Source organism: Bacteroides luti (assembly GCF_900128905.1).
Taxonomy (GTDB): Bacteria; Bacteroidota; Bacteroidia; order Bacteroidales; family Bacteroidaceae; genus Bacteroides; species Bacteroides luti.
This window is the reverse complement of the sequence record NZ_FQTV01000003.1, coordinates 173,015-230,685: the sequence shown is the minus strand read 5'-3', so window position 1 is coordinate 230,685 and position 57,671 is coordinate 173,015. Positions and strand designations below refer to the sequence as shown.

At 37.4% G+C, this 57,671-nt stretch carries 38 protein-coding genes (1 of these 38 cut by a window edge); 33 read left to right on the top strand and 5 right to left on the bottom strand.

Annotated features, from left to right (window positions below):
• The 6 genes from ilvD to BUC21_RS04215 all read left to right on the top strand — a co-directional run bounded on the left by ilvD (position 1) and on the right by BUC21_RS04215 (position 7,071).
• Positions 1–1,833, top strand: coding sequence for a dihydroxy-acid dehydratase (gene ilvD / locus BUC21_RS04240; protein WP_073399523.1), 1,833 nt, complete (start codon positions 1–3; stop codon positions 1,831–1,833).
• Positions 1,834–1,858: 25 nt separating this feature from the next.
• Positions 1,859–3,556: a biosynthetic-type acetolactate synthase large subunit gene (gene ilvB / locus BUC21_RS04235; RefSeq protein ID WP_073399521.1), complete on the top strand. Its 1,698-nt coding sequence runs from the start codon at positions 1,859–1,861 to the stop codon at positions 3,554–3,556.
• Between the two features lie 7 nt (positions 3,557–3,563).
• The gene (gene ilvN, locus BUC21_RS04230) at positions 3,564–4,118 is read left to right on the top strand and encodes an acetolactate synthase small subunit (RefSeq protein ID WP_139261267.1); all 555 of its coding nucleotides are present in this window, start codon (positions 3,564–3,566) and stop codon (positions 4,116–4,118) included.
• Positions 4,105–4,848: an acyl-[acyl-carrier-protein] thioesterase gene (locus tag BUC21_RS04225; RefSeq protein WP_073399517.1), complete on the top strand. Its 744-nt coding sequence runs from the start codon at positions 4,105–4,107 to the stop codon at positions 4,846–4,848. The genes ilvN and BUC21_RS04225 overlap by 14 nt, the downstream gene beginning before the upstream one ends.
• 24 nt (positions 4,849–4,872) lie before the next feature.
• The gene (gene ilvC, locus BUC21_RS04220; RefSeq protein ID WP_073399515.1) at positions 4,873–5,919 is read left to right on the top strand and encodes a ketol-acid reductoisomerase; all 1,047 of its coding nucleotides are present in this window, start codon (positions 4,873–4,875) and stop codon (positions 5,917–5,919) included.
• Between the two features lie 354 nt (positions 5,920–6,273).
• The gene (locus BUC21_RS04215; protein ID WP_073399513.1) at positions 6,274–7,071 is read left to right on the top strand and encodes a M48 family metallopeptidase; all 798 of its coding nucleotides are present in this window, start codon (positions 6,274–6,276) and stop codon (positions 7,069–7,071) included.
• Positions 7,072–7,147: 76 nt separating this feature from the next.
• Here BUC21_RS04215 and BUC21_RS04210 read toward each other — a convergent pair whose 3' ends face one another.
• The 5 genes from BUC21_RS04210 to BUC21_RS04190 form a co-directional block, all read right to left on the bottom strand.
• Positions 7,148–7,741 (bottom strand): hypothetical protein, encoded by a 594-nt coding sequence (locus tag BUC21_RS04210; protein ID WP_139261264.1) that lies wholly within the window; start codon positions 7,739–7,741, stop codon positions 7,148–7,150.
• A 153-nt stretch (positions 7,742–7,894) separates the two neighbouring features.
• Positions 7,895–8,440 carry a hypothetical protein gene (locus BUC21_RS04205; RefSeq protein ID WP_073399645.1) on the bottom strand — a complete coding sequence of 182 codons (546 nt, stop codon included), beginning with the start codon at positions 8,438–8,440 and terminating at the stop codon, positions 7,895–7,897.
• Positions 8,441–8,626: 186 nt separating this feature from the next.
• Positions 8,627–9,193, bottom strand: coding sequence for a hypothetical protein (locus tag BUC21_RS04200; protein ID WP_073399508.1), 567 nt, complete (start codon positions 9,191–9,193; stop codon positions 8,627–8,629).
• Positions 9,194–9,292: 99 nt separating this feature from the next.
• Complete coding sequence (locus BUC21_RS04195; protein ID WP_073399506.1) at positions 9,293–9,841, bottom strand: 3'-5' exonuclease; 549 nt, start codon at positions 9,839–9,841, stop codon at positions 9,293–9,295.
• Positions 9,842–9,847: 6 nt separating this feature from the next.
• Positions 9,848–10,813 (bottom strand): DMT family transporter, encoded by a 966-nt coding sequence (locus tag BUC21_RS04190; RefSeq protein ID WP_073399504.1) that lies wholly within the window; start codon positions 10,811–10,813, stop codon positions 9,848–9,850.
• Positions 10,814–11,023: 210 nt separating this feature from the next.
• On the opposite strand from BUC21_RS04190, the gene BUC21_RS04185 reads away from it, so the two are divergent.
• The 27 genes from BUC21_RS04185 to BUC21_RS04055 all read left to right on the top strand — a co-directional run.
• Positions 11,024–13,267 carry an aconitate hydratase gene (locus tag BUC21_RS04185; RefSeq protein ID WP_073399502.1) on the top strand — a complete coding sequence of 748 codons (2,244 nt, stop codon included), beginning with the start codon at positions 11,024–11,026 and terminating at the stop codon, positions 13,265–13,267.
• A gap of 33 nt (positions 13,268–13,300) precedes the next feature.
• Entirely contained in the window at positions 13,301–14,485 is a 1,185-nt protein-coding gene (icd, locus tag BUC21_RS04180) for an NADP-dependent isocitrate dehydrogenase (protein ID WP_073399500.1), read from the top strand.
• A gap of 14 nt (positions 14,486–14,499) precedes the next feature.
• A complete protein-coding gene (locus BUC21_RS04175) occupies positions 14,500–15,849 on the top strand; it encodes a citrate/2-methylcitrate synthase (protein ID WP_073399497.1) in 1,350 nt (449 codons plus the stop codon).
• Between the two features lie 5 nt (positions 15,850–15,854).
• A complete protein-coding gene (locus BUC21_RS04170) occupies positions 15,855–17,111 on the top strand; it encodes a mechanosensitive ion channel family protein (RefSeq protein WP_073399495.1) in 1,257 nt (418 codons plus the stop codon).
• Positions 17,112–17,186: 75 nt separating this feature from the next.
• Positions 17,187–18,077, top strand: a complete 891-nt coding sequence (locus tag BUC21_RS04165) for an AraC family transcriptional regulator (protein WP_073399493.1) — start codon at positions 17,187–17,189, stop codon at positions 18,075–18,077.
• 632 nt (positions 18,078–18,709) lie between these two features.
• The gene (locus BUC21_RS04160) at positions 18,710–20,875 is read left to right on the top strand and encodes an alpha-N-acetylglucosaminidase (protein WP_073399491.1); all 2,166 of its coding nucleotides are present in this window, start codon (positions 18,710–18,712) and stop codon (positions 20,873–20,875) included.
• 18 nt (positions 20,876–20,893) lie between these two features.
• Positions 20,894–21,991, top strand: coding sequence for an acyltransferase family protein (locus BUC21_RS04155; protein WP_073399489.1), 1,098 nt, complete (start codon positions 20,894–20,896; stop codon positions 21,989–21,991).
• 27 nt (positions 21,992–22,018) lie between these two features.
• A complete protein-coding gene (locus BUC21_RS04150) occupies positions 22,019–24,298 on the top strand; it encodes a GH92 family glycosyl hydrolase (RefSeq protein ID WP_073399643.1) in 2,280 nt (759 codons plus the stop codon).
• Between the two features lie 10 nt (positions 24,299–24,308).
• Positions 24,309–24,848 carry a hypothetical protein gene (locus BUC21_RS04145; protein WP_073399487.1) on the top strand — a complete coding sequence of 180 codons (540 nt, stop codon included), beginning with the start codon at positions 24,309–24,311 and terminating at the stop codon, positions 24,846–24,848.
• Between the two features lie 111 nt (positions 24,849–24,959).
• Positions 24,960–29,228, top strand: coding sequence for a hybrid sensor histidine kinase/response regulator transcription factor (locus BUC21_RS04140; RefSeq protein WP_073399485.1), 4,269 nt, complete (start codon positions 24,960–24,962; stop codon positions 29,226–29,228).
• 129 nt (positions 29,229–29,357) lie between these two features.
• Positions 29,358–32,339, top strand: a complete 2,982-nt coding sequence (locus tag BUC21_RS04135; protein ID WP_073399483.1) for a SusC/RagA family TonB-linked outer membrane protein — start codon at positions 29,358–29,360, stop codon at positions 32,337–32,339.
• Positions 32,340–32,361: 22 nt separating this feature from the next.
• A complete protein-coding gene (locus BUC21_RS04130; protein WP_073399641.1) occupies positions 32,362–33,993 on the top strand; it encodes a RagB/SusD family nutrient uptake outer membrane protein in 1,632 nt (543 codons plus the stop codon).
• Between the two features lie 132 nt (positions 33,994–34,125).
• Entirely contained in the window at positions 34,126–36,420 is a 2,295-nt protein-coding gene (locus tag BUC21_RS04125) for a GH92 family glycosyl hydrolase (RefSeq protein ID WP_073399481.1), read from the top strand.
• A 14-nt stretch (positions 36,421–36,434) separates the two neighbouring features.
• Positions 36,435–37,919, top strand: coding sequence for a glycoside hydrolase family 28 protein (locus BUC21_RS04120; protein ID WP_073399479.1), 1,485 nt, complete (start codon positions 36,435–36,437; stop codon positions 37,917–37,919).
• A gap of 13 nt (positions 37,920–37,932) precedes the next feature.
• The gene (locus tag BUC21_RS04115; protein ID WP_073399476.1) at positions 37,933–39,336 is read left to right on the top strand and encodes a glycoside hydrolase family 28 protein; all 1,404 of its coding nucleotides are present in this window, start codon (positions 37,933–37,935) and stop codon (positions 39,334–39,336) included.
• A gap of 10 nt (positions 39,337–39,346) precedes the next feature.
• Complete coding sequence (locus BUC21_RS04110; RefSeq protein ID WP_083547587.1) at positions 39,347–40,936, top strand: metallophosphoesterase family protein; 1,590 nt, start codon at positions 39,347–39,349, stop codon at positions 40,934–40,936.
• 375 nt (positions 40,937–41,311) lie between these two features.
• Positions 41,312–42,598 carry a glycoside hydrolase 5 family protein gene (locus BUC21_RS04105; protein WP_139261261.1) on the top strand — a complete coding sequence of 429 codons (1,287 nt, stop codon included), beginning with the start codon at positions 41,312–41,314 and terminating at the stop codon, positions 42,596–42,598.
• Positions 42,599–42,624: 26 nt separating this feature from the next.
• Entirely contained in the window at positions 42,625–43,839 is a 1,215-nt protein-coding gene (locus tag BUC21_RS04100) for a glycoside hydrolase family 27 protein (RefSeq protein ID WP_073399471.1), read from the top strand.
• 8 nt (positions 43,840–43,847) lie between these two features.
• Entirely contained in the window at positions 43,848–45,140 is a 1,293-nt protein-coding gene (locus tag BUC21_RS04095; protein ID WP_073399469.1) for an acetylxylan esterase, read from the top strand.
• Between the two features lie 328 nt (positions 45,141–45,468).
• Positions 45,469–48,621 (top strand): SusC/RagA family TonB-linked outer membrane protein, encoded by a 3,153-nt coding sequence (locus BUC21_RS04090; RefSeq protein ID WP_073399467.1) that lies wholly within the window; start codon positions 45,469–45,471, stop codon positions 48,619–48,621.
• Positions 48,622–48,632: 11 nt separating this feature from the next.
• Positions 48,633–50,351: a RagB/SusD family nutrient uptake outer membrane protein gene (locus tag BUC21_RS04085; RefSeq protein WP_073399465.1), complete on the top strand. Its 1,719-nt coding sequence runs from the start codon at positions 48,633–48,635 to the stop codon at positions 50,349–50,351.
• A gap of 25 nt (positions 50,352–50,376) precedes the next feature.
• Positions 50,377–51,216, top strand: coding sequence for a hypothetical protein (locus BUC21_RS04080; RefSeq protein ID WP_073399463.1), 840 nt, complete (start codon positions 50,377–50,379; stop codon positions 51,214–51,216).
• A gap of 317 nt (positions 51,217–51,533) precedes the next feature.
• Positions 51,534–52,100 carry a DUF4369 domain-containing protein gene (locus BUC21_RS04075; RefSeq protein WP_073399461.1) on the top strand — a complete coding sequence of 189 codons (567 nt, stop codon included), beginning with the start codon at positions 51,534–51,536 and terminating at the stop codon, positions 52,098–52,100.
• A 160-nt stretch (positions 52,101–52,260) separates the two neighbouring features.
• The gene (locus BUC21_RS04070) at positions 52,261–54,051 is read left to right on the top strand and encodes a DUF6057 family protein (RefSeq protein WP_073399459.1); all 1,791 of its coding nucleotides are present in this window, start codon (positions 52,261–52,263) and stop codon (positions 54,049–54,051) included.
• Between the two features lie 5 nt (positions 54,052–54,056).
• On the top strand, positions 54,057–55,517 hold the full coding sequence (locus BUC21_RS04065; protein WP_073399637.1) for a TolB family protein: 1,461 nt from the start codon (positions 54,057–54,059) through the stop codon (positions 55,515–55,517).
• A 2-nt stretch (positions 55,518–55,519) separates the two neighbouring features.
• Positions 55,520–56,635, top strand: coding sequence for a Rid family hydrolase (locus BUC21_RS04060; RefSeq protein WP_073399457.1), 1,116 nt, complete (start codon positions 55,520–55,522; stop codon positions 56,633–56,635).
• A 546-nt stretch (positions 56,636–57,181) separates the two neighbouring features.
• Positions 57,182–57,671: the beginning of a glycoside hydrolase family 3 N-terminal domain-containing protein gene (locus tag BUC21_RS04055; RefSeq protein ID WP_073399455.1), read on the top strand. Its footprint extends 1,811 nt past the window's final position; only the first 490 of its 2,301 coding nucleotides appear in the window; the start codon lies at positions 57,182–57,184; its stop codon lies off the right edge, out of view.

The following is a 57,671-nucleotide window of genomic DNA, read 5'->3' as shown; positions in this document are numbered from 1 at the left end:
ATGGAGAAACAATTACGTAGTTCGTTCAGTACGCAAGGTCGTAGAATGGCAGGAGCGAGAGCTCTTTGGATGGCAAATGGCATGAAGAGAGAACAATTGGGTAAACCTATTATAGCAATCGTTAATTCATTTACTCAGTTTGTGCCAGGACATGTTCATTTACATGAAATTGGTCAGCTGGTAAAAGCAGAGATTGAAAAGCTTGGCTGCTTTGCCGCTGAATTTAATACTATTGCCATTGACGATGGAATTGCAATGGGACATGATGGTATGCTTTATTCTTTGCCTTCACGTGATATTATTGCTGACAGCGTAGAATATATGGTGAATGCTCACAAGGCAGATGCTATGGTTTGTATCAGTAACTGCGATAAGATTACTCCGGGAATGCTGATGGCATCTATGCGACTTAATATTCCTACAATATTTGTTTCAGGAGGTCCGATGGAAGCAGGAGAACTTAACGGTCAGCATCTTGATTTGATTGATGCAATGATTAAGTCGGCCGATGAAAACGTAAGCGATGAAGATGTAGCTCAGATTGAAAAATCAGCTTGTCCTACATGTGGTAGCTGCTCGGGTATGTTTACTGCCAATTCAATGAACTGTTTGAATGAGGCTATAGGTTTGGCTTTACCTGGAAATGGAACTATCGTTGCTACACACGAGAATCGTAAGAACCTCTTTAATGATGCTGCAAAAAAGATCGTAGAGAATACATATAAATATTATCAGGATGGCGATGACAGCGTTCTTCCAAGAAGTATTGCTACTCATTCGGCTTTCTTGAATGCAATGACTTTGGATATTGCAATGGGTGGTTCTACCAATACTATCCTTCACCTTTTGGCAATAGCTCATGAAGCAGAGGTTAATTTTACAATGGACGACATTGACGCTCTTTCTCGTAAAATACCTTGTCTTTGTAAAGTTGCTCCGAATACACAGAAATATCACATACAAGATGTGAACCGTGCAGGAGGAATCATCTCTATTCTTGCAGAATTGAAAGCAGCAGGCTTAATTGATGCAAACGTGAAACGTGTAGATGGAATGACACTTGCTGAGGCTATTGATAAATATTGCATAACCAGCCCTAACGTTTGTGATGAAGCGATAAATAAATATAAAAGTGCTCCGGCAGGTAAATTTAATCTGATTTTAGGATCACAAAGTTGTTATTATAAAGAGCTGGATGCTGATAGAAAAGATGGCTGCATTCGTTCTTATGAATACGCTTATACTAAAGATGGCGGTCTTGCTGTATTGAAAGGAAATATTGCTCAGGACGGATGTGTGGTAAAAACAGCCGGTGTGGACGAAAGCATCTGGAAATTCTCTGGTCCTGCAAAAGTTTTCGATTCTCAGGATGCTGCCTGTGACGGAATTCTGAAAGGTAAAGTCGTCTCTGGAGATGTGGTCGTCATTACTTACGAAGGACCAAAGGGTGGTCCGGGTATGCAGGAAATGCTATATCCTACATCTTATATCAAATCAAAGCATTTAGGAAAAGAATGTGCATTGATTACCGACGGACGCTTTAGTGGCGGTACATCAGGATTGAGTATCGGACATGTATCTCCTGAAGCTGCAGCCGGAGGAAATATCGGATTAATAAAAGATGGTGATATTATTGAAATAAATATCCCTGATAGAACTATAAATGTGAAGTTGAGTGATAAAGAACTAGATCTTCGCCGTTCTCTGGAAATGGAGAGAGGAAAGAAAGCATTTACCGCTCCTTTGCGAGATCGCAATGTTCCTAAGAGCTTGAAAGCTTATGCAAGTATGGTAAGCTCGGCAGATAAAGGGGCAGTTAGATTAATAGATTAAAAACTAAACAACGAGCTATTTAAATATGGATAAACAACTAGTTACTGGTTCGGAAGCATTAATCCGTTCTTTGATAAAGGAGGGAGTAGATACCATATTCGGTTATCCCGGTGGAGCGATTATGCCTGTTTATGATTGCTTATATGATCATAAACAAGAATTAAATCATGTTCTGACTCGTCATGAACAAGGTGCAACTCATGCAGCACAGGGATACGCACGAGTCTCCGGTAAAGTTGGGGTATGCGTTGTTACCAGCGGACCGGGTGCAACCAATGCCATTACAGGAATTGGAGATGCTATGCTTGATAGTACACCGTTGGTTGTTATTGCAGGTCAGGTTGGTGCAGCCTTGTTGGGTACTGATGCTTTTCAGGAAATCGACTTGGTTAGTTTAACTCAGCCAATAACAAAATGGAGTTACCAGATCCGTCGTGGAGAAGATATAGCCTGGGCAGTGGCTCGTGCTTTTTATATAGCAAAGAGTGGCAGACCAGGACCGGTAGTTCTGGACTTTGCAAAGAATGCTCAGCTGGCAAAGATTGAATATGTACCTCATACTATAGATTTCATTCGTAGTTATCAACCTGTTGTTGATATCGATGAAGAAGCAGTTTGCGCGGCAGCTCAGCTTATAAATTTTGCAAAAAAACCATTGGCTTTGGTTGGTCAGGGTGTAGAATTGGGCGGAGCTCAGAAAGAACTCTTAGAGTTCCTTGAAAAAGCAGATATTCCTGCAGGAAAAACATTGCTGGGACTTTCGGCATTACCAACCGCTCATCCTTTGAATAAAGGAATGTTGGGAATGCATGGTAATCTGGGACCAAATGTGAAAACCAATGAATGCGATGTTCTTATTGCAATTGGTATGCGTTTTGACGACCGCGTTACAGGCGACTTACATACTTATGCTAAACAGGCAAAAGTTATTCATTTTGATATTGATCCTGCAGAGATAAATAAGAACGTTAAAGCAACAGTGGCTGTAGTAGGAGACTGTAAAACAACGCTGGCTGCAGTAACAGAACAACTGAAAAAGAACGAGCACAAGGAATGGATTGACAGCTTTAAAGAAAGCGAAGAAACAGAATACAATTCAGTTATCAAAGGTGAGTTGAATCCTGCTGAAGGTCCTATTACTATGGGGGAAGTTGTTGATAAGATATCGAAAGCAACCAATCACGAAGCTGTGCTGGTTACAGATGTAGGTCAGAATCAGATGATTGCTGCAAGATATTTCCAGTTCACAAAGAGTAGAAGCGTTGTAACTTCGGGCGGATTGGGAACGATGGGCTTCGGGCTTCCGGCTGCAATTGGTGCAGCATTTGGTGCACCCGACAGAACTATTTGTCTGTTCTGCGGTGACGGAGGATTGCAAATGACTATTCAGGAATTGGGAACCATTATGGAAACTGGTGCTCCTGTGAAGATTATTCTGTTGAATAATAACTTCCTGGGTATGGTGCGCCAATGGCAGGAACTGTTCTTCCACGAACGTTATTCTTCCACCCCTATGAGAAACCCTGATTATATGAAGATAGCTTCTGCTTATGGAATAAAGGGCAGATCAGTCTATTTGCGCGATCAATTAGATGGAGCAATTAAGGAAATGTTGCAGACAGAGGGTCCTTACCTTCTTGAAGTGGGAGTGATAGAAAAAGGAATGGTTTATCCGATGACACCAGCCGGTGCAACGGTTACTAACATGTTGTTGGGATACTAATACTGATATTATGAATAAGAAATTATATACAATCAACGTTTATTCAGAAAATATGGCCGGTTTGTTGAATCAGGTAACAACGATTTTTACACGCCGACAGCTGAATATTGAAACATTAAGCGTATCAGCCTCTTCTATTGAAGGTATTCATAAATATACTATTACTGTTCATACGGATGCCAGTACAATAGAAAAGGTTACCAAGCAGATTGAGAAACGTATTGATGTAATGCAAGCGCATTATTATACTGACGATCAGATTATCTTTCAGGAAGTGGCGCTTTACAAAGTTCCTGCATTGTCCTTGTTGGGCAGTAATCAGGTAGAGAAACTTGTTCGTAAACATAATGCACGTATTCTTGAAGTAAACCAAACCTATGCTGTTATTGAACTAACCGGGCATCCGGAAGAAACTCAGGCTTTGTATGATGAGCTTATGCCTATGGGATTGTGGCAGTTTGTACGTTCGGGACGTATTGCCATTACGAAAAGTCCGGTAGAGCGTCTGAGTAATTTCTTAGCTTTGGTTGAAAGTAGAAAAGGTAAAAATGGAGCAGAATAAAGTAGGTAATTATAATTTTGTAGCAGAACCCTTCCATGTAGATTTCTCCGGACATCTTACAATGGGCGTATTGGGTAATCATTTACTGAATTGTGCAGGATTTCATTCCACAGACAGGGGATTTGGCATTGCCAATCTTAATGAAGCTCATTACACATGGGTACTTTCCCGACTAGCTGTTGAATTGGACGAAATGCCTTATCAATATAAGAAGTTTAGCATTAGTACATGGGTAGAAAATGTATATCGTCTTTTTACAGATCGTAATTTTGAGATTCTGGACGAGAACGGACACACTATCGGTTATGCTCGTTCTGTATGGGCTATGATTAGTCAGCAGACACGAAAACCTGCCGACTTGCTTACTCTTCACGGTGGAAGCATTGTTGATTATGTTTGCGACAAGGAATGTCCCATCGAGAAACCTAGTCGGATTAAAGTAGACGATTGTGAGCCCGATACAACTTACGAGGCAAAGTATAGTGATATTGATATTAACGGGCATGTAAACAGTATCAAGTATATTGAGCGTGTTCTCGATCTTTTTCCGCTTGAAATGTATAAAGAGAAACGGATAAAACGTTTTGAAGTTGCATACATTGCGGAAAGTTATTACGGAGATACTCTTTCGTTCTATAAACAGAAGATAAACGAAAACGAGTATAACGTTGAAATAAAAAAGAATGGCGGCGAGGTAGTTTGCCGTAGTAAAATGATATTTATTAATTAGTTTTTTAAATAAAAAAGAAGCAAAATGGCACAAATGAATTTTGGCGGTGTTGTTGAAAATGTAGTAACCCGCGATGAATTTCCTTTAGAAAAAGCACGTGAAGTATTGAAAAATGAAACTATTGCAGTGATTGGTTATGGTGTTCAGGGACCTGGACAATCATTGAATCTTAGAGACAATGGTTTCAATGTAATCGTTGGCCAACGTAAAGGTGGAAAAACATGGGAAAAAGCCATTGCTGATGGTTGGGTTCCAGGAGAAACTTTATTCGAAATTGATGAAGCTTGCCAACGTGGTACAATTATTCAGTATCTTCTTTCGGATGCTGCTCAGATTGAAGTATGGCCTACAGTTAAGAAGAACCTTACTCCAGGTAAAGCTCTTTATTTCTCTCACGGTTTTGCTATTACCTACAAAGAAAGAACAGGTATTGTTCCTCCAGCAGATGTAGACGTAATTCTTGTTGCTCCTAAAGGTTCAGGTACATCTCTTCGTACAATGTTCCTTGAAGGCCGTGGCTTGAACTCTTCTTATGCTATCTTCCAGGATGCAACAGGTAACGCATTCGATCGTGTTGTTGCTCTTGGTATCGGTGTTGGTTCAGGTTACTTGTTTGAAACTACATTCAAACGTGAAGTTTACTCTGACTTAACTGGCGAACGTGGTACTTTGATGGGTGCTATTCAAGGTTTACTTCTTGCTCAATATGAAGTATTGCGTGAAAACGGACATACTCCATCTGAAGCTTTCAATGAAACTGTAGAAGAACTTACTCAGTCATTGATGCCTTTGTTTGCTAAGAATGGTATGGACTGGATGTACGCAAACTGTTCAACTACTGCTCAACGTGGTGCTCTCGACTGGATGGGCCCATTCCACGATGCTACAAAACCTGTATTTGAGAAATTGTATTCAGAAGTTAAGTGTGGTAACGAAGCTCAACGTTCTATTGATACAAACTCTAAACCAGACTACCGCGAAGGTTTGGATGCTGAATTGAAAGCTCTTCGTGAAAGCGAAATGTGGCAAGCTGGTGCTGTTGTTCGTAAATTACGTCCTGAAAACAACTAATCAGAAGCTCTGCTTATAGCTTTTTAAGAGGAGTGTTTTTCTCCTCCTTACATAATATAATCCCATCTCGAAAGGTTTCTTCTTTATAAACCGGTTTTGAGATGGGATTCTTTTTTATCTCAAATTTATTGGTGAATGATTGAAATCCTTTCGCCTATAAATAAAAAGCATTCACCAATAAATAAAAACCATTGGCGAATAAATTCTTCATCGTAATCATCAGTTTTTTCCAGTTCGAAATAGTAAGGCCTAAAATATGAATGAAATTATAGCGTTAAATTATTCATTTAAACTAAATTCTAACTATTTTTGTTTTCCATTAGACAATAAATAATTGACTAAATAGATATAACTATGAAAAAATTAAAAACATTTCCTGCAATTTTTGTTCTTGTGCTGTTTATTACTGCATGTAGTACTGTAGCGTTAACAGGACGTAAACAACTTCTTTTAGTATCGGACTCAGAAGTGTTGAGTTTAAGTAGTACCAGCTTTAAGGAATATATGGCAACGGCCAAAGTTTCCACCAATAAAACAAATACAGCCATGGTAGAGCGAGTTGGGAAAAAAATATCTGCAGCTGTTGAGGCTTATCTGAATGCTAACGGTCTGAGTGCTGAGGTGAAGAATTTTGCATGGGAGTTTCATTTGGTAAAAGACACAACAGCAAATGCATTTTGTATGCCCGGCGGTAAAATTGTTGTGAACGAGGGAATTTTGCCAATTACAAAGACCGAAGCGGCATTGGCTATTGTTGTAGGTCATGAAGTTGCTCATGCTGTAGCAAAACACTCTGCAGAACGTATGAGTCAGCAACTTTTAGTTTCTTATGGGGGACAAGCATTAGGCGCTTTGTTATCTAAAAAATCGGCAGCAACACAAACGTTGGCTGGACAAGTGTTCGGATTAGGTGCCAATTATGCTGTGATGCTCCCTTATTCTCGTAGCAATGAAAATGAAGCAGACAGAATGGGATTAATCTTTGCTGCAATGGCAGGCTATGATCCTCAGGTAGCAGTTGAGTTCTGGCAACGAATGAGTCAGGGTGGAACATCTATCCCTGCGTTTTTTAGTACTCACCCTTCCGATGCTGCTCGTATTGCCAATATAAAGAAAGTAATGCCCGAAGCTTTGAAGTATTATAAAAAGTGATTTCAGCAAATAAGTAATTGAGAAATAATAAAGTAATAGCCTGTCTGGATAGATCTTCCGGCAGGCTATTATTCTTTTATTTATTTATTATAGGGTCATATTTAATGGTTCTGTTCATTACAATTATCCAGTCCCAGTCATTAGGGTTTCCGGCTCCAACACTAGGAGTGTAGAGAAATATATCTATCTTTTTCTTACTATCTAAACAATTAGATACGATATTAAGGCTATTTATCGAATTACATATTGATGAATAATCAGTGGGTGGTGTGCCAAAAATGCATTTGAATGGTAAGTGTTTTGGTTTTGTTGTTGGATCTTCTATAAGAGAGTAATTGCCTGCAGGTATAAATGTCTTTGGATAGTTAATAGTACCTGTGCCATTCCAAATTATAGAACCATCGAATAACAAATCATTGGTAGGCTTATAATACAAGGATATATTTCCAAAATCACCAGGTGCTTTATATTTTATCGTAATAGGAATAGTATCAGCATCTGTAATCTCACTGTTTATCTGTTGTTCATATCCACCTTCGAACTTGTTTGTCATATAATCTACTTTCAATATTACAATCGAATTGTAATCTTCAGTTATATTATCTTTATCACCCTTGGAACAGGAAGATAAAATAAAGATGGATAAGAGTAATAAGAACGTTTTTTTCATATCTATATATTTTAATTTTTTATTTCTTAGTATTTTTGTTCTTCAAAGTTATCAATTTTTCTAGTGCGTAAAAAACTTCTATATTCTTTGCTAGGTTTTGGATCTTAAAATTCTACTATGCTTTTTCCAACGCTATCATTTTATTATAAATTTCTATTGCGATACTCTATACCAATTACAATCAAGTTGTTTAACGCTTGCACCAAAGGTATAGAATCCTTTCAGTTCATTAGAATCATTAGTGTAAACAAATGCAGAAAAATGATCAATAAAACCTTGATCAATATAAAAAATAATTGTTAGTTCTCCTTTTTCTCCTTTTGAAATATCTATCTCTTTTCTTCCATTGGAAATAGGTGGAAAATTCCATTTCTCTATATTATAAGAATTTAAAGTCTTTCTATTTTGTATTTCATGCTTGATGTTTGTAACGATTGTGTCTCTGGTTTTACGTCTCATTACCCAATCTAGTTTTTCTACGATACTTGAACCAAATAATAAAGAAATAAGACCTAAAGTGATGGCGGTAGTAAGTCCAAACTTATGGAACTTAGTTTTTAATTGGTCAGTCTTTTTGTAGAAAGGCAATAATAAGTATATGGATAGTCCAACTCCAATTGATAAATATGGTATCACTTGAAAAATGGCTAACATTCCTGACGTATAGTAATAAAATAATGGTGCTTGGATAATAGCCATTATCAATATTATTAAAGTTAGAGTGTTATAATAGTATTTTTTCTGTGCTTTATTTCCTAAGAAAAGCAGAATCCCTATTAATAGAAATATCCCGATTAATATCATTTTATGTTTTGAGATTAATTATCAATATCTTTTTGGGTGATTAATTTAATAAACCGCATTTTTTGTATTAAAACCGATAGATTAACTTATACTGTGTGTTAGATATTTAATTATTATCCATTTATCTTTTTTCTTTTTCATCAAAACTGTAGCTCCATATCCGCATAAATTTCCGCAAGAAATAAAATACTCTGCTATCGCAAATTTTTTATTTTTTGATAATAAGAGCTTATTGAAATAGCAAACGGCACTTTTGTGGTAGTGTTTTTTTATTGCGTAAAGAAATGGTTCAAAAATTAATGTATCATTCGCCTCTTTATAATTTTGATAACTATCTATTGAGTCGGGATTAATGGCATTGAAACTGCTATTGTTTTTAATTATAAAGACATCATCAATAGCTGATTTCCTGAATTGCTCTCTGTTGAACCCATATTTCTGAATTAATTCAGGAATATCAAGCATGGATGAACTAATATGTTTTTCGATCAGAGGATAAACTATAAAAGATGTATCTTTCAGAGTAGAAACAATATCTCTGTATAATTTAAATTCAGAATCACTGATAGCTTTATATATTTGATCCTGCCCAAATAAAGAATTATTTGATAGAATAATATAAGAGAGGATTAAAAGCATCTTCTTCATTTGTTATTATTAAATTACTTCCAAAAATATGGATATAATCTAATACTAGCAAGTGTTTTTTCTTTTTATTTACTTTTTTATTGTTAGAAAAAATTTCTTTCAATAGTTCTGTTTCACAAATGCAGAGAGCTCCTCAAAACTATTAGTTTGAGTTTTCTGGAACATATTTAAAGCTATTGCCGCACAGGCTTCTGCATCGGCCAGTGCATGGTGATGTTGTTTTAAATCGTATCCGCAATGTTCAGATACTGTATGTAATTGATGATTTACCAATCCTTTGTGCATTTTGCGGGATAAACGGCAAGTACAGTAGAATTTATAATCCGGATAGGAAAGACCATACAGATTGAATACGGCTTTTAAACAGCCTTCATCGAAAGGACTATTGTGAGCAACCAAAGGTAATCCGCTAACTTCTGGACCTATTTGGCTCCATACGTCTGGAAAATCCGGCGCATTTTTAGTGTCGTCAAATACCATTCCGTGAACTTGTGTAGTCCAGTAAGTATAAAAATTGGGGCGTGGACGAATCAGGCTATGAAAACGGTTGGTTATTTCACCATTCTCTACAATGATAACTCCTACACTACATACACTGGTGCGTTGCCCGTTGGCTGTTTCAAAATCGATTGCTGCAAATTTTTCCATAGTTCTTTAATCCTCCTTTTCCTCATTATCCTTTTGTTGCGTGTCTACCTCCTGATATACTAATTCTGCCTCAAGCTGTGCTTTAGATTTACTTTGAGTTACAATGAATACTCCTGTGAAAACAAATGCAATTGCTACAGTTTTTGGCCATCCAAAAGAATCCATTCCTATACTTACGGCAACAAATGATGCGACAATAGGCTGAACATAATTGTACATGCTAACAATAGTAGGGCGTAATGTCTTTTGTCCGGTCATTACCAAAAGATAGGCAAGAAAAGTTGCTGCAAAAACTACAAAAGAAATCTCTCCGAATACCTTTAAAGGCACAGCTGCAAAATTAATGGAAGCTATATTATCATAAGAGAATGGAATGAAACACATAGATGCATATATAAACATCCATTTCATAATGGTAACCGATGAGTATTTTTCAATTAAGCCTTTAAAAACAGTTAAGTAAATAGCAAAACTAAGTTGGGCAGTAAGACAAAGCAAATCGCCGGCAATGTTTCCAGATTTGCCTCCTGAAGCTGCCTGGCTGGTTAGTATTAGTATTAATGCTCCAATGGCACCGACGAATACTCCCAGAACTTTTTTTCCTGTAATTGGTTCTTTAAGTACAATAGCTGCAACAATCATAGTAACAATAGGAGCCATGGTAGTAACTATAGAAGCATCGATAGGAGAGGTCAATGAAAGACCGAAAATAAATGTTCCCTGATTAAGCACAATGCCAAAGAGAGCTGCAAAGAAAAGCATTAGTAAATCTTCATTTTTAACTCGTTCTTTTTTTGTAAAGAGCGATATAAACCAGAATGCAATGGCTGCTCCAAAGAAACGAAATGTGGTGAGAGCCAGAGGCGGAATGCCAAAATCTAAAGCAGCTTTTCCAATAGGTGCGTTAAGTCCCCAGATTATACTCGCAGCCAACATGGAAAGATGGCCTTTATAATTCTTATCATTATTCATATTTATCAAATTAATATTCGGGCAAAGTTAATTCTTATAATTTGCAATGGCAATATTGTATTATTGAATTGTTTTTAAAAAAAATAATCTTTAACTTTGCAATTGTAACATAAAACGGCTTTTTTGCGAATAAAATTGAAATAATATACGGTTTTTAAAACAAAAAGAAAGATTCTATGTTTAGTTTTTAACATACAAAAAAAGAACCTTATGGTACATGACATTGAAATGCTAAAGAGATTTTACTCCTCTTTTGTAGATAGGGTTGCTACTTCTCGCAGTAATATTGGTCACCCTATGACTTTAGCTGAAAAAATTCTCTATGCCCATTTATATGATGTAAATCAAACAACAACTTTTCAGCGTGGTGAAGATTATGTAAACTTCCGCCCAGATCGTGTTGCTATGCAGGATGCCACTGCTCAGATGGCTTTGCTGCAGTTTATGAATGCAGGAAAAACTAAATCGGCAGTACCTGCTACTGTGCATTGCGACCATTTAATCCAGGCATATAAAGGTGCAGGGATAGATATTGAAACTGCAACCTCAACAAATAAAGAAGTATATGATTTCCTTAGGGATGTTTCTTCTAAATATGGTATTGGCTTCTGGAAACCGGGTGCCGGAATTATTCATCAGGTAGTATTGGAAAATTATGCTTTCCCAGGTGGAATGATGGTTGGTACGGATTCTCATACTCCTAATGCCGGTGGCTTGGGTATGATTGCTATTGGTGTAGGCGGAGCAGATGCTGTTGATGTAATGACAGGAATGGAATGGGAACTTAAGATGCCTAAACTGATTGGTGTGAAGCTAACCGGAAAAATGAATGGATGGGCTTCTCCTAAAGATGTTATTTTAAAGTTGGCTGGTATCCTTACTGTAAAAGGTGGAACCAATGCAATTATTGAATATTTTGGAGAAGGTGCTGCATCTCTTTCTGCTACAGGTAAAGCTACTATATGTAATATGGGTGCTGAAGTTGGTGCCACTACTTCAGTATTTGCTTATGATGCTCAAATCTCTGAATATCTTCGTGCAACTGAACGTGCCGAAGTTGCTGATATGGCAGATGCAATTGCTGCTGATTTGCAGGCTGACCCGGAAGTATATGCTGCTCCCGAAAAATATTATGATCGTATCATTGAAATAGATTTATCTACGCTTGAACCTTATATTAATGGTCCGTTTACTCCGGATGCTGCGTGTCCGATATCTGAATTCGCAGCAAAAGTAATTGCGAACGACTATCCACGTAAAATGGAAGTTGGCTTGATTGGTTCTTGTACAAACTCATCTTATCAGGATATCAGCCGTGCTGCCTCAGTAGCTCGTCAGGCTATAGACCAAAACTTAAAGGTTTCTTCTCCGCTGATTGTAAATCCGGGTTCGGAAAGAGTATATCAGACAGCTTTACGCGATGGAATGATTGATACTTTCGAATCTGTTGGCGGAACAATAATGGCTAATGCATGCGGACCATGTATTGGTCAGTGGAAGAGAATTACGGATGATCCAACACGTAAGAATGCAATTGTTACATCTTTCAACCGTAACTTTGCTAAGCGTGCGGATGGTAACCCTAATACATTTGCGTTTGTTGCTTCTCCCGAATTAACCGTAGCTTTAACCATTGCCGGTGATCTCTGCTTTAATCCGCTGAAAGATACGCTGACTAATGCCGATGGTGAACAAGTAAAACTTGCAGAACCTCAGGGAAGTAATCTTCCTGCAAAAGGTTTTGTTCAGGGTGATAACGGATATATAGCTCCAACGGGTGCTTCAACTGAAATTAATATAGATCCATCTTCCAGCCGCTTGCAGGTTCTTCAACCTTTTCAGGCTTGGGATGGAAACGAATTACTGAATATGCCTTTACTTATCAAGGCTCAGGGGAAATGTACAACAGATCATATTTCAATGGCCGGTCCATGGCTTCGTTTCCGCGGACATCTGGAAAATATTTCAGATAACATGCTGATGGGAGCGGTGAACGCTTTCAATGGAAAAACAAATTCTGTTTATAACCGCGAGACTGGTGAGTATGATGCCGTTTCTGCTGTTGCAAAACAATACAAGTCATTAGATATTGCTTCGATTGTTGTTGCAGAAGAAAATTATGGAGAAGGGTCTTCTCGTGAACATGCAGCAATGGAACCACGTTTCTTAAATGTTCGTGTAATTCTGGCAAAGAGTTTTGCCCGCATTCATGAAACTAATCTTAAGAAACAAGGAATGCTTGCTCTTACTTTTGCTAACAAAGATGATTACAACCGCATTCAGGAACATGATAAGATTTCAATTGTAGGATTAGGATCCTTTGCGCCAGGCAGATCATTAATGGCTATCTTGCAGCACGAAGATGGAACTCAGGAAAGTTTCGAGGTATTGCATACTTATAATGAACAACAGATTGGCTGGTTCCGTGCCGGATCTGCATTGAATAGTAAATAAATTACAGGTAATTAGATAAATAGGTAGATAAGTATGAAAATAACGAAAGAAAATGGTTGCCTTGTTATACCCGATTGTGTAACAGTTCCCTTTATTATGGGAGACGGGGTGGGAGCTGAAATTACTCCTGCAACTCAGGCTATTGTTAATGCAGCTGTAAAGGTAGCATATCAGGGAAAGAAAGAGATTGAATGGATGGAAATTCTGGCTGGAGAAAAAGCTTTCAATGCTACAGGCTCATGGTTGCCAGATGAAACAATGCAGGCTTTTAAAGATTATCTAGTTGGAATTAAAGGTCCATTGACAACTCCAATTGGTGGAGGTATCCGTTCTTTGAACGTGGCTTTAAGACAAGGACTCGATTTATTTGTTTGTCTTCGTCCGGTTCGTTGGTTCCGTGGAGTTGTTTCTCCGATAAAAGAGCCACAGAAAGTAAATATGCATATTTTCCGTGAAAATACAGAAGATATCTATGCCGGTATTGAATGGGAACAAGGTACTCCTGAAGCTGAAAAATTTTATCGTTTTCTTCGTGACGAAATGGGAGTAACGAAAGTTCGTTTCCCTGAAACATCTTCTTTCGGAGTTAAACCAGTATCTAAAGAAGGAACCGAACGCCTGGTTCGTGCTGCTATTCAGTATGCGTTGACAAATGGCCTGCCTAGTGTGACTATTGTGCATAAAGGTAACATTATGAAATTCACTGAAGGTGGATTTAAAAAATGGGGTTATGAGTTGGCCGAACGTGAATTCGGTAAAGAACTAAGTGAAGGCAAAATTGTTATTAAAGATGTTATTGCAGATGCATTTTTGCAAAATACATTGCTTATTCCGGAGGAATATTCTGTTATTGCTACGTTGAATCTGAATGGTGATTATATTTCAGATCAGTTGGCAGCAATGGTTGGAGGAATTGGTATTGCACCGGGTGCGAATATCAATTATAATTCCGGACATGCTGTTTTCGAGGCTACTCATGGAACAGCTCCTAATATTGCCGGTAAGAATATTGTAAATCCATCTTCATTATTGCTTTCGGCAGTAATGATGCTCGAATATTTTGGTTGGAACGAAGCTGCTAATCTGATTACTTCGGCAATGGAACAGGCTTTTGAAAGTGGTAAAGCTACCAACGATCTGGCTCGTTTTATGCCGAATGGAGTCTCTTTATCAACAACTGAATTCCGCGATTTAATTGTTTCTATCATTCAAGGATAAATAAATGTACGCTTATGAAAAAGGAATATATCATATACAAATTGTCTGAGTCGATTAAGAGTACCGCTAAGATAGACAATGAGTTATTCACATTGTTTGGCGTTAAGCGTGGGCTACGCAACGAAGATGGTACCGGAGTTTTGGTAGGACTTACCAAAATTGGTAATGTAGTTGGTTACGAACGTATTCCAGGAGGTGGATTACAGCCAATTCCAGGAAAATTGTTTTACCGTGGACTGGATGTTGAGGATATTGCACATGCAGTTATGCAAGAACGTAGATTTGGTTTTGAGGAAGTTGCTTACCTGTTGCTTTCGGGCGGTCTGCCTGATAAAGAAGAATTGGCTTCTTTCAGAGAACTGATCAATGAAAATATGCCTCTGGAGCAAAAGGTGAAAATGAACATCCTTGATCTGGAAGGAAATAATATTATGAATATTCTTGCTCGTAGCGTACTCGAAATGTATACTTACGATGCAAACCCCGATGATACTTCACGCGATAACCTGATGCGCCAGAGTATTGAACTGATTTCCAAGTTCCCTACAATTATTGCTTATGCATATAATATTCTTCGCCATGCCACTTTTGGATTGTCGTTACATATACGTCACCCGAAAGAGGAACTTTCAATTGCAGAGAATTTCCTTTATATGCTTAAGAAAGAATATACTGACCTGGAAGCACGTACACTCGATCTTTTGTTGATTATTCACGCTGAACACGGTGGTGGTAATAACTCTACCTTTACCGTAAGGGTAACATCTTCAACCGGTACAGATACTTATTCTTCTATTGCTGCAGGAATCGGTTCACTGAAAGGCCCTTTGCATGGTGGTGCCAATATTCAGGTAGTAGATATGTTTAATCATCTGAAAGAACATATTCATGACTGGACAAATGTAAAAGAGATCGATACATATCTGAATCGCATTTTAAATAAAGAGGCATATAATAAGACTGGACTTATTTACGGTATCGGACATGCTGTTTACACTATTTCAGATCCGCGTGCAATATTGCTTAAGGAAATGGCTCGTGAACTGGCAAAAGAAAAAGGACGTGAAGAAGAGTTTAACTTCCTGGAATTGCTGGAAGAACGTTCTATAGAATGTTTCAATAAATTTAAAGGAGCCGGTGGTAAGAAGGTTTGCAGTAATGTGGACTTCTATTCCGGATTTGTATATGAAATGATTGGATTGCCTCAGGAAATATATACTCCTTTGTTTGCCATGTCTCGTATTGTGGGATGGTCGGCTCATCGTATTGAAGAACTCAATTTCGAGGGCAAACGTATCATTCGTCCGGCTTACAAGAATGTGCTTGAGGTACAAGAGTATATCCCTATTTCTGAACGAATTTAGTTTATATGGAAAATGTGATTACTCAATCAATTAATAATCTTCTTCGCCTTCTTGGACTCTCGTCTGAGGAGGCGAATAGTTTAGATAATTGGGTTATTTTCGGTCTTATTATCTTAATAGCTTTTTTTGCTGATTTTGTCTGCAAACTGGTTTTGCTTAAAGTCGTAAAGAAGCTTGTGATGAAAACAAAAGCAACATGGGATGACATTATCTTTGACGAGAGGGTGATGGCAAAACTATGTCATGTGGTGGCTCCTGTGCTGATCTACTTTTTATTTCCGATAGCTTTTCCAGCTGGATCTCCTTTATATGGTTTCTTTTTAAAGATTACCCAGATTTATATTATTGCAGTGGTAATGCGTTTCTTCATTACCTTTTGTACTGCAATATATATAGTTTATGATCAGATTGAAAAGTATCACGACCGTCCACTTAAAGGATTACTGCAAACAGTGCAGGTTATTATCTTTTTTGTTGGTGGCATACTGATCTTTAGTGTGTTGTTTAATAAATCTCCGGCTTCTCTTCTTGCCGGATTGGGTGCTTCGGCAGCTGTGCTGATGTTGGTATTCAAGGATAGCATAATGGGGTTTGTTTCCGGAATTCAACTATCTGCAAATAACATGCTTCGTCCGGGCGACTGGATTTCAATGCCTAAATATAATGCCGATGGTGTTGTTATTGATGTTACCTTAAACACGGTGAAGGTTCGCAACTGGGATAATACAATTACTACAATACCACCCTATGCATTGGTAAGTGATTCTTTTCAGAACTGGAGAGGAATGCACGAATCAGGAGGACGTCGTGTAAAACGTTCCATTAATGTTGATATGAACAGTGTGAAGTTTTGCACACCCGAGATGCTGGAAAAATTTCGAAAGATTGCCCTGTTGAAGGATTATATTGAAGAAACAGAAGAAAAACTAAAAGCCTATAATCAGGAATGTGGCGTTGATGATTCTGTACTGGTTAACGGACAAAGACAGACGAATCTTGGTGTATTTCGTGCATATCTGGAACGTTACTTAAGAAGTCTTTCTGCGGTTAATCAGGAAATGAATCTTATGGTGAGACATCTGCAACCAACAGAAAAAGGAATCCCGATGGAACTTTACTTTTTTTCCATCTCAAAAGTATGGGTTGAATATGAAACATTGCAAGCAGATGTAATGGATCATGTACTTGCAGTTATATCCGAATTTGATCTGGCGGTATTCCAAAACCCCACCGGTGCTGATTTTCGCTCTATCAAAAAATAATTTATTTGCAGAGCGTTGCATTGTTGATAAAGTATTGTATATTTGCCTGTACAATACTTTGTTAACTAATGCCAGATGAATACACACGCTAATCACATTATACACGAAATAACACCTCTTTCTGATAAAGATTGTTTCTATATAGCAGAACGTTATAAGAAAGAGTTTACTTACCCCATACATAGTCATCAGGAATTTGAACTTAATTTTACTGAAAAGGCAACCGGAGTCAGACGTATTGTAGGCGATTCTGTAGAAGTGGTTGGCGAATATGATTTGGTTCTTATTACAGGTAAGGATCTGGAGCATGTTTGGGAACAGCACGAATGTAAGTCGGAAGAGATAAGGGAAATTACTATTCAATTCTCATCAGACCTCTTTTTCAAGAGCTTTATTAATAAAAACCAGTTCGATAGTATCCGGAAGATGTTGGAGCGTGCTCAGAAAGGAATATGTTTTCCAATGTCGGCTATTCTTAAAGTCTATCATCTGCTTGATACTCTTGCTACAGAAAAAGAAGGTTTTTATGCTGTGATTAAGTTTATGACTATTCTATATGAACTATCTCTTTGCGATGACGCACGTACTCTTTCAAGTTCATCGTTCGCAAAAATAGGAATGCATTCTGATAGCCGCCGGGTACAGAAGGTTCAGGACTATATTAATGATCATTATAAAGAAGAAATTCGTTTGTCGAAACTAGCCGATTTGGTAGGAATGACTTCTGTTTCTTTCAGTCGTTTCTTTAAACTTCGTACAGGGAAAAATCTATCAGACTTTATTATTGATATCCGTTTGGGATTTGCCACCCGTTTGCTTGTTGACTCTACTAAGTCTGTTGCTGAAATTTGTTACGAATGTGGGTTCAATAATCTTTCTAACTTCAATAGAATATTCAAAAAGAAAAAAGAGTGCTCGCCAAAAGAGTTCAGAGATAACTACAGAAAGACAAAGATTGTTGTTTAGACCCTAGTTACTGTTTTTATTTGTATTAATGGTTATTCTATAATCCCGATCTTCATAGTGCGGAAAAACACCCCTTGTTTTTTGTTTTCTTACGGGGTGAAACAAAAATGCCCGCGCCTAATAATCAGAATGTTATCTTTAAAAGTAAAAAAGTATGTCGGAAAAGCTGGTGAATAGTTTTAAAACTTAAGGGTTGTTTCGAGTTAAAAAGTGTTTCGTGCTTGATTTATAAATAGTTACTTTTGTGAAAGTAGTGCCCATTTGATTATATACTGACAAAATAAAGATTTTTAATGATAGGTGTTAGCACTTGTTAACTTTTTGAAGCTTTAACTTGTTTCATGTCTTTTATTTCTGTTTTCGTTTACTAATCTCTTAAATCAGGACTTCTTATATAAAAAGTTATTGCCCGACTTTTCAAAAAATAAAAGGAAGTATTCTCCAAAGGCTGGTTTATAATTTTAATTTATTGGCGGCAGATTTTGAGTGCTTTGGCTTTGTATCGCCCGTGTAGACTATGGCGTATGTAATATGGAGCTTTACTGTTTCTGCATGTTTTTCATCCTTTATTTTTCGTTTTTCATCTTTCATCTATAAGGAAAGCCTTATATTTGCCTTCAAATGTTAACACTATGAAGAAATTACTCAGTATATTTATGATGTGCTGGCTAACTTGCCAGTTGTTTGCTAATCCTATCACAGGAATGTTGGAACGAATCGATAAAGGTGCTTCCAAAAAATTTGCCATTGAATTAAAAAGTATCGGAGACAAAGATTATTTTGAGCTCGATCAGAAAGGTAACCAGGTAGTGGTACGTGCTAATAATTATGTAAGTGCGGCTTCCGGAATTAACTGGTATCTTAAATATTATGCAGGAGTGCATTTGTCATGGAATGGTATGGCAGCAAAATTACCTGCTGTTTTACCTAAAGTGACTAAGAAAGAACGTCATGAAACTTCACTGAAACTACGTTACGATTTCAATTATTGCACATTCTCTTATTCTATGGCTTTCTGGGATTGGAAACGCTGGGAACAGGAAATCGACTGGATGGCATTGCATGGTATAAATTTACCGCTGGCTGTAGTAGGCGAGGAGTGTGTATGGTTTAATATGCTCAAAAAACTGGGCTACTCTAAAGAAGAAATAAATAAGTTTATTTCCGGACCAGCTTTTATGGCTTGGTGGGAAATGAATAACTTGGAAGGATGGGGAGGTCCGAATCCTGATTCATGGTATGTGCAGCAAACTGCTTTACAAAAGAAGATTGTGAAACGCATGAGGGAATATGGCATTGAACCTGTATTTCCTGGTTACTCTGGAATGGTTCCTCATGATGCAAAAGAAAAATTAGGCCTGAATGTAACTGAACCTGAATTGTGGAACGGATATTTACGTCCTGCATTTTTGCAACCAACCGACAGTCGTTTCAAAGAAATTGCAGCTTTATACTATAAAGAACAGGAAGCTCTTTTCGGTAAAGCCAATTACTATTCAATGGACCCGTTCCACGAAGCTAAAGGTATTGAGAAAGTAGATCTTGATGCTGCCGGAAAAGCTGTAATGGATGCTATGAAGAAAGTAAATCCTAAAGCAGTATGGGTTGTTCAAGGATGGACAGAAAATCCACGTGAAGATATGATAAAGAATATGAAGAACGGAGATCTTCTGATACTCGATTTGTTCAGCGAATGTCGCCCAATGTGGGGAATGAAACCATCTCTATGGTACAGAGAAGGCGGATATAAACAACACAACTGGCTTTTCTGCATGCTCGAAAATTTTGGAGGAAATGTAGGACTACATGGACGTTTGGATCAGTTGCTGAATAATTTCTATGAAACAAGAAATAATCCATTGGCTCAACATTTAAAAGGTATAGGACTTACAATGGAGGGTATTGAAAATAATCCGATGATGTTTGAACTGATGACTGAGTTACCTTGGCGCTCAGAAAAGGTTACTAAAACAGGATGGATTAAAGAATATCTGACAGCCAGATATGGAGCAAAAGATAACACAATAGAGCAAGCATGGACAGTCTTGGCTAACGGCATACTAAATTGTCCGCAAGGAAATAATCAACAAGGAACTCATGAATCTATTTTCTGTGGTCGTCCGTCATTGAATAATTTCCAGGTTTCAAGCTGGTCAAAGATGGAGAATTATTATGATCCTACATCAACAGAAGATGCTGCCCGATTAATGGTGCAAGTTGCAGATAAGTACAGAGGTAACAATAACTTTGAATATGATTTGGTGGATGTTGTACGTCAGTCTTTGGCCGATCGCGGACGAATTGTTTATAACCGTACAGTAGCCGATTTCAAGAGTTTCGATAAAAAAGCTTTTAAGAAAGATTCCGAAGAATTCCTTAAATTATTGCTTTTGCAGGATAAATTATTGGGTACACGCAGTGAGTTCCGTGTAGGTACATGGATTGAAAGTGCTCGTAACCTGGGCAATAATGAAGAAGAAAAGAACCTTTACGAATGGAATGCACGTGTACAGATTACAACATGGGGTAATCGTTATTCGGCCAATGAAGGTGGATTGCGCGATTATGCCCACAAGGAATGGAATGGTATTCTGAAAGATTTCTATTACAAGCGTTGGGAAGCTTACTGGAAAACACTGTCTGATGTGCTCGATGGCAAACCAATGGTGGAACTGGATTATTATTCTATGGAAGAACCTTGGACAAAGGCTACAAACCCGTATACTTCTGCTCCCGAAAATGATTGTGTAACTGTGGCAAAAGAGGTCTTTGCAAAGGCTTTTGGAGGAAATAATTAAACGGTTAAACTCTAAGTAATGGAAAATACACAAAACAATATACCTCAAAAACAACGTTTGCTTTCGCTCGATGTGTTGCGCGGACTAACAGTTGCAGGCATGATTCTGGTAAATAACGGAGGAGGTAAGGTTTCATACGAACCTTTGCGCCACTCAGCCTGGAATGGCTTGTCACTGGCCGACCTGGTGTTTCCTTTCTTCCTGTTTATGGTAGGAATGTCTACTTTCATATCATTACGAAAGTTTCAGTTTAAGTGGTCAAATCCACTAGCCCTCAAAATATTGAAACGTACTTGCCTTATCCTGTTAATAGGATGGGCTATCTATTGGTTCGAGGGCTGTTGCAAAGGAGATTTCCTTCCTTTCGATAGTATACGTTTACCAGGCGTTTTGCAGCGCATAGCATTGTGTTACGGGATTGTTTCGCTTTTGGCTGTAACGGTTAACCATAAATGGTTGCCGTGGTTGGCTGGCTTATTATTAGTGGGATATGCTTTTTTGTTGCTGTTAGCTAACGGATATATATGTGATGAAACAAATATTCTGTGTATTGTAGATCGTGGAGTGTTTGGAACAGCGCATTTATATCACAAGAGCCCTATTGATCCGGAAGGATTACTTGGCGTTATTCCGTCCATAGCACACACAATTCTTGGTTTCTGGGGAGGAAAGATTCTGATGGAACATGCTGATCTGAAAAATAAAATGCTTCACTTGTTTATCTTTGGCTTTGTATTGATTAGCGTTGGTCTGCTTTTTACATACGGACTGCCAATGAACAAACGTATATGGTCGCCTACACTGGTGCTTTTCACTTGCGGACTAGCTACTTGTCTGCTGGCTTGGTTCATTTATGTTATTGATGACAAAGGCAATAAAGGATGGACTCCTTTCTTTGTCTCATTTGGGGTAAATCCCCTCTTTATATATGTTATCAGTGAACTGATGAATATTGTTTTTGCAGATTTCGGAATCAGTAAAGCTTTATTTGGAGGCATTCATTCTGTGGTGCCCGATGATTATGTGGCTTCTCTTGTTTATGCAATTGTTTTTGTATTACTAAACTGGGCTATAGGTTATCCGCTTTACAAAAAGAAGATATATATTAAAATATAAAGAAAAAATTGAAGAATGCATTCAGTTATGAATAAACGTGGATTGATAAAGTTCTCTCTTTCTGTATGGTGCTTATGTATCTCTTTGATGACATATGCTCAATACGGTAAATATGTTGATCCTAAAATTGGTTCAGAAGGTTTGGGACGGGTCTTTGTTGGCCCGTCGGCACCGTTTGGAATGGTAAAACCCGGCCCGGATTGTACCTGCAAACCTAATAGCGGCTGGTTACCTATGCCCGAAGTTGTTACCGGTTTTGCTCAGGTGCACGTAAGCGGTACAGGTGGAGGACCTAAATATGGAAATATTCTAGTGCAGCCCTATTGTGGAGAACCTGATATGGAAAGCCATGAGGCAAAGCGGGAATATGAGAAGATAGAGCTAGGATATTACAATACACGTTTCCAGGAAAATGGCATTCAAACAGAGCTGACCACTTCTGACCGATGCTCTTTTTATCAGTTTACTTATCCAAAAGAGAGTAAACGCTCATTACGGGTAGATGCCGGTTTCTTTTTGGGAGAGAATCCGGTTCCCGATGCTCGCGAAGCACAACAGTTTGTTGGTTCAGAAATAGAAATTGTATCAGACACGGAAGTTCGTGGCTATAGTCGCATCCGTGGAGGATGGAACAATGGACGAGCCTATACGGTTTACTTTTATGCAGTGGCCGATAAACCTTTTACAAAGACACTTACCTGGAAAGATAAATTTTCCTCATCGACTGAGAAAGCACAATGTGACGAGGGGAAGAAAACGGGTGCAGTAATCTCTTGGGGAGAAGAAAGTACAGAAAGTACCGTTAAACTTAAGATTGGTATCTCTTTTCTGAGTTCACTTAAGGCTCAGGAAAATGTTCGCAAGGAAATTCCACATTGGGACTTCCAGCAGCTATTGGCAAAAGTACGCCTTCAATGGGAAAAACTGTTGGAACGCATAGAGTTGGGAAAAGGAGCAACGGAAGTACAAAAACGAATGTTTTATACCGCCCTTTATCATACTCTTATTATGCCGGTTGACCGTACCGGAGAGAATCCTCTTTGGACGGATAATGCTCCTTATTACGATGATTTTTATGCTATATGGGATACATATCGCACCTCTAGTCCGCTCATTACAATTCTTTCACCGCAAAGAGAAACTGATATAGTTAATGCACTCATAAACATTTATAAGAGGGATGGTTATATGCCCGATGCTCGTAGTGGTAATGCAAATGGTCGTACCCAGGGTGGTTCGAATGCAGAGGTTGTAATTGCCGATGCATTGGTAAAAGGACTGAAAGGCATTGATTATGAATTAGCTTTGAAAGCAATGCTGAAAGATGCTACTGTTCCTCCCGGAGGTAATGAAGAACAGGAAGGACGCGGCGGATTACTGGAATATAACAGACTGGGCTATGTGCCATTTGGCATTGACCGTGCTGGAAATCGTACGGTGGAATATGCTTATAACGATTATAACATTGCTACAGTAGCTAAGATGCTGGGGAAAAACGATATCTACAAAGAATATATTCGCAAAGCTGATAACTGGAAAAACTTATGGCGCGATAATTATGAATATGATGGTGTAAAGGGATTTATCATGCCTCGCTCTGCTTCCGGAGAATGGCTGGATGATTTGCCTTTTGGTCATTCCAAAGTACAACATCCCACATTCCGTTATACTCCAGTAACCAATGAATCTCCATGGTATGCTCCATGGTGGGGAACTTTCTTTTATGAAGGCATTTCATGGGAATATTCATTAAGTATCCCCCATGATGTTCCGGCTTTGATAGAGAAAAGTGGAGGAAATGAAGCTTTCCGTAACCGATTGGATACTTTCTTCGACAAAGGATATTATAATGTCAATAATGAACCATCTTTTTTAACTCCATGTCTCTATCATTGGATTGGACGTCCTGATTTAAGCAGTGCACGTATAAAACAGATTATTACACGAAATTATAATGACACTCCCGGCGGTTTACCTGGTAACGATGATTCTGGAGCTATGTCTTCCTGGCTTGCTTTTCACATGATGGGGCTTTATCCTAATGCAGGGCAACCTTATTATTTAATACATTCGCCTTTGGTTAGTGAATACACCATTCGTTTGACTAATGGTAACAGTTTGCATGTGGTAGCTAAAAAGTTATCCGAAAAGAATTGCAATATTCAACATGTAAGTTTAAATGGGAAAGAACTCCATCGGGCATGGATAAACCATGATGAGTTATCGCAAGGTGGAGAACTGATTATAGAAATGGGAAATAAACCTTCTGATTGGGGTACAGAGGAGTTACCTCCGGTTAAAATGTAGAAGTGCAACGATGAAAAGAATAATATGTTTAGGAATGTTTGTCATGTTGCTGACTATGTGTGTTAATGCACAGATAAACGAAAAGTATAAGTTTGTTTTTAAATTGCATGGACAAACTCGTAATTATGACGTTTGTATTACAGAAAAGCAGGATACTATCCGTTTTGAATGGAGTGTCTTACGTAACTTTAACAGGCAGAAGGGATGTTACAAAATGGGGAGGCAGAATGTTGAAGACGGTAGCAGTCTGAGCTGGTTGCAACCTGTTGATGGATGCGTAGTAGCACTACCTGCGAATGAAACTTTTGGCTTTATCTCACGCAGTGCATGGAAATCGTTGAAAGAAAAAGGTTGGTTTGTCTATAATGGAACGACCTATCGGAAGGCTGCTGAAGAATTAACAGAAGAACAAGAGTTTAATGGAAAAAAAACAATTCATGTATTAGCAGATGTAGACTTGACGAATATGTGGATTATAGATAATGAAAACTTACCTCTAATTTATAAAACTAGTGATAATCCCTTGGAAATTGATTGGACTGTGGAATAGAAATTGTTTACTGAAACAATTTGTGCAGGTATTTGTTGTTTCTCAAAGAAAAGAAATATACTTTTGTTCTTTGAACCAATAAAGCTTTGAGAAACTAGTACTAGTCCATAAATGAAAAGAAAAACATATAAAATTATAAATAGAAGTATAGATTGCTTGTTGCTGGCTTGTCTTTTAGCAATTGTAATTCCATGTCATGCGCAAGTATCTCTTCGAAAAATCCTGGACCAATATAATTTTTCGGCTATTACCATCAGCGATGGGTTACCTCACAATTATATAGACGATATCTATAAAGATAGTCAGGGATTTCTGTGGCTGTCTACACACAATGGGCTTTCACGTTATGATGGCTATTCTTTTGTAAACTATAATATTACAACGCCAACTGTACGTTTACGTTCTAATTTCATTAACCAGGTATGCGAAGACGGTTTTAACCGTTTGTGGATTGCTTCTGAAGCAGGACTGGATTTATTGAATTTAAAGACTAACAGGCTGGAGCCGATTGATTTTTCTTTTTTTAAAAGCGAAGATCTTTCTAAAGAACCTGTTTACTTTATTGTCTGTGATAAAGATAAATCTATCTGGCTGGCCACTCAGACAAATCTGTATCACTTATTCTTTACTTCGGAAGGTCGCATTGAACGTTGCGTTGCACTTACTTCAAAATATGAACGACACTCTGCTTCCATTACCGCTTTAAGTCTGGTTAATGGAGATATATGGGTGGGCTATGGTCCGAATGTGTTTAAGGTAATTTCCAGAAAGCTTGGCCCAATGAGATTGCTAAAGCTTATGCCGTCTTTCTCTTTTGGTAAAGAAGCCATTGTTCACTGTTTCTGTCTTTACAGAGGAGATATCTGGGTAGGAACAGATAGAGGACTTTTTCGTTATGATAAACGAAGTAAAAAGTGTAAGCTGTATTCTTCTCAGGATGGGAATATAAACTCTTTGACACAGGATTATATTACAGACATTGCAATAACACAAAATCAAGAACTGGTTGTTTCAACTCTTAAAGGACTAAACTTTTATAATCCCGCATCAGATGATTTTGTGCGGTTGGAGAAATCTGTCTATACTTCGGAACATATTAACAGCTCTAGTTTTATTAATTGCCTTTTTGTTGATGGACCAATACTGTGGATAGGAACAGAAATTAGCGGCATGAATAAGATGGAGAGCCGTAATTTGAAACTTCGTTTATATACCAATAACAGATATGACATAAGTAGCTTGGCTGAAAATCCTGTTAATTCCATTTTTGAAGATTCTTACGGAAATCTTTGGTTAGGTAATGTTGAACAAGGGCTTAGTTTACGTAAAAAGGGTACAGACGAATTTATACATTATCGTCATCAGGCAGGAAATTCCAATAGTCTGAGCCATAATTCTGTATGTGCTATTGCACAAGATAATCGTAATCAGCTATGGGTTGCTACATCGGGAGGCGGAGTTGACCGGACCAGCTTGAATAATCTGGCAAATCTTTCGTTTACAAACTATAGTACAAGGAATACTCCTCTTCGTAGCAATTTTATAGGATCTCTTTGTTTTGATAAGTTAAATGATGGAATGTGGATTGGTACTGCTGAAGGATTGTCTTTTTACGATCTGAACCGGAATACATTTACTAATATTGTATTGCCAACCGACCGCTTGCCTAAAAACTCATTGGTTAATATGCTTATTGATCGAAAACAAAGATTATGGGTTGGTACTCATCATGGCTTGATTATCATTGATCTATACTCGTTTGCCAAAAACCGGAAAAATGTTAGTTTTCACTATATGGAATACAAACTGGATAATCCGCAGAGTAAACTGATAGAGAAAATATGTTGCATTTTTGAGGCCTCGGATGGTACAATTTGGTTAGGCAGCAACGGTTATGGCGTTTATCGCTTAGAAGAAAGTAAGGATTACCATTATAAGTTTTCTAATTTTACTACCAAGAACGGCTTATGTGATAATACTATTTTTGGTATTTTGGAAGACAAACAGCATCGACTTTGGTTCAGTACAAATGATGGACTTTCATGTTATACACCAAAATCGAAAAATTTTGCAAACTACTATCAAAAGGATGGGTTACTTTCCGGACAATTTTATTGGAATGCATATTGCCGTGCAAAAGATGGTACTCTTTATTTTGGAGGAATTGATGGAATGATAGGACTTAATGGAGTAGGGATTAACCATAACAAGAAACATGTTCAGAAAGTTATTTTTACTCGTCTCTCCGTTCTGGATAACGATATAACACAAGGCGGAAATAGTTATCTGAAGAAAAGCATATCATGGGCTAATGAAGTACATCTCCATGAACGTGATAAATCGTTCTCTATAGAGTTCTCTGCTTTAGATTATGAGAATGCAGGAAAACTGAAGTATTATTATCGCTTGATAGGTTTCGATAATAAATGGATTGAATGTGATCCGAAAAGACATTATGCAAGCTATACTAACTTGAAAGCTGGACATTATAAATTTCAGGTAAAGGTACAGAACCCTCTGAATATGAGTGATAGCCAGATAACAGAACTTTCTATAACTGTTTCGCCCTTCTTTTATAAGACTTGGTGGTTTTTCTTCCTTATGATAATTATCGCAGCAATAATAGTGTTCTATTGGTATCAGTGGCGGATTTCTACTTATAAGGAGCAAAAACGGATCTTGACAGAAAAGGTAAAAGAACGTACGCTGGAACTCGAAGAAAAAATGAATGTTCTTTCTCATCAGAACGATTTGTTAACGCAGCAAAAGAAACAATTAATAGAATTGTCCAAACGAATACAGGAAATTACTGCTGATAAAATTTCGTTTTTTACAAATATAACGCATGAATTCAGGACACCTATCTCCTTAATTCTTGGACCTATAGATCGTGCATTAAAGCTGAGCAATAATCCAGAAGTGAGAGAGCAGCTAAACTTAGCGGAACGAAATTCAAAGTCATTACTTTCTTTGGTAAATCAATTGCTGGATTTCCGTAAGGTGGAATCAGGACGAATTATGATAGCAAAAAAGCAAAACAATTTGCCTGCTTTTATTCAAAGTACTGTAGTACCATTTGAAGCCTTTGCAAAAGATAGGCAAATTGAAGTTCGTTGCATGATTCGTACAAAGAACGCCTTTTACCTGTATGATGAAGAATGGATGCGGAAAGTTTTGGTGAATTTGCTTTCCAATGCCATTAAGTTTACGCCTAATGGAGGAAAAGTTAATCTTTATGTGTATTCTTATATTGATGAAAAAGGACAGAATAGAATTTATATATCGATCTCTGATACAGGTGTTGGAGTACTGAATGAAGATTTGGATAAAATATTCGATCGCTTCTATCAGTCTCGGAAGAATATGAAGTTTCATATTTATGGTCAGAGCGGAACAGGTATAGGTCTGTACCTTTGCAAGCGTATTATTAATGAACACGGTGGACGAATTTACGCCCGAAATAATAAAAAATCCGGAGTTACAGTCCGAATTCTGATGCCTATGGAGGTTTATGAGCCACAAACTGATGAAGGACTTTATCAAGAAGTTGGTGCAAATCAGGAAGCTGAAGCTATTTCTAAAATTTCAGAACAAATAGAAGGTGAGAATGATAAACTGAAGAAAACAATATTGGTGGTTGATGATAATCCCGATATGCGTGCTTATGTTCGTTCCATATTGATCTCTGAATATAATATTATTGAAGCGGAAGATGGAGCACAAGCACTGACCTTGCTTAAGTCTAATAACATAGACTTTATTGTCAGTGACTTGATGATGCCTGTCATGGATGGTCTTGAACTATCTAAAAAAGTAAAGGAGGATTTATCTATCTCTCATATACCTATTTTAATGCTTACTGCTAAAGTCTCCGATGATACCCGTTTGGAAAGCTACCGTATTGGTGTGGACGAATATTTGCAGAAACCATTTAATGAAGAACTGTTGTTGGTTCGTATACATAATATTTTTAAAACACGGCAAACAACTCAGCAACAGTTTGATGTTCAAATGGATCCCGGAACTCTGCGTATAGATGAAGAGTCACGCGATAGCAAATTCCTGAATAGTGTGATGAGTGTTATTGAGGATAGTTATAAAAATCCGGATTTTGATGTAAATTCATTTGCTGAGGCTATGGGAATTAGCAAAACATTGCTTAATCAGAAATTACAGAATTTGGTAGGAACTTCAACAGCAAAGTTTATAGGTAATTATCGTCTGAAAAAGGCTCAGGAACTTATTAATATTAACAAAATAAGCAAGAATATGAATGTTTCTGAGATTGCTTATGAAGTAGGCTTTAACGATCCTAAATATTTCAGCCAATGTTATTTTAAGAAGTTTGGTATATTGCCTAGTGCTTCTCTGGATAATTAATGAACACAATTGGTTAAATATCGGAAACTGCTCAATTCTCCTCCTTTATTTTTCGATTTTCATCCTTCATCTGATTGTTGTGATCTACTTTAGCGGCGTAAAAAAATTATTTAACCTAAGTTTATAGTTATGCGCAAAACACTTTTAGCATGTCTTTTCATCTTTTTGATGAGTAGCATTTCCGTATTTGCTCAAAAAAGTATGATTACTGGAAAGGTGGTCGACGTGAACAACGAGCCACTGATTGGTGTTAATGTCCTGGTGAAAGGAACTACTAACGGAACCGTTACTGATATTGACGGAAAGTATTCCATTTCAGCTCCATCAGGAAGTACTCTCTCATTTACCTATGTTGGTTTTACAGCCCAATTAATTAAGGTAACTCAAAATGTTATTAATGTAACCTTAAAAGAAGACAGCAAAACTTTGAATGAAGTCGTTGTTGTAGGTTACGGTAGTATGACCCGTAAGGATGTTACTAGTTCTATTACTACAGTGAAAGCTGACAAACTGAATACCGGTGTTTATACCGATCCGGGACAGTTATTGCAAGGCAAGGTTCCTGGATTAACTATCGTTCAGAGCAGTGATCCTACATCTGGAACAGCTTCTATCTCTCTTCGTGGTGCATCTTCTTTGCGTTCAGGCGCAGCGATGGAACCTTACTATGTTATTGACGGTATTCCTGGTATGTCTTTGAATCTTGTAGCTCCAGAGGATATTGAATCAATTGATGTGCTTCGCGACGCATCTGCAACTGCTATTTATGGTTCTAAGGCTGCCAATGGTGTGATTGTTATCACTACAAAGAAAGGAAGCAAAACTGATCGTACATCTGTTTCATATAGTGGTTATGTTGGATTTGATAACATAGCTAAACGTCTTGATATGATGTCGGCTAGTGATTTGAAATCTTACGCAGCAGCTAATAATATCACACTTCCTAATGATAAAGGTTCCAATACGAATTGGAATGATGAAGTGCTTCGTACAGCAGTCAGCCACAATCATAATGTTTCTATTAACGGAGGAAACGAACGTTCAAGCTACAATGCCAGCATGAGTTATTTAAATAAAGAAGGTATTGTTCTTGGTACTGAATTTGAACGTTTTTCAGGTCGTGCTTATGTGCAGACAAAATGTTTAAATGACCGTTTGACTTTGGCTTTCAATGTTAATGCAGCACAAAGCAAAGGCAAGACTGTTTCATCAAATAAAGACGGTCAGAGTGTATTTGATGCCATGAACTATTATTCACCTTTACTTCCTACAAAAAATGAAGATGGTTCTTGGTATAATTACACAGCTGTAAATCAATATTTCAACCCGCTATCCATGATCTATGAGGACTCTTATGAAACGATTAAGAAAGATCTTCAGGGAACAGGTAAGGCCACTCTACAAATCAATAAGGATTTAGCTTGGAACTTGAATCTTTCTTATGAGAACGAGCAAATCAACTATAACAATTATAATACTATACAGTCTCAGATTGTTAATACTAATGGTAATGCTTATCGTGGAACTGTTGAAAATAAAAAGAAAGTGCTTGAAACCTATTTTAATTATGATCATACATTTGCTAATGTTCATAAATTAGGTTTAATGGCCGGTTATTCTTATGAGCAATCGGACAATAACGATGGCTTTGGTCTTAATGTTTATAATTTCTATAGCAATGCTACTTCATACTATAACCTTGCTTTTGCTAACAAAATGGACATGAGTGGTATCTCGGGTTATGGACTGGAAACTCTTCGTATGATTTCTTTCTATGGTCGTTTGAATTATTCATATAACAGTAAATACATGCTTCAGGCTACTTTCCGCCGTGATGGTTCTTCGGCTTTCGGTAAAAATAATCGTTGGGGAACATTCCCTTCTGCATCTCTTGCATGGCGTATGAGCGAAGAGAAATTTATCAAAGATTTGAACGTATTTGATGATTTGAAATTCCGTGTAGGTTATGGTGTCAGTGGTAACTCTTTGGGATTTGGCGCTTACCAGGCAATTCAGACTTATGGTCCTTCAGGATGGTTTACATATACAGATGCTAATGGAAATTCCAGTCTTTACCGTACAATCGCTGCTCAGTCTAATGCAAATCCTGATTTGAAATGGGAACGAACTGCAATGCTCAATTTAGGTCTTGATTTTACTTTCTTTGGAGGTCGTCTAGGTGGTACAATTGAATACTATGATAAGCGTACAAGCGATTTGATTCACCCATATAGTGTATCAACAAACCGTTACCCTTATGGTTGGATGTATGCAAATGTAGGTGATATTGACAATAAAGGTATTGAATTAACAATTAATGCAACCCCTATCAGTACAAAGAAATTCACTTGGGATACAAGCTTGAACCTTTCACATAACAAAAACAACGTGAAAAGTATTTCCAATAGTGATTATTCTGTAGCCTATATTGCATCAGGCGATCCGGAAATTGCAGGTTATTCTTCAAACGCACAAGTAGAGCGTATTATGGAAGGTCATCCACTTGGAACGTTCTATACTTATGAATGGGCTGGTTATAATTCAGATGGTGTATCAATATTCTACAAACATGATCCAGTAACTGGAGAACGCACTGGCGAAACTACAAAAGATCCAGTTGATACAGACCGTACTATTACAGGTTGTGCACAGCCTAAGTTGAATTTGGGTTGGACAAACAACTTCAAATATAAGAACTGGAGTCTGGATTTGTTCTTTACAGGAGTTTTTGGCAATAAGATTTATAATGCAACTCGCGAACAATATAGTAATGTAAGCTTCGTAACCGAAGGCAGAAATGTACTGAAATCAGTAGCTACAGAACAAAGAGCAACAGACGTTCAGTCACAAGCTCCTTCAGATCGTTGGTTGGAAAATGGTGATTATTTCCGTTTGTCAACTCTTTCTTTAGGTTATTCATTTGGAAAGTTGGGTAATTGGGTTAACTCACTCAAGGTATATGCAACCTGCAATAACTTGTTTACAATTACTGGCTATTCCGGCCGTGATCCTGAAATTAATCTTGGTGGCTTGGAACCGGGAATAGATAGACGAACTAATTATTATCCTCGTACTCGTACATTTATGCTAGGTGTAAATGTTAATTTCTAATCATCTAAAAATTGAACTTACAATGAAAAACTATATTAAAAATACCTTATTAGCAGGTTTGCTGATATCATCAGTAACGGCCTGTACCGATTTGGATGTAGATATTAAGTCAACCTATACTTCTTATCCGAGTTCCGAAATTGCAACTGAGGCAAAGATGGCGGATTTGTACTATGGATTCCGTGGTGCTTTAGGACGTCGTTTTACAGAAGCAGTATGGCTATCTTCCGACGAATTTACTGCAGTTACTTATGGTGGTAACTGGTATGACGGTGGTAATTATGTTCATTCTACGCTTCACATGAGTAATCCTGATGATGCACATGTCGATTGGCTTGGTGATATCACAGGAGCCATTACTAAATGTAATCGGGCTATTGTAGACCTTGGAGGCGAAAGTGCAACTGATGAGTCTATAGCAAAAGCTTTAGCAATGCGTGCTTTCTATCATTTCATCTTTATGGATATGTTTGGCGATGCGCCTATTTTGGATCATGTTGTTGCAGCTGATGAGGCAATTGACCGTTCTCCACGTGCAGATGTAGCAGCCTTTATTGAGAACGATCTACTTCGTGCCATTAATTCCGGCGGCTTATCTGAAAATGTTGATGCTTCGACTTATGGAAAGCCTACTGTATGGATGGCTAAGGCTCTTCTTGTAAAACTGTATCTAAATTGGGCTGTTTACACTTGTGGTGACGTTGCTAATTATGAGCCTACTTTGGCAAATGCCAAACTTAATGATGCAGTGAAATACTGTGATGAAATAATTAAAAGCGGTAAGTTTAATCTGAGTGATAGTTATCGCAAGAAATTTATGCCGACTAATGGTTACCAGATTAAGGATTTTATCTATGCAATGCCTTATGATAATGCAACAGCGCAAGGTCTGACATACGCTCGATTCCAATACTGGCCTAAATTTAATAATGATGGAGGAACTGGTACTGGTTTGCTAGGCGTAACACTTTCAAAGAATGCCGGTGGTATTTTTACAGTTACACCTGAAGCTGCCGATCGTTTCTCTCTGGTAGGAGATGAACGTAATGATATCATTTTGAAAGATGCGCTTAATACTTATAATATTACAACCTTTGATAAAACCACAACGCCTTACATGTATAAAGGAGAGCGTGTAGTACTTACCAAAAATGTAACTTTACTTATACCGGGTGATGCCTCTATGAATGTAGGTGATAACTTTAATGGTTGGAATCAAGGTTACCGTTGTATTAAGTGGGGTATTCAGGCTTCTGATTATGAAACTTATAACCGTAACCAAAGTAACGATGTGCCTATTTTCCGTTATGCAGATATTCTACTGATGAAGGCTGAAGCTATTCTTCGTGGTGCAACAGCTACCAACGGCGATACTCCTATGAGTTTGTTCAATCAGATTCGCAGTTATGTAAAAGCTCCTACATTAACTACAGCTCCTACTTTGCAAGATGTTCTTGACGAACGTGGACGTGAGTTCTTTAGTGAGATGTGGCGTCGCAATGACTTGATCCGTTTTGGTCAGTTCGAAAAGGATTGGGGATTGAAACATGTTGTAAATCCAGCTGCAAAAACTCAGAAATGGCGTCGTATATTTCCAATTCATAGAAATGTTATGAACTCTAATACCAACTGGAAACAAAACACTGGATACTAACAAAGAAAAAGTAAAGCTATAGTGTTGTGCTCTTGGGGAGAAGATAATAAATTGTCTTATTGGTTATAAGTGTAAAGATATTCATCCTTCTCCCCATTTTTTACCCTTTTACTTAGTTTTACTTTTAGATTTATGAAGAATAGAAAGTACCTTTTTTTAGTTTTATTGTGCTGCTTGTGTAATAGAGCTACTTCGCAGGAGTTGTTACAACAATATGTTGATACCCGCGTGGGAACAGCTGCAAGCATAACTCAAACAGCTGGTAAGTTTGGTAAGCATTCAGAAGAATATGGGCAGACTTTGCCCGCTGTATTAGTACCTCATGGTATGAACTTCTGGACACCACAGACCCAGGATACAGAGCGTAAATGCATTGCTCCTTATTACTACAGAGATAGCAAGCTGCAGGGATTCCGCAATTCGCATTGGATTGTGGGAGGATGTACGCAGGATTATGGCAGTATGACTTTAATGACAGTATCAGGAGTTCTGAAAACTACTCCCGAAGAGAGAGCTTGTTCTTTTTCTCATGAAAAGGAAATTGCAACTCCGTCATATTACTCAGCTTATCTGGAAGATTATCACACACAGGCAGAAATGACCGCCCAATCTCGTTCTGCTTTGTTTCGTTTTACTTATGATGAAGAGGGAATGGCCTATTTGGTGGTTAACCCTAATAGTGATGAAGGAGAGGGGTATATTGAAATAGATTTGGAAAAACGTGAGATTAGAGGATACAATCCCGCTCATCGTATTTATCAAGGGTGGGGTGAACCCACAGGATTTAGTGGCTATTTTGTGGTAAGGTTCGAAAAAGAGCCTTCAACGTATGGCGTTTACCAAGACAGCTTGGTTTATTCAAAACAGAAATCAATTGGAAAAAAATATAATATAGGCGCTTTTATCGGTTTTAAGGTTGCGGCGCATGAAAAAGTAATGGTAAAAGTGGGTTCTTCTTTTACCGATATGAAGGGGGCCTTGAATAATCTTGATGCAGAGATTCCTCATTGGAATTTCGATCAGACCAAAAATCAACTTGAACAATGTTGGCAAAACCAGCTATCTAAACTAAATGTTCAAGGTGGCAGTAAAGAAGATAAAGAGAAATTCTATGGAGCTTTATACCGTTCATCGTTTTTGCCGAGGGTCTTTAATGACGTAGATGGACGTTATCCTTCTTTTGCAAAAGGTACTCCAATCCGTAAGATAGAAAAGGGTGATTATTATGATGATTTTAGCATGTGGGACACCTATCGTGCTTTGCATCCTCTCTTGACAATCATTGATCCGAAACGGGATGGTGAGATGGTTCAGTCGTTGGTTGAGAAATATAAGCAAGGTGGTTGGCTACCCATTTTCCCTTGTTGGAACAGTTACACGGCAGCCATGATAGGAGATCACTGCATTTCGGTTATTGGAGATGCTTATATAAAAGGCATAAAAGGCTTCGATATTGAAACAGCTTATAAAGCTATGCGGCAGAATGCTTTTCAATCACCGGCTTCGTTCGAAGATTATAAAAACGGTATGGGGCGCAGGGCTTTGACTTCTTACACAAAGTACGGGTATATTCCATTGGAAGACTCTGTGCCGGAAGCATTTCATATGAATGAGCAGGTTTCTCGTACATTGGAATATGCGTATGATGATTATGTATTGGCACAAGTAGCTAAGAAACTAGGGAAAATATCAGATTATAAGTTGCTTACTAAGCGTGCAAAGAACTGGCAAAATGTGATTGATAAACGAACCGGATACGCTCAGGGAAGACATGCTGACGGCACTTTCCTTAATGCTGATAATGCATTTGGCTTTGCACGGTTCATTACCGAAGGAGCACCTTGTCACTATACGTGGTATGTTCCGCAAGATGTGCAAGGATTAGTTCAATGGATGGGTGGCAAGAATAAGTTTGTAAGCAAGCTGGATTCCATGTTTAGTGAATTGAGATACTGGCACGGCAATGAGCCTTGCCATCAGATTGCTTACTTATATAATTATGTGGGTGAGTCCTGGAAAACCCAGAAGCAGATTTGCCATATTCGCAATACAGAATATGTTAATGCTCCGGGGGGATTGTCCGGTAATGATGATGCCGGTCAGATGTCTGCCTGGTATGTTTTTTCAGCAATGGGATTTTATCCTGTTTGTCCCGGAAATCCATATTACGTAATAGGTTCTCCGGCATTTGAAAAGATGAGTATCCGCCTTGAAAATGGGAAAGAGTTTGTAGTAAAAGCTCATGGCGTTTCAACAGAGAACATTTATATCCAGTCGGCAACGCTGAATGGAAAAATATTTGAGAATAGTTACATAACTCATAAGCAGATTCTCGAAGGTGGAATTCTGGAATTTGTAATGGGAGCTATTCCGAATAAAAGCTGGGCTGCTAAAAAGGAGAATTGTCCGCAATCTATTTTGAAATAAAGAGTGTATAGATAATGAGGAAATATATTTGCATAATAATCTCTTTGCTATTTACCATCCCTATATGGGCCCGGGATTACAATATAGTAACTCAGGGAAAGGCCGTAGTCGATGGTAAAACGCTGAATACAAAAGTTATTCAGCAAGCAATAGACCTGCTTAGCAAAAAAGGAGGCGGAAGGATTATTTTTCCGAAAGGTATCTATCTCACTGGCTGTTTGCAATTAAAATCGGGCATTGAGTTGCATATCGAAAAAGATGCAGTTTTACTGGGAAGTACAAATCCTGATGATTATTACCCATTAAATAAAGCTGATAATATTACAGAAAAAAGTGATAATTCAAAGCTGGCTTTAATTCTTGGACACAAGGTAAAAAACATAGCTTTCAGTGGTGAAGGTACAATAGATGGTCAGGGACTGGCTTTAGCTTTGAATATAGATAGTTTACATAATGCCGGAGTGCGCATAGATCCAAATTATAATGTTCGAAGAATGCGTCCTAATGAAACTGCCCGTCCAAAACTGTTTTTTCTTTCAGAGTGCGAGAATATATCAGTTACAGGATTGCATCTTATGAACAGTGCTTGTTGGGGTGTTACGTTTGATCTTTGTTCCGGTTTATCAATAGATCAGGTTTCAATGACAAACAGAGCATATTGGAATAATGATGGCTTTGATATAACAGATTGTCGTAGAGTAAAGATTACTCGTTGCAATGTGAATTCTGCTGACGATGGTATTTGCTTAAAATCCTACCATCCTAATGCCTGTAACGATAGCATCTATATTGCCGATTGTGAGGTACGTAGCAGTGCAAGCGCAATTAAGTTTGGAACAGCTTCGTGGGGAGGCTTTAAGAACATTACTATTGATAACATTCGTGTATACGATACCTTTCGTTCGGCTATTGCTATTGAGTCTGTCGACGGAGGTGATATTGAAAATGTTAATGTGAGCCGGATTACGGCGAAGAATACAGGTAATGCAATCTTTATCCGTTTGGGACATCGGGCAAGCGAACGTGTAGGAACAGTAAAGAATATATCTATAAAAGATATCAATGTGGAAATTCCGTTTGGCAGACCGGATATCAACTATGATCTGCGGGGACCGGAAGTAGATATCTTCCACAATCCATTTCCTTCGTCTATTGTGGGTATACCTGGGCATTACATAGAAGGAGTGCATCTTGAAAATATTGAAATAACCTGTCCGGGAAGGGCAACTAAAGGAATGGCTTATATACCGTTGAATCGTTTGAACCAGGTTCCCGAACAGATAGATAAATATCCGGAGTTCAGTATGTTTGGTGAGCTACCTTCTTGGGGATTCTATATTCGTCATGCAAAGGATATTACATTGAAGAATGTGAGATTGAAGTTGGCTGAACCTGATTATCGTCCGGCAATTATTATGGACGATGTGAAAGGCGAATCACTTGAACAAGTATTTTTTCCATTAGATAAAAAAGAACAAATTATAAAAGTTAACAACTAATACATAGAAGATGATGAGACTAAAGTTTTTAGTAGCCCTTTTCGGAATAGGGCTTATGACATCCTGCCATACTAGCAAATCAGATTTTGATATTCGTGATTATGGAGCGAAAGGAGACAGCATAACGGATAATGCAGAAGCAATACAAGAAGCTATTGATGATTGTAATAAATCCGGGGGAGGCCGTGTGATTATTCCGGGTGACGGAGTATATATGACTGGTCCGATTACCGTAGCGTCTTATGTAGATCTGCATCTGGAAGCAAATGCTAAGTTATTGGCTAATCCGGACGAAAAAGTTTATAATAAGAGTGCTTTTCGCGATAATAAAGGCGAAGGTATGATGTGGATTAGCGGCACTAATATTGTGCAATTCTCTATTAGTGGAAAAGGTAAAATAGATGGTAATGGTGTTGCCTTTATGGGTAAGGAACTGGAAGATTCTTATGAATTGAAACCAGTACACGAATTCGATCCTCGTCCGCATGTACTTACTTTAATTAATGGCAAAGATATACGCATCAAGGATGTTACTATTGGTAATTCGGCTTATTGGACTGTACACCTTGTAGGTTGTAACGATGTTGTTGTTGATGGAGTAAACATTTTGAATAACCTGAAAATCCGTAATGGAGATGGCATTGATGTAGATCACTCAAAGAATGTGCGCATTAGTAACTGTTTTATTGAATCGGGTGATGACTGTATATGTCTCAAGAATCGTCGTGAATACCAGGAGCTGGGACCATGCGAGAATGTTTTAGTAACCAATTGTACAATGACTTCGCGTTCATGCGCTATTAAAATAGGTTCTGAAAATATGGATCGTATCAGTCATGTAGTAGTAAATAACTGTATTATCAGAGATAGTAATCGTGGTATTGGTATTCAGAATCGCGATGAAGGTACAGTGGAAAATGTTATTTTCTCTAATATAGAGGTAGATTGTAAACTCTTCTCAAATGTGTGGTGGGGAAAATCTGAAGCAATTTATGTAACTGCCTATACTCGTAAAGCAGGAGATCACAAAGATGCAGGATGGCGTTTTCCTAAAGGAATGGCCGACTATGAGGTAGGAGCTGTTACTGATATTAGTTTCAACAATATAAAGTGCGAGAGTGAAAATGGTGTATTCCTTGGCGCAGAAGCAAAAGATAAGATTCAGAATATCTATTTTGACCAGGTAGATTTGATGATTTGCAAGCGTACCAACTACGAAGGTGGCATTTATGACAAGCGTCCATGTAAAGGCGATGAATTTGTGAAGGGAAAAACATACGGATTCTATCTTGATAATGCATCAAATGTAAATATCCGCAATTCAACAGTTCGTTGGGGAGACACCCGTCCGTCTTATTTTGCCGACACAATGTTTAGTCAGAATATAGATGGTTTGCAAACTGTTAATCTGAAGTAATTTTTTTCTTATGAAAAGGTGTTTGTTTGTAGTTATGTTTGTGGTATGCCTCTGTCCCAATCTTTTGGGCAGAGGCTGCCCTCTATCTGGAGAGGCAATAAAAATAGCAGTATTATCGGATGTTCATTTGCAGGATACATCTTATGTTCGTTCCATGGATGCCCAACTACATTCCACTCGTCTGTTTAATGAAAACTATTTTGCCTTTATCTCTGCGCTAGACGATATTGCGAAGCGGGATGTTCATTATGTTCTTTTGCCAGGTGACCAGACTGACGATGGACAATTGATAAATGTACGTAAGGTTCGTGAAATACTCGATTCTTACTCTGTCCGCTACAATATGCACTTTTTTATGATGACCGGCAATCATGATCCGGCACGCCCTTTCTCTAATAGCGACCTAGGACAAATGAAAAAGCTGGGTTATAAGGAAATACATAACGAATGGGCTTCCTTTGGATTTTCTCCACAAAAAGAGTATCTGTTTTGGGCAACCCCGTTCAGCACATATACTTATGAAAACTATACCTATGATGAGGCTGCTAAACAGGCAGACTGGAGCAAGCGGACTTATACTATTGAAAATAAAAAGCCGGCAATTCAAGATGGGAGCTATCTGGTAGAACCAGTAAAAGGATTGTGGATATTGGCAATTGATGCTTCTGTATACTATCCGCAGACAACTGAAGGTGATAGCATTCTCACTTTTGAAGGAGCCAGATCAGTTTATAATGAGAGATTTAAAGCCAAACCTTATCTCTTGCCCTGGATAACTAAAGTGGCTGCTCAGGCTAAAAAGTATGGAAAAAGGCTGGTGACTTTCAGCCATTTCCCTATGGCCGATTATAATGATGGAATAGCCAAGTATATTCCGGATATTGCTGCACCGGGCAAGTTCGATGTGTATCGCTTTCCCGATCCCGCTATGGCAAAACTCCTGGCCGATGCCGGAATCACTCTTCATCTGGGTGGACACATGCACATGAATGATGAACAAGTATCTGTTTCAAAGAAAGGAAATCGTCTTTTAAATATTCAGGTTCCTTCTACTGCCGGTTATGTGCCTGGATATAAAATTCTTAAGCTGACTAAAGGAAAAGTTGAGGCTGAGACTATTTCTTTAGATACTGTAAAAGGATTTAATAGCTTTTTCTCTCGTTATAAGGCAGAGCATGATTCTTTGCAGCGAGCAGGCAAACAACCTTTATGGGACGAATCAATTCTAAACTCAAAGAACTATCGTCAATTCTGCGAAGCTCATTTAAGAGAGCTCACTCGCCTGCGTTATCTCCCCAACGATTTTAAACCGGTGGCTAAGGAACGTTTTGCTTTAATGAAAGCTTCAGAACTATTTGCTTATGCTAATGTAAAAAGCACTCCTAAATCTGCTGATTGGACAGGCTTCGATATGATGGTAGATTTCTATAAACTCCGTTTTGGTGGTAAACTGGCTCTGAAGGATATAGATTCAGGCAGACTGAAACAGTATAAGGAGATCTCCTTTAAAGTAGTTCAGAAAAAGTCTTCAACGGATTTCGATAAGTTTATGGTTAGTTTCTGTCGTATCTTTCTGGCACAAATGGAAGATGGGAAATGATATAACAATATACACTTCCTTATAAAATTAACAAACAGCACTTTATCTATTATAGTATAAATCAAACTATTTAACTCATCCGAGTCGAAAACTATATAATATAGGTATATATAATATAGTTTTCTCGTCATTCTTCCTTTTTATTGATTATATATTGAGATTGTCCTGTACAAAAGAATTAATTCTTCTGTACAGAACAATCTTTTCTTTTGTACAAAAGAATTCAATCTTTTGTACAAGATAATATTGATTATTCTAGATAAGTTAAAATTGTATTATGAATTGATAAATAATGCACGGATTTATTTTTTGGAAATATATACATTTGCAACTGTGTAAAAATGAAAAGCTGTTATTCCTTAAATTTTAAATAGTATGAAACATATCTTGTCTCTCTTCCTATTGCTTTTTTCTTTTATAGGATATTCCTCTGCTCAAAACAAATCTTCTTTCATTCATGTAGAAAAAGGTCGTTTTATGCTTAACGGTTCACCTTATTATTATATCGGTACTAATTTCTGGTATGGAGCAATCCTTGGTTCTGAAGGTGAAGGTGGAAATCGTGCACGATTGAATAAGGAACTCGATTATTTAAAATCAATAGGTATTAATAATCTTAGAGTATTGGTTGGAGCTGATGGCGAGAATGGTATCAGATCTAAAGTAGAACCAACCCTGCAAAAGTCTCCCGGAGTATATAATGATACTATATTAGCCGGACTGGATTATTTATTATATCAAATGGGAAAACGAAAAATGTATGCCGTTCTTTATTTGAATAATTCATGGGAGTGGACCGGCGGATACTCACAATATCTTCAATGGGCAGGATATGGCAAGGCTCCTGTTCCGGCTATTGACGGATGGCCTGCATATATGGCTTTTGTGAAACAGTTTCCAAAGTCCGACTCTGCAAAAAAACTATTCCATAATTATGTAAATGATATCATTGGCAGAACCAACCGTTATACAAAGAAAAAATATGTAGACGATCCATACATCATGTCCTGGCAGATAGGAAATGAGCCACGCGCTTTTGCTGATGAAAATAAAGAACCCTTTGCACTTTGGATTGCCGACGTGGCAGCCCAGATAAAAAGTCTGGATAAAAACCACATGGTATCTACCGGAAGCGAAGGAAAGCATGGATGCGAACAGGATATTAACCTTTTTGAAAGAATTCATGCCGATAAGAATGTAGATTATATGAACATACACCTATGGCCTTATAACTGGAACTGGGTGACTAAAGACAGTCTTTCCGAGAAACTTCAGTCGGCTAAGGGAAAAACAAAGAAATATATATTCGAACATCTGGCAGTAGCTAAAAAACACCACAAACCTTTGGTGATGGAAGAATTTGGATTTCCACGCGATGGCTTTAAGTTCTCCAAAGAAAGTACAACCAACTCTCGTGATTCATTTTATAAATACGTATTCGAGCTGATTATTGCAGATAAGAAAGCCGGAGGTCCTTTTGCCGGATGTAATTTCTGGGGATGGGGAGGCTTCGCCAATCCTTCAAAGGAACATATTTACTGGCAAAAAGGAGACGATTACTGTGGCGATCCGGCTCAGGAAGAACAAGGACTGAACTCTGTTTTTGCATCAGATAAATCGACAGTGAAAATAATTAAAGAGTCAGTCCTGAAATTTAAATAACCAATAATTTGTAAATCTGATAAATAATGAAAAAGTATTTTCTTTTATTCTCTCTTTTCTGTTTCTCTTGTCTAAGTTCTGTGAAAGCACAGAAGTATGAGGAACTGGCAAAGACTCCTCCTATGGGATGGAATAGCTGGAATAAATTTGCCTGCGATATCAATGAAGAGATTATTCGTGGTGTTGCCGACAAAATGGTAGAATCCGGATTGCGCGATGCAGGATATGTTTATTTAAACCTGGACGATTGCTGGCATGGCAAACGTGATAGTCTGGGATTTATCACTGCCGATCCGGTGAAATTCCCTTCCGGAATAAAGGATTTAGCTGATTATATTCATTCAAAAGGATTAAAAATAGGTATATATTCAGATGCAGGCAGACAAACTTGCGGTGGTCGTCCGGGAAGTCTTGGTCACGAGTATCAGGATGCACTTACTTATGCAAAATGGGGAATAGATTATTTGAAATATGACTGGTGCAATACCGAAGATGTTAATCCAATCGGTGCTTATAACCTGATGAGGGATGCTCTTCGTGCTGCCGGACGTCCTATCTTGTTCAGCATGTGCGAATGGGGAAATAGTAAACCCTGGACATGGGCAAAAGATACTGGTCACATGTGGCGTACCACTGGTGATATTTTTAATTGCTTTGATTGTGTTGACGAACATCCGGGATGGAAAGCTTTTGGTGTACTGCAGATTCTGGATATGCAGGAAGGACTTCGTAAATATGCCGGTCCCGGACATTGGAACGATCCGGATATGCTGGAAGTTGGTAACGGACAAAAAGTAAATCAGGATCGTGCGCATTTCTCTATGTGGTGCATGCTTGCAGCACCGCTGATTTTAGGTAATGACATTCGTAATATGTCCGACGAAACAAAAGCAATCATCATGAATAAAGATGTTATAGCTATTGATCAGGATACTCTTGGCGTTCAAGGTTTGAAGGTTGCTTCACAGGATGGACTTGAAGTTTGGTTTAAACCACTTGCTGGAGGCGACTGGGCATTCTGCTTGCTCAATCGTTCCAATGTAGATAAGGAATATGAAATCAATTGGCAGAAATTTAATTTTGATGATGAAGTTTCTAAACGTTCCACTAATTTTTATAATACCACCTATGTAATAAAGAATTTGTGGACAAAAAAAATTGAAGGAAGTACCAAAAAAGATAAAAAAGTATCAGTTCCGGCTCAGGATGTACTATTATACAGATTATCCATTGCAAAATAAAGAATATCATGTTTTTAAATAATATAAGGAAAGGTTTGGTTTGTTTGTTTTTGGTTAGTCTCTCAATCTCTTTATCTGCTCAGTCAGATAAAGAGTTAGGAGGCTTATCTTACAAGGTTAAGCAAACAAACGATTGGGTATTTTATTCACCTCAGAATCCAGAAATACAGATTATTGTGAAGAATACCAGAAACGATGCAGCAAAAGCTACACTAAATCTGCAAGTAACTACGGATGATTTCAAACCAGTACATCGGTTTGCACAATCTCTCTCTCTCAGTAAAGGTGATTCTATAGAGGCCGATTTCTCTTTTTCTGTTCCTGCACCAGGTTTTTACCGCTGTACAGTAACTCAGGAAGTTGATGGAGTTGTTAATGAAGTTAAGAAGTTCAATATTGGTTATGAACCGGAATATATTGTCTCTTTACCCGATAATAAACCCGATTTGCGTAAATTCTGGGATGAAAGTCTGGCTGAGCTGGCTAAGGTTGCACCTGAATATAAACTAACTCTGATCCCCGATTCTTCAACTAATCTGCGTAAATTATATAAGGTTAGTATGAAATCTTTCGGAGGTGTGGAAATCTCCGGATATTATTGTACTCCGGTTAAAAAAGGAAAATATCCGGCAATCATTAGTTATATGGGCTATGGTTCCAAACCTTGGTCTCCAAAGCCTAACGATAATCCAGGGTTTGTAGAATTTGTATTATCAGTTCGCGGACAGGGATTGCAGCAACCAACCAATATTTACGGAGACTGGATTACTTATGGCATGCAGTCAAAAGAAGATTATTACTATCGTGGTGCTTTTATGGATTTGGTCCGTGCAATAGACTTTGTTGCTTCACGTCCCGAAGTAAATACAAAAAATATCTTTGCAGAAGGGGGGAGTCAGGGTGGCGCTTTCACAATGGCAGCTTGTGCGCTCGATCATCGTATTTCAGCAGCAGCTCCGTTTATTCCTTTTCTTTCAGATTATCCCGATTATTTTAAGATTGTTCATTGGCCGGGTGATGCGGTTAAAGCAGCTTTGGCAAAACAGTCATCAATAAGTGAAACCCAGCTGTATGATATGCTATCTTATTTTGATATAAAGAATCTGGCAGGTTGGATTAAGTGCCCTATAATAATGGCTTCAGGCTTGCAGGATGAAGTTTGTCCCCCTCATACAAATTTCTCTGGTTATAATCGTATCAGTACTGAAAAAGAATACATTATTAATCCCACCTATGGGCATGATGTACCTCCTTCTTGGTGGAATATTCGTATGGAATTCTTTAAAAAGCATATGAAATAATTAAGGATTGATAGCATTATTATTATAAAGTTCTTATAAATTCATGAAATGAAACATATATATACCTTATTGAAAACAAAATATATCCTTGTCGCTCTCGTGAATACTATATTTTTGTATCAGATCCTAGGTAAGAATGTTATCATGTAATGAAACTTTATACTTTATCTATATGATAAAAAAATGCTAAAGTTGAAATTATTTTGAAGAAACATCAAAAAATAAGCGAATAGATAAAATAGTATTATTTTAAGATAAAATTGCATTTGTAGTGAATTTGCTTAATAAATACTTTTGTATTCATATATTATAAATCTAATTATCAGTTATGAAAAACATCATGTTGTTTTTAATGGCACTTGTAATGAGTTGTCATGTCATGGCGCAGCAAAACCGAATTACCGGTACAGTTACCGATAAAAAGGACGGTTTAGGGATGCCTGGCGTAAATGTTCTAGTGAAAGGAACCACTAGTGGGACCATAACAGACATGAATGGAAATTTCTCCTTGAATTTTTCCGGAAAAGATGCTGTTCTGGTTGTTTCTTGTGTAGGCTACAAATCTGTAGAGCTACGTGTAAAAGGTGATCAAAAATCAGTCAACGTAGTTATAGAAGAGAATTCTGAATTACTTGACGAGGTGGTTGTAGTTGGTTATGGTGTTCAGAAAAAGAAACTGGTAACCGGTGCTACAGTTCAGGTAAGTGGAAACGACTTGCAGAAGTTAAGTACAACTAGTGCTTTGACTGCTTTACAAAGTCAAACTCCAGGTGTGAACATTACTCAGAGTTCTGGTCAGCCGGGTGACGGATTTAAAGTAACCGTTCGTGGTTTGGGTACTATTGGTTCTTCATCTCCTCTATATGTAATAGATGGTGTAGCTGGTGGTAGTATTGATAACTTAAATCCTTCTGATATTGAATCTATTGACGTACTAAAAGATGCTGCTTCAGCAGCAATTTATGGTGCACGTGCTGCAAACGGTGTAATCCTTGTAACAACAAAACAAGGTAAATCTGGTAAGGTTACCGTTTCATACGATGGTTATTATGGTTCTCAGTATGCATACAAAATGCCGGACTTATTAACAGCTAAGGAATATATGGCTGTTCAGGATATGATTAACTTCAATGAAGGCAATCCAGGTAATAACTGGTCGGCTTTACTTCCTTCTGCTTTGAAACAATCTATCGAAGATGGAACATGGAATGGTACAAACTGGATGAAAGAATCCTATAACAAGGCTGCTCCTGTTCAGAATCATGCAATTAACCTTACTGGTGGTGGCGAGGCTTCTAAGTTCTCATTAGGTTTCTCTTATGCTTCTCAGGAAGGTATCTTTGGAAAACCTGTTGAATCTAATTATGGACGTTATACTGCCCGTGTTAATTCAGATCATGTTCTTTTAAAGGTTAGAGACTTTGATGCAATTAAAATTGGTGAAACATTGAACTATTCCTATAGTACAAAATCAGGTGTTTCTACTGGTAATATTTATTGGAACTCTATCCATAGTTTATTGACAGCTAATCCATTAATGCCTTTATATGATGAAAATGGCGATTATTATGATTACTATGCAAAACAAAGAAACGGATGGAATTATGATGCAAGTGCAGCTAACCCTATAGCTAACACTGCTCTTTCAAGCCAGGGCTTAAATCTTTCAAAGAGCCACAACTTGCAAGCTAGTGCTTATGTTCAAATACAGCCAATTAAGAATTTAATTTTCAAATCTCAATTTGGATATAAGATGAGTGCTAATACTTATCGTTCATACGATAGAATTAAAAAATTAAGTTCTACAAATGAAACTACAACAGAAACTGTAAGTCAAAATGCTGGTTTAGGTGCTTCATGGACATTAGATAATACATTGGCATATAAGTTTACTCTAAACGAACATACTTTTGATATGATGGTTGGTCAGTCTGCTGAAAGATGGGGATTGGGTGATAATGTTAGTGCTTCTGGAAAGAATACATTATTCCTGGGTTCCTGGAAAAATGCATATGTAGATAATACTAAACCTACTGCGTTAGATCAGATTACTGCAGGTAGTAGTCCTTGGGGTGAAGGTACTTTGGCTTCTTTCTTTGGTCGTGTTAATTATGACTACAAAGAAAAGTACATGGCTTCATTTACATTGCGTGCCGATGGTTCTTCAAACTTTGCTAAAGGTCATCAATGGGGATATTTCCCATCTGTATCTGCTGGTTGGGTTGTAAGTAGCGAACCATTTATGGAATCAACTAAAAATTGGATGGATTTCTTGAAAGTTCGTGGTAGCTGGGGACAGAATGGTAACTGTAACATTTCTGGATATCAATACTTAACCACTTTCGCTTTTGATGTAACCAATGGTTATTACTTTGGTAAAGATAAATCTTCTCAAACAACAGGTGGTTATGCTAACATCCTTAAGAATCCTGATGTAACCTGGGAAACTTCAGAACAGCTTGACTTAGGTTTTGATGCTCGTTTCCTTGACACTCGTTTGGGTGTAGCTTTCGACTGGTATAAGAAAACTACTAAAGACTGGTTGGTTGTAGCTCCTATTCTTTCTACCTACGGTTTAAATGCTCCATATATTAATGGTGGTGATGTTGAAAACCAAGGTTTTGAATTGGCTCTTAACTGGAATGATAAAATTGGTAAAGATTTTAAATATGGAGTTAATCTGAATATTTCTAAAAATAAAAATAAGGTAACCCGTATCGCAAACTCTGAAGGAATTATCCATGGTGATGCAAACGTATTAAGTCAGGGTACTGATGAAATGTATCGTGCTCAGGTAGGTATGCCTATTGGATACTTCTATGGATATAAAACTGAAGGTATTTTCCAGAATTATGATCAGATAGCTGAATATAAAGCTGCAGGAAAAGGTGTCTTAGCTGGAGCGCAACCTGGTGATGTTATTTTCACTGATTATCATAAAGATGGTGTTATTGATGATAATGACAGAACAATGATTGGTGATCCTCATCCTGATTATACTTTAGGTTTAGGTCTTAATCTTAGCTATAAAGGTTTTGATTTGAACATTGCTGCTTCCGGCTCTTTTGGTCAGCAAATTGCTAAATCATATCGTTCATTTGCTGATACAAAGACTCAAAACTTCACAACGGATATTTTCGGAGCTTGGACGGGTGAAGGTACATCTAATAAATTACCTCGTTTAACTTCTGGTTCCCATACTAACTGGCAGAAGATTTCTGATATATATATTGAAGATGGTGATTATTTGAAGATCCAAAACGTAACAATTGGTTATGATTTCAAAAAGCTTTTCACTAAATTACCACTTCAACAAGCTCGTTTGTTCTTTACAGCTCAAAATCTTTATACCTTTACTGGTTACTCAGGAATGGATCCGGAAATTGGTTATGGATACGATAAATCATGGGTATCAGGTATCGATTTAGGATTCTATCCTAGTCCTAGAACATTCCTGGTTGGTGTTAATCTTAAATTTTAATAGATAATAGCATGAAAAAAATATTATATTTAGCAGTAGCGGCTCTCTTGTTTGCTAGTTGTAATGACTTCCTGGCAACAGAGGATCTGACACATAAAAATTCAGGAAATTTTCCTGTGAATGAAACAGATGCTACCCAAATGATTACAGCAATATATGCAACCATGAATATTGCTGTTCAAAAGGGTGTAAATAAGACTTATTTTTATATAGCACAAGTGGCGTCTGATGATTGTTATGGTGGTGGTGGTGAAAATGATAAAGATGCTCAGGCATCAGACCACCTTCTGTACTATGGTGAATCACTTTTTGCTGACTTCTGGTCTGCACGTTATCAAGGTATCAACCGTGCAAACATGGCTTTGGCAAACCTGGATAATGTAGCTGATGAGAAAATCAGAAACCAAAAGAAGGGTGAAGCTCTTTTCTTACGTGCATATTTCTATTTTGAACTAACACAAATGTTCGAAAATGTACCTTTGATTTCTGCTGCTCCAGAAAACGTAGGACAAGCTCAGATTGCTCCAACTCAAATGCCTGCTGATACTATTTACGCACACATTGCTTCAGACCTGAAACAAGCTGTTGAAATTATGCCGGATTCTAAATGGAATCAAGTTACTTCAGGTACAGCAACACGTTGGGCTGCCGAAGCATTACTAGCTCGTGTTTATTTGTTCTATACTGGGTTTTATCAGAAAGATGCTCTTCCATTAACTGACGGTAGTAAATTGACAAAAGACTTTGTGGTTACTGGCTTGAATGATTGTATTGCTAATTCCGGACATAGTCTTGCTCCTGATTTTCGTAGTTTGTGGCCTTACACAAATTCTGTTTCAAAGAAGAATTCTAAATATCAGAAAGATGCTCCAACATGGTTAAAAGATGGTGAGAATCCCGAACAGGTTTTTGCTCTTAAGTTCTCTTATTTATCTTCATGGGTAGGCGATAAATTAGGTTTCTCTAACCAATATGCGCTATATTTCGGTATTCGTGACCAAAGTACTGACTATGGATTAGATGGTACTTACCCTATTGGTCAGGGATGGGGACAAGGCCCTGTAGCTGCCAATTTATGGAATGACTGGAAAACTGAAGAACCAAATGATACTATCCGTCGTAAAGGTTCCATTTATCAGGTAAAAGATAATTTCCAATATGGTCGTGACGCTCAGATGGAAGAAACTGGTTTGTGGCAATCTAAAATTGTAGCAACTCGTGCTATTGTAGGTAGTACTGTTTTACCAAGTTTCTGTTCTGCAAAAGATTATTATGGTGATGATAAAACTAGTGATTTCCAGGTTTCTCATGCACAGGATTTAAATTTGATCCGTTTTGCTGATGTATTATTGATGCATTCAGAATTGACAGGTACTGCTGATGGTATGAATAAGGTTCGTGCTCGTGTTGGACTTGATCCAGTTGCTTATTCTTTAGATGCTTTGAAAAAGGAACGTCGTCACGAATTAGCTTTCGAAGGTCTTCGTTGGGGTGATATGCGTCGTTGGCGTGAGGCTGAAACTGATTTAGCAAAACAAGTTGGTCAGGAGATCTGGAATAAAGGTCAGAAAACTACTATGAAAGATCAAGGCGCCGGATATGTGGCTCGCTACAAGGCAACAAGAGGATTCTTCCCTATTCCAAAAACAGAAATTGATTTGTCTGGCGGAGCATTGAAACAAAATGCAGGCTGGGATGAATCGGCTAACTTCTCAAGCTGGAATAACTAATATAAATTATTAAATAGTAATAAGAATGAAAAAGTCAATTATATTTTCAATGCTTGTGGGAGCTGCAATGTTGTTTGCTTGCGACCCCATTGAAGACCGTGATACGATGACCGGAGCTATTACTGCTGATCAGTTGAAAATTTCAGCAAAACCAGTTGTTAAAGACGGCGTAAAGTCGAACTATATCGAATTGAATAGTGAAGGTAATCCTTGCCTGTCTTCCTGGGATTATGGTTTCGGTACCTTAACTACTACTAAAGGAACTGTTAAGGTGATGATGGCTGGTGATAATGATATAGTATTCAGTGGTATGAATCCAGATGGTACTATCATTAAAAAAACAATAACTGTTCATGTTGATAAATTGTATGATGTAGAACCTGAATATGCTTTGTTCTGCGGAGATAAAGGAACTAAAACATGGGTTTGGGATGATGTACAGGGTACTCCTTGGGGTAATGGTGGTTACCTTGGTAATACAACTCCTGGTTGGTGGACATGTAATGTGGATGCTATTCAGGAACAAGCTGTTCAAAAAGGATATCCTGGCGATGGAAAAAATGGATCTATGATCTTCTCTCTTAAGGGTGCTAAGATAACAAAGAGTGATGGTACTTCAGGCTCATTCTCTTTTGATATGTCTAAGAAAACTAAAGATGATAACGGTAATATCTGGGGTATTGGTAAACTATATACTAAAAGTGTAAATGTACTTTTAGGTATTCAACCGAACGAAGGAAATGCTGTAATTAACGAATATGATATTCTGAAATTAGATGCTCAGCATTTATATTTAGCTTGTAAGGAAACTGCAACAGTTAAATCTTGGGGAACTTGTTGGTTCTGGTGTTTCAGAGCTAAATAGAATGTTCTTATGTAGATCTTAATACATTTGAATTTGTATATTGGGCGGAACTTATTAAATGTTTCGCCCAATTTTTATGTTTGAATTATTTCTTCCTTAATACCTGATTTTATAAAATTGTACTTATAATATCATGATATCTTTTTGTAAATAACTGGTTTATAAAATATCTATCTGAAATGCATATGTTCGATGTTTTATTTCTTAACGAATGCCAGTGCAAATTGTGCAAAAAAAATAGGAGGAATTAGGCTTTATCAAAGTCCGGCTTTTCAAACAATTTGTTATATTTGTAATATTATTAATCGAAAATAAAAATGCTAAAGAAAACACTATATGCATTCCTCTTTTTAGTTTGTCTTACCGGTTGCAAATCAGATCATAAAAAATTCACGATAGAAGGTACAGTTTCATCAACTAAATATGATGGCGAATGGATTTATCTGGTCCCTGCCGAAGGTGCTAATTCTTCAAATGTTGATTCAACCAAAATAAAGAATGCTTCGTTTACTTTTAAAGGAGATATAGAGCGAATGGCTATAATTCGCACTAGACCTGTTTTACGTTTATCATTACAAGAATTGCTGGTTGTAACGGAGTCTGGCAACATTAAGGTTGTTCTTAATTCACCTAGTTCAGCCCATGGTACTCCTCAGAATGATGCGTTGCAATTGTGGAAAGAAGAAAAAGAGAAGAACATGGCTGCTTATAATTTTATTAGAAATGGATTGCAAACGGTATCAGGAAAAGATTCTCTTCGTTGGATTGCTCAAAAGGATACATTGCAGGAACGTGAACGTATCTATAATGAACGCTTTCTCAAAGAACAAGGAAATAATACGGTTGGTACCTTTATCAGAAAGATGGTTGGTGAAACTAACTAATAAAAGATTAGACACTGATACATGATACATAAGTTATTCACAATGTAACACTTTAGATCTATTTACTTTTAAGTTTTAAACATAAACATACCTATTGGATGCTTTGACCATAAAATCTTATTATAAAAACTATCCTGCTGAATCTTATAAATAAAACACGATGAAAGAAATATTAAACATTCACATAAAAAGGAGTAATCTCCTATTATCCATATTATTGGGAGTATGTGTATTTATTTTCTTTAATTTCTATTATCCATTTCATGTTCAATATCAGGAGCAGTTTCAGATGTTTCTGTTTACTAAAGATTATTTTCTTGATAGAGTGTCGCTGCCTGGTGGACTAGCCATATATTTAGGAAACTTCTTTGTTCAATTCTTCTATTATGCCTGGTTGGGTGCACTTGTTATTGCATTCTTGCTAGTTTTACTTCAGAGGGAGATTGTCTGGTTAACAAAGAAGTTTGGTTTAAATAATACATATTATCCATTAACGTTATTACCTTCCATTGTTTACTGGATTTTGTTATGTGATGAAAACTATATGTTGTCAGGATTGCTTTTATTAATAATGGTCTTGGGTACAGTTATTATTTGTACAACAATACCTTCTCGAACAATTCGTTTGATATCCACAATCGTTCTTACTCCTGTACTATATATTCTTTGTAGTGGTTGTTTCTGGCTTTTTGCTTTGTTTATGATTCTGTTAGAAATATTTTACTGGAAAGAAAATATTGATATCCGTTGGTGGATTATGGTTTTAGGCTCTGCATTATTGATAATCTGTTCCCCAATAATCTCTAAAAACTTTTATCAATATCCGTTGGAACGCTTATGGCTGGGTATTGGATTTTATCGTTTCCCAAATATTTCTCCTTACGGACAAATTATTATATGGTTGCTTACTGTTGCTGTTTCCATATTGCCTCGTTTCCTATCAAAAACAGTTTTATTGAAAAAGTATTTCGCACTGATTGCGTTTCAATTATTGGTGTTAGTAATTGGTGGAGGTTACTTTATAAAAAATGCGGCCGATTGGGATAAAGAGGAGATAATGGGATATGATCATCATGTCAGGATGCAGGAATGGGATAAAGTAATAGCTATGGCAGATAAAAAAGTTCCTACTGCCCCAATGTCGGTTGCTTGTTTAAATTTAGCATTGTCAAAAACTGGACAATTGGCTGATAAAATGTTTTGTTATTATCAAAATGGAGTACAAGGATTAATTCCTCCTTTTCAACCCGATTTTACATCTCCGCTGCCTACCAGCGAAATTTACTACCATTTGGGAATGATAAACTCTTCTCAACGTTTAGTTTTTGAGGCAATGGAATCAATTCCTGATTATCAGAAAAGTGCCCGTTGTTATAAACGCCTGGCTGAAACAAATCTAATTAACGGACAATATAAAGTTGCGGCTAAATATCTGAGATCTCTCCAGCATACACTGTTTTATCGTGATTGGGCAACTGAGACATTGACCTATTTTAATAACGAAAGTAGAATTAATGCTCATCCTGAGTGGGGACGGTTAAGACAGTTACGTTACAAAGAAGACTTCCTTTATAGTCAAGACGAACTTGATATAATGCTGGGAATATTATTCAAGCAAAATAATAGCAATCGCATGGCCTTTGAGTATTTAATGGCTTGCACTTTACTTAGCAAAAATCTGGATCGCTTCTTTAATTATTATCCATTAGGAAAAGATGCTGGTTATCAGCAAATACCGAAAAGTTATCAGGAAGCATTATTATTTATCTGGAGTTTAAAGCATCATCCATTAAAGGAAAAAGCTCCATGGCCTATTTCTGAACAAATTACAGAGCGCTTGTTAGAATATGCTCCTATTTATATGCAGGATAAAAATTCTGGGTCGATATTGAAAGAACGCTTTGGTGATACGTATTGGTATTATTTACACTTTGGAACTAAGAAATTATGAAAATAATGAAACAAATATTAACTCTGCTTTTGGTTGGAATAGCGATAGTATCTTGTAATAATCAAGTTAATTCGCCTTCTAAAATAGATAAATTTCCACCGATTTATCCTGATTGCGTTGGTGTAACTGTACCAGCTTCTATTGCTCCTCTGAATTTCTCATTACCTGATGAAACTTTTGACAGGGTAGATGTTGTAGTAAAAGGAAAGAAAGGTAACGAAATTCATGTAAATGGCGATGCTGTATCTTTCTCTTCTTCTGAATGGAAGAGTTTGTTGGAAAGTAATAAGGGAGATAGTCTTTTGGTAACTGTTTGTTTGAAACAAAATGGCAATTGGAAACAATATAAATCTTTTCCAATCTATATTAGCAAATATCCAATTGACTACGGTTTAGTCTATCGACTTGTTGCTCCCGGATATGAGGTATATAGTAAGATGGGTATTTATCAACGTGATTTAGCTTCGTACAAACAAACTGCCTTGTATGAAAATACGTTGGTTACTGGGTCTTGCGTAAACTGTCATAGTTTTAATAAAACGAATCCAAATCATTCCAGCTTGCATTTACGTGGATCAAACGGAGCAACTTATATGAATATCAATGGTAAGGCTGAATTCCTAAACACAAAAACAGATAAGACTATTGGTTCCTTTGTTTATCCTTACTGGCATCCATCCGGTAAATATGTAGCTTATTCTGTGAATAAAACTCGTCAGGTATTTCATGTTGCAAAGGATAAGCGCATAGAAGTGGTAGATTTGGAGTCGGATATAATTGTATATCAGCCGGAAACGAAAAAGGTATTGACTCCGGATCTCTTAAAAACAGCTTCTTTCGAGACTTTTCCGGCTTTTTCAGCTGATGGTCGTACATTATATTTCTGTTCTGCTGAGAAGAAAGAAATGACAAAAGAATATGAAGATGTAAAATACAGTTTATGCAGTATATCTTTTAATCCAAAAGATGGAACCTTTGGCGATCATATAGACACCCTTGTATCTGCAAAGAAGATAAACAAAAGTATATCTTTTCCTCGTCCGTCTTATGATGGAAAATATATTATGTTTACACTATCCGATTATGGGAATTTCTCAATCTGGCATAAGGAAGCCGATTTATGGTTACTTAATTTGGCTGATGGCAGTATAAGAAATCTTAAAGAGGTGAATAGCGATGATACGGAAAGCTATCATAACTGGAGTAGCAATTCTCACTGGTTTGTATTCAGCAGTCGCCGTGACGGAGGATTGTATACTCGTTTATATATAGCTTCTATCGATGATAAAGGAAAAGTTAGCAAGCCTTTCCTTTTACCACAGGAAGATCCTTTCCGTTATTATGATGAATCTGTTTATTCGTACAATGTACCCGATTTTGTATCTTCACCTGTGAAATGGGATATTAAAGAGATGGAAAAAGGTATTACATCTAAAGAACGAACACAAGTAACAATTAAAAAGTAAAAATGAAATATAGGTCTTATACATTTTCTTCTTACAACGTAAATGTAGAACTCTCTTCTTTTGGCGAAACCGGTCATACGGTGGAATATCATCTCATGTTTCATGTAAAAGGAGAAGAACTAAATTATGAAACTCAGTTAAGAAATTTGCATTGTGCTTATAGCGAATTACTGAATGATGAACTTTTGACTGGTGCAAAACCGGTTATGAAGCGTTATTTTCTTAGTGATGCAGCAAACCAGAGTGAGCAATTGGAGGAGGAATTAAAATCGTTTCCGGAGTGTGCTACCTCTATTCTTCAGCAGCCTCCGTTAGATGGTAGTAAAATTGCATTATGGTGCTATTTAACAACCAATACTAATTCTGCATATAAACATTATTGGACGGCTGGTGCCGGAATTGCTTCGGGCAATTCAGAAGAGCAGACTCATGCTTTATTGGAAAATTATGAGGTCGAATTGCAACAACGTGAGTGTACATTAGAAAAAGATTGTATTCGCACCTGGTTCTTTGTGCAAAATGTAGATGTGAACTATGCCGGTATGGTACAAGCCCGTCGTTATAATTTTCTAGACCAGGGGCTTACCGAGCATACTCACTATATAGCCAGTACAGGTATTGAAGGGCGTCATGCAAATCCAAAGATTCATGTTTTATTAGATGCTTATGCTGTGAAAGGACTCCACCCCGGCCAGATTAAATACCTTTATGCATTAAGTCATTTAAGTCCTACAGCCATTTATGGGGTAACCTTTGAAAGAGGAGTCAGCATATTATATGGAGACAGATGCCAGTTATATATAAGTGGAACTGCCAGCATTGATAACAAAGGTGAGGTTTTGCACAAAGGAGATGTTGTATCTCAGGCTCAAAGGATGTGCGAAAATGTAGAAAAACTTTTGGAAGAGGGAGGCTCTGGTTTTCAAGACTTAGCGCAAATTATTATTTATCTGCGCGATGCAGCAGATTATAAAGTTATCAGGCTTATGCTTGAAAAACAATTCCCGGAAATTCCTAAACAGTTTGTACTTGCCTCTGTCTGTCGTCCCACCTGGCTTATTGAAATGGAATGTATTGCTATACGGAAAAACAATAATCCTGAGTTTGGCAATCTATAAACATCTTATATACTTAATATTCATAGGCTTCTTTATCCTGCAAGTGATATAAGAAGCCTTTGTTATGTTTAAGCCACTGTAATATCTGATAAGTGATACAAAAGTATCAGTTATCAGGATTATTATATTATTTTTTAGTTGTGTTTCATGGTTATTTCTCTTTACTAGTTATTCAATAATGTAAAAAGCAGATTTATTATAGCTTAATTTGGCTAAATCCTCTTGCGTAAAGCTGTTAATAAGATTCAGCTAATCAGCTTTATGGTCTGGAAGAGAGATGTTTGGATATAAATGATTCGTGCATTATCATTTTAAATACAGCATTAAATGGTTTTTAAATAGAGGAATTATAGATAGTTTATTCAAATTATTAATAATAAAATTCTATTTAATTTTTGTCAGTTAATAAAGTGTTATTAATAGATAAAATTGTATTTGTAATCCATTGTCGCAATATTTACTTTTGCTAACGTAATAATAGGTATTTCTCATGCATGTTTTCCAGTTGATAAGTATGTAGATATTACAGACCGAAAATTAATTATTATGAAAAAGATATTTTTAGCCGTTATGACGTTAATTTTAACCAGCTCTTTCTCTAATGGAAACAAGAAAGAGGTTTATAAGGATGCTTCGGCTCCGGTGAAAGACAGAGTGGAAGACTTGCTTAAGCGAATGACTCTGGAAGAAAAAGTGGGGCAGATGAACCAGTTTGTTGGTATCGAACATTTTAAGTCAGCTCAAGCTTCATTAACAGCAGAAGAGCTGAGGACTAACACTGCCAATGCATTCTACCCCAACACTACTGTTGAAGACATGATTAAATGGACCGAAACCGGAAGAATAGGTTCGTTCCTGCACGTGCTAACATTAAAAGAGGCTAATTATCTGCAATCACTGGCTATGAAGAGCCGTTTGCAGATTCCTATCATCTTTGGTATTGACGCTATTCATGGAAATGCCAATGCTCCCGATAATACAGTCTATCCTACCAATATTGGTCTGGCTTCTTCTTTCGATCTGGATATGGCATATA

Excerpts from the sequence above, each read along its gene's own strand:
- BUC21_RS04090 (WP_073399467.1), top strand. The coding sequence starts at position 45,469 with ATGAAAAACATCATGTTGTTTTTAATGGCACTTGTAATGAGTTGTCAT.
- BUC21_RS04115 (WP_073399476.1), top strand. The coding sequence starts at position 37,933 with ATGAGACTAAAGTTTTTAGTAGCCCTTTTCGGAATAGGGCTTATGACA.
- BUC21_RS04200 (WP_073399508.1), bottom strand. The coding sequence starts at position 9,193 with ATGAAGAAGATGCTTTTAATCCTCTCTTATATTATTCTATCAAATAAT.
- BUC21_RS04065 (WP_073399637.1), top strand. The coding sequence starts at position 54,057 with ATGAAACAAATATTAACTCTGCTTTTGGTTGGAATAGCGATAGTATCT.
- BUC21_RS04075 (WP_073399461.1), top strand. The coding sequence starts at position 51,534 with ATGCTAAAGAAAACACTATATGCATTCCTCTTTTTAGTTTGTCTTACC.
- BUC21_RS04205 (WP_073399645.1), bottom strand. The coding sequence starts at position 8,440 with ATGGCTATTATCCAAGCACCATTATTTTATTACTATACGTCAGGAATG.
- icd (WP_073399500.1), top strand. The coding sequence starts at position 13,301 with ATGAAAATAACGAAAGAAAATGGTTGCCTTGTTATACCCGATTGTGTA.
- BUC21_RS04175 (WP_073399497.1), top strand. The coding sequence starts at position 14,500 with ATGAAAAAGGAATATATCATATACAAATTGTCTGAGTCGATTAAGAGT.
- BUC21_RS04110 (WP_083547587.1), top strand. The coding sequence starts at position 39,347 with ATGAAAAGGTGTTTGTTTGTAGTTATGTTTGTGGTATGCCTCTGTCCC.
- BUC21_RS04125 (WP_073399481.1), top strand. The coding sequence starts at position 34,126 with ATGAAGAATAGAAAGTACCTTTTTTTAGTTTTATTGTGCTGCTTGTGT.
- BUC21_RS04155 (WP_073399489.1), top strand. The coding sequence starts at position 20,894 with ATGGAAAATACACAAAACAATATACCTCAAAAACAACGTTTGCTTTCG.
- BUC21_RS04215 (WP_073399513.1), top strand. The coding sequence starts at position 6,274 with ATGAAAAAATTAAAAACATTTCCTGCAATTTTTGTTCTTGTGCTGTTT.
- BUC21_RS04165 (WP_073399493.1), top strand. The coding sequence starts at position 17,187 with ATGAATACACACGCTAATCACATTATACACGAAATAACACCTCTTTCT.
- BUC21_RS04060 (WP_073399457.1), top strand. The coding sequence starts at position 55,520 with ATGAAATATAGGTCTTATACATTTTCTTCTTACAACGTAAATGTAGAA.
- BUC21_RS04120 (WP_073399479.1), top strand. The coding sequence starts at position 36,435 with ATGAGGAAATATATTTGCATAATAATCTCTTTGCTATTTACCATCCCT.
- BUC21_RS04095 (WP_073399469.1), top strand. The coding sequence starts at position 43,848 with ATGTTTTTAAATAATATAAGGAAAGGTTTGGTTTGTTTGTTTTTGGTT.
- ilvC (WP_073399515.1), top strand. The coding sequence starts at position 4,873 with ATGGCACAAATGAATTTTGGCGGTGTTGTTGAAAATGTAGTAACCCGC.
- BUC21_RS04160 (WP_073399491.1), top strand. The coding sequence starts at position 18,710 with ATGAAGAAATTACTCAGTATATTTATGATGTGCTGGCTAACTTGCCAG.
- BUC21_RS04150 (WP_073399643.1), top strand. The coding sequence starts at position 22,019 with ATGAATAAACGTGGATTGATAAAGTTCTCTCTTTCTGTATGGTGCTTA.
- BUC21_RS04140 (WP_073399485.1), top strand. The coding sequence starts at position 24,960 with ATGAAAAGAAAAACATATAAAATTATAAATAGAAGTATAGATTGCTTG.
- BUC21_RS04170 (WP_073399495.1), top strand. The coding sequence starts at position 15,855 with ATGGAAAATGTGATTACTCAATCAATTAATAATCTTCTTCGCCTTCTT.
- BUC21_RS04080 (WP_073399463.1), top strand. The coding sequence starts at position 50,377 with ATGAAAAAGTCAATTATATTTTCAATGCTTGTGGGAGCTGCAATGTTG.
- BUC21_RS04070 (WP_073399459.1), top strand. The coding sequence starts at position 52,261 with ATGAAAGAAATATTAAACATTCACATAAAAAGGAGTAATCTCCTATTA.
- BUC21_RS04145 (WP_073399487.1), top strand. The coding sequence starts at position 24,309 with ATGAAAAGAATAATATGTTTAGGAATGTTTGTCATGTTGCTGACTATG.
- BUC21_RS04190 (WP_073399504.1), bottom strand. The coding sequence starts at position 10,813 with ATGAATAATGATAAGAATTATAAAGGCCATCTTTCCATGTTGGCTGCG.
- BUC21_RS04105 (WP_139261261.1), top strand. The coding sequence starts at position 41,312 with ATGAAACATATCTTGTCTCTCTTCCTATTGCTTTTTTCTTTTATAGGA.
- ilvB (WP_073399521.1), top strand. The coding sequence starts at position 1,859 with ATGGATAAACAACTAGTTACTGGTTCGGAAGCATTAATCCGTTCTTTG.
- BUC21_RS04210 (WP_139261264.1), bottom strand. The coding sequence starts at position 7,741 with ATGAAAAAAACGTTCTTATTACTCTTATCCATCTTTATTTTATCTTCC.
- BUC21_RS04225 (WP_073399517.1), top strand. The coding sequence starts at position 4,105 with ATGGAGCAGAATAAAGTAGGTAATTATAATTTTGTAGCAGAACCCTTC.
- BUC21_RS04130 (WP_073399641.1), top strand. The coding sequence starts at position 32,362 with ATGAAAAACTATATTAAAAATACCTTATTAGCAGGTTTGCTGATATCA.
- ilvD (WP_073399523.1), top strand. The coding sequence starts at position 1 with ATGGAGAAACAATTACGTAGTTCGTTCAGTACGCAAGGTCGTAGAATG.
- BUC21_RS04195 (WP_073399506.1), bottom strand. The coding sequence starts at position 9,841 with ATGGAAAAATTTGCAGCAATCGATTTTGAAACAGCCAACGGGCAACGC.
- BUC21_RS04100 (WP_073399471.1), top strand. The coding sequence starts at position 42,625 with ATGAAAAAGTATTTTCTTTTATTCTCTCTTTTCTGTTTCTCTTGTCTA.
- BUC21_RS04085 (WP_073399465.1), top strand. The coding sequence starts at position 48,633 with ATGAAAAAAATATTATATTTAGCAGTAGCGGCTCTCTTGTTTGCTAGT.
- BUC21_RS04185 (WP_073399502.1), top strand. The coding sequence starts at position 11,024 with ATGGTACATGACATTGAAATGCTAAAGAGATTTTACTCCTCTTTTGTA.
- BUC21_RS04135 (WP_073399483.1), top strand. The coding sequence starts at position 29,358 with ATGCGCAAAACACTTTTAGCATGTCTTTTCATCTTTTTGATGAGTAGC.